At 66.9% G+C, this 55034-nt stretch carries 61 protein-coding genes (1 of these 61 running past the window's edge); 31 read left to right on the forward strand and 30 right to left on the reverse strand.

From position 1 onward, the window contains the following. From RHCRD62_RS26225 to RHCRD62_RS24945, 4 genes are all read left to right on the forward strand, one after another. On the forward strand, nt 1–234 hold a 234-nt coding region (locus RHCRD62_RS26225; RefSeq protein ID WP_216596667.1), incomplete at its 5' end, for a hypothetical protein. A 370-nt stretch (nt 235–604) separates the two neighbouring features. Further along, nucleotides 605–943: a hypothetical protein gene (locus RHCRD62_RS24935; RefSeq protein WP_050067473.1), complete on the forward strand. Its 339-nt coding sequence runs from the start codon at nt 605–607 to the stop codon at nt 941–943. Next, nucleotides 940–1755, forward strand: coding sequence for a DUF6036 family nucleotidyltransferase (locus RHCRD62_RS24940; RefSeq protein ID WP_253277485.1), 816 nt, complete (start codon nt 940–942; stop codon nt 1753–1755). Before RHCRD62_RS24935 ends, RHCRD62_RS24940 begins: the two co-directional genes overlap by 4 nt. Before the next feature lie 132 nt (nt 1756–1887). Beyond that, nucleotides 1888–2865 (forward strand): hypothetical protein, encoded by a 978-nt coding sequence (locus tag RHCRD62_RS24945; protein WP_050067474.1) that lies wholly within the window; start codon nt 1888–1890, stop codon nt 2863–2865. 52 nt (nt 2866–2917) lie between these two features. On the opposite strand, the gene RHCRD62_RS24950 is transcribed toward RHCRD62_RS24945, so the two are convergent. The 3 genes from RHCRD62_RS24950 to RHCRD62_RS24960 all read right to left on the reverse strand — a co-directional run bounded on the left by RHCRD62_RS24950 (nt 2918) and on the right by RHCRD62_RS24960 (nt 5876). Beyond that, nucleotides 2918–3727 (reverse strand): AAA family ATPase, encoded by an 810-nt coding sequence (locus RHCRD62_RS24950; RefSeq protein ID WP_050067475.1) that lies wholly within the window; start codon nt 3725–3727, stop codon nt 2918–2920. A 2-nt stretch (nt 3728–3729) separates the two neighbouring features. Continuing rightward, nucleotides 3730–5121, reverse strand: coding sequence for a Mu transposase C-terminal domain-containing protein (locus tag RHCRD62_RS24955; RefSeq protein WP_050067538.1), 1392 nt, complete (start codon nt 5119–5121; stop codon nt 3730–3732). 173 nt (nt 5122–5294) lie between these two features. Then, the gene (locus RHCRD62_RS24960; RefSeq protein WP_084734479.1) at nt 5295–5876 is read right to left on the reverse strand and encodes a recombinase family protein; all 582 of its coding nucleotides are present in this window, start codon (nt 5874–5876) and stop codon (nt 5295–5297) included. 195 nt (nt 5877–6071) lie between these two features. On the opposite strand from RHCRD62_RS24960, the gene RHCRD62_RS24965 reads away from it, so the two are divergent. From RHCRD62_RS24965 to RHCRD62_RS24980, 4 genes are read left to right on the forward strand one after another with little or no spacing between them, the layout of a single operon-like run. Then, nucleotides 6072–6455, forward strand: a complete 384-nt coding sequence (locus RHCRD62_RS24965; protein WP_050067477.1) for an ArsR/SmtB family transcription factor — start codon at nt 6072–6074, stop codon at nt 6453–6455. After that, nucleotides 6452–8410: a heavy metal translocating P-type ATPase gene (locus RHCRD62_RS24970; RefSeq protein ID WP_050067478.1), complete on the forward strand. Its 1959-nt coding sequence runs from the start codon at nt 6452–6454 to the stop codon at nt 8408–8410. Before RHCRD62_RS24965 ends, RHCRD62_RS24970 begins: the two co-directional genes overlap by 4 nt. Nucleotides 8411–8442: 32 nt before the next feature. Then, nucleotides 8443–8931, forward strand: a complete 489-nt coding sequence (lspA, locus tag RHCRD62_RS24975) for a signal peptidase II (RefSeq protein ID WP_050067539.1) — start codon at nt 8443–8445, stop codon at nt 8929–8931. Further along, a complete protein-coding gene (locus tag RHCRD62_RS24980; protein WP_050067479.1) occupies nt 8928–9275 on the forward strand; it encodes a DUF3703 domain-containing protein in 348 nt (115 codons plus the stop codon). Before lspA ends, RHCRD62_RS24980 begins: the two co-directional genes overlap by 4 nt. A gap of 103 nt (nt 9276–9378) precedes the next feature. Here RHCRD62_RS24980 and RHCRD62_RS24985 read toward each other — a convergent pair whose 3' ends face one another. After that, nucleotides 9379–10386 (reverse strand): alkylmercury lyase family protein, encoded by a 1008-nt coding sequence (locus RHCRD62_RS24985; protein WP_050067480.1) that lies wholly within the window; start codon nt 10384–10386, stop codon nt 9379–9381. Next, nucleotides 10383–10787 carry a MerR family transcriptional regulator gene (locus RHCRD62_RS24990; RefSeq protein WP_050067481.1) on the reverse strand — a complete coding sequence of 135 codons (405 nt, stop codon included), beginning with the start codon at nt 10785–10787 and terminating at the stop codon, nt 10383–10385. Before RHCRD62_RS24990 ends, RHCRD62_RS24985 begins: the two co-directional genes overlap by 4 nt. A 534-nt stretch (nt 10788–11321) precedes the next feature. Between RHCRD62_RS24990 and RHCRD62_RS24995 the strand changes: the two genes are divergently transcribed. Continuing rightward, nucleotides 11322–11690, forward strand: coding sequence for a hypothetical protein (locus RHCRD62_RS24995; RefSeq protein WP_050067482.1), 369 nt, complete (start codon nt 11322–11324; stop codon nt 11688–11690). A 98-nt stretch (nt 11691–11788) separates the two neighbouring features. On the opposite strand, the gene RHCRD62_RS25000 is transcribed toward RHCRD62_RS24995, so the two are convergent. Beyond that, entirely contained in the window at nt 11789–12265 is a 477-nt protein-coding gene (locus RHCRD62_RS25000) for a hypothetical protein (protein WP_050067483.1), read from the reverse strand. Nucleotides 12266–12609: 344 nt separating this feature from the next. Further along, nucleotides 12610–13776, reverse strand: a complete 1167-nt coding sequence (locus RHCRD62_RS26680; protein ID WP_050067484.1) for a pentapeptide repeat-containing protein — start codon at nt 13774–13776, stop codon at nt 12610–12612. A gap of 464 nt (nt 13777–14240) precedes the next feature. On the opposite strand from RHCRD62_RS26680, the gene RHCRD62_RS25010 reads away from it, so the two are divergent. Together RHCRD62_RS25010 and RHCRD62_RS25015 are read left to right on the forward strand one after the other, a co-directional pair. Further along, nucleotides 14241–15347 (forward strand): pentapeptide repeat-containing protein, encoded by a 1107-nt coding sequence (locus tag RHCRD62_RS25010; protein WP_157051064.1) that lies wholly within the window; start codon nt 14241–14243, stop codon nt 15345–15347. Nucleotides 15348–15673: 326 nt separating this feature from the next. After that, nucleotides 15674–16180 carry a hypothetical protein gene (locus tag RHCRD62_RS25015; RefSeq protein WP_050067486.1) on the forward strand — a complete coding sequence of 169 codons (507 nt, stop codon included), beginning with the start codon at nt 15674–15676 and terminating at the stop codon, nt 16178–16180. Nucleotides 16181–16222: 42 nt separating this feature from the next. Here the strand turns inward: RHCRD62_RS25015 and RHCRD62_RS25020 are convergent, their stop codons facing one another. Beyond that, the gene (locus RHCRD62_RS25020; protein WP_050067487.1) at nt 16223–16543 is read right to left on the reverse strand and encodes a hypothetical protein; all 321 of its coding nucleotides are present in this window, start codon (nt 16541–16543) and stop codon (nt 16223–16225) included. A 268-nt stretch (nt 16544–16811) separates the two neighbouring features. Here RHCRD62_RS25020 and RHCRD62_RS25985 point away from each other — a divergent pair, with 268 nt between their 5' ends. Then, a complete protein-coding gene (locus RHCRD62_RS25985) occupies nt 16812–17096 on the forward strand; it encodes a hypothetical protein (RefSeq protein ID WP_157051065.1) in 285 nt (94 codons plus the stop codon). A gap of 618 nt (nt 17097–17714) precedes the next feature. Here the strand turns inward: RHCRD62_RS25985 and RHCRD62_RS25030 are convergent. From RHCRD62_RS25030 to RHCRD62_RS25080, 11 genes are all read right to left on the reverse strand, one after another. Further along, nucleotides 17715–17981, reverse strand: a complete 267-nt coding sequence (locus RHCRD62_RS25030; RefSeq protein ID WP_050067488.1) for a hypothetical protein — start codon at nt 17979–17981, stop codon at nt 17715–17717. Between the two features lie 136 nt (nt 17982–18117). Beyond that, on the reverse strand, nt 18118–18483 hold the full coding sequence (locus RHCRD62_RS25035) for a hypothetical protein (protein WP_050067489.1): 366 nt from the start codon (nt 18481–18483) through the stop codon (nt 18118–18120). Nucleotides 18484–18513: 30 nt separating this feature from the next. Then, nucleotides 18514–19374 carry a hypothetical protein gene (locus tag RHCRD62_RS25040; protein WP_157051066.1) on the reverse strand — a complete coding sequence of 287 codons (861 nt, stop codon included), beginning with the start codon at nt 19372–19374 and terminating at the stop codon, nt 18514–18516. Between the two features lie 2 nt (nt 19375–19376). Beyond that, nucleotides 19377–19970: a recombinase family protein gene (locus RHCRD62_RS25045; protein WP_050067491.1), complete on the reverse strand. Its 594-nt coding sequence runs from the start codon at nt 19968–19970 to the stop codon at nt 19377–19379. Next, nucleotides 19970–20500 (reverse strand): DnaB-like helicase N-terminal domain-containing protein, encoded by a 531-nt coding sequence (locus tag RHCRD62_RS25050; RefSeq protein ID WP_050067492.1) that lies wholly within the window; start codon nt 20498–20500, stop codon nt 19970–19972. Before RHCRD62_RS25050 ends, RHCRD62_RS25045 begins: the two co-directional genes overlap by 1 nt. 32 nt (nt 20501–20532) lie before the next feature. Next, nucleotides 20533–20760, reverse strand: coding sequence for a glutaredoxin-like protein NrdH (gene nrdH / locus RHCRD62_RS25055; RefSeq protein ID WP_050067493.1), 228 nt, complete (start codon nt 20758–20760; stop codon nt 20533–20535). A 97-nt stretch (nt 20761–20857) separates the two neighbouring features. Then, complete coding sequence (locus RHCRD62_RS26230; RefSeq protein ID WP_050067494.1) at nt 20858–21169, reverse strand: hypothetical protein; 312 nt, start codon at nt 21167–21169, stop codon at nt 20858–20860. Further along, entirely contained in the window at nt 21166–21453 is a 288-nt protein-coding gene (locus RHCRD62_RS26130; RefSeq protein ID WP_050067495.1) for a hypothetical protein, read from the reverse strand. The genes RHCRD62_RS26230 and RHCRD62_RS26130 overlap by 4 nt, the downstream gene beginning before the upstream one ends. A gap of 179 nt (nt 21454–21632) precedes the next feature. Then, entirely contained in the window at nt 21633–21926 is a 294-nt protein-coding gene (locus tag RHCRD62_RS25070; protein WP_050067496.1) for a hypothetical protein, read from the reverse strand. A gap of 137 nt (nt 21927–22063) precedes the next feature. Beyond that, nucleotides 22064–23032, reverse strand: a complete 969-nt coding sequence (locus RHCRD62_RS25075) for a hypothetical protein (protein WP_050067497.1) — start codon at nt 23030–23032, stop codon at nt 22064–22066. A gap of 58 nt (nt 23033–23090) precedes the next feature. Beyond that, on the reverse strand, nt 23091–23285 hold the full coding sequence (locus tag RHCRD62_RS25080) for a hypothetical protein (protein WP_050067498.1): 195 nt from the start codon (nt 23283–23285) through the stop codon (nt 23091–23093). Nucleotides 23286–23471: 186 nt separating this feature from the next. Here RHCRD62_RS25080 and RHCRD62_RS25085 point away from each other — a divergent pair, with 186 nt between their 5' ends. Beyond that, a complete protein-coding gene (locus RHCRD62_RS25085; protein WP_050067499.1) occupies nt 23472–26486 on the forward strand; it encodes a Tn3 family transposase in 3015 nt (1004 codons plus the stop codon). A gap of 22 nt (nt 26487–26508) precedes the next feature. Here the strand turns inward: RHCRD62_RS25085 and RHCRD62_RS25090 are convergent, their stop codons facing one another. Next, nucleotides 26509–27177 carry a TetR/AcrR family transcriptional regulator gene (locus RHCRD62_RS25090; protein WP_050067500.1) on the reverse strand — a complete coding sequence of 223 codons (669 nt, stop codon included), beginning with the start codon at nt 27175–27177 and terminating at the stop codon, nt 26509–26511. Nucleotides 27178–27365: 188 nt separating this feature from the next. On the opposite strand from RHCRD62_RS25090, the gene RHCRD62_RS25095 reads away from it, so the two are divergent. Continuing rightward, nucleotides 27366–28871 (forward strand): MFS transporter, encoded by a 1506-nt coding sequence (locus RHCRD62_RS25095; protein ID WP_253277487.1) that lies wholly within the window; start codon nt 27366–27368, stop codon nt 28869–28871. A 29-nt stretch (nt 28872–28900) separates the two neighbouring features. Further along, nucleotides 28901–29350, forward strand: coding sequence for a universal stress protein (locus tag RHCRD62_RS25100; RefSeq protein WP_050067501.1), 450 nt, complete (start codon nt 28901–28903; stop codon nt 29348–29350). A gap of 156 nt (nt 29351–29506) precedes the next feature. On the opposite strand, the gene RHCRD62_RS25105 is transcribed toward RHCRD62_RS25100, so the two are convergent. From RHCRD62_RS25105 to RHCRD62_RS25145, 8 genes are all read right to left on the reverse strand, one after another. Further along, the gene (locus RHCRD62_RS25105; RefSeq protein ID WP_050067502.1) at nt 29507–30079 is read right to left on the reverse strand and encodes a recombinase family protein; all 573 of its coding nucleotides are present in this window, start codon (nt 30077–30079) and stop codon (nt 29507–29509) included. Nucleotides 30080–30413: 334 nt separating this feature from the next. Further along, a complete protein-coding gene (locus RHCRD62_RS25110; protein ID WP_050067503.1) occupies nt 30414–30791 on the reverse strand; it encodes a helix-turn-helix domain-containing protein in 378 nt (125 codons plus the stop codon). A 243-nt stretch (nt 30792–31034) separates the two neighbouring features. Further along, complete coding sequence (locus RHCRD62_RS25115) at nt 31035–32087, reverse strand: DUF2637 domain-containing protein (RefSeq protein WP_050067504.1); 1053 nt, start codon at nt 32085–32087, stop codon at nt 31035–31037. 102 nt (nt 32088–32189) lie between these two features. Beyond that, the gene (locus RHCRD62_RS25120) at nt 32190–32489 is read right to left on the reverse strand and encodes a hypothetical protein (protein ID WP_050067505.1); all 300 of its coding nucleotides are present in this window, start codon (nt 32487–32489) and stop codon (nt 32190–32192) included. Continuing rightward, nucleotides 32486–33268 carry a ParA family protein gene (locus RHCRD62_RS25125; protein ID WP_050067506.1) on the reverse strand — a complete coding sequence of 261 codons (783 nt, stop codon included), beginning with the start codon at nt 33266–33268 and terminating at the stop codon, nt 32486–32488. Before RHCRD62_RS25125 ends, RHCRD62_RS25120 begins: the two co-directional genes overlap by 4 nt. A gap of 577 nt (nt 33269–33845) precedes the next feature. Beyond that, nucleotides 33846–35015: a hypothetical protein gene (locus tag RHCRD62_RS25130; protein ID WP_157051067.1), complete on the reverse strand. Its 1170-nt coding sequence runs from the start codon at nt 35013–35015 to the stop codon at nt 33846–33848. A 92-nt stretch (nt 35016–35107) separates the two neighbouring features. Then, complete coding sequence (locus RHCRD62_RS26560) at nt 35108–35512, reverse strand: hypothetical protein (protein ID WP_050067508.1); 405 nt, start codon at nt 35510–35512, stop codon at nt 35108–35110. Nucleotides 35513–36658: 1146 nt separating this feature from the next. Then, nucleotides 36659–36925, reverse strand: coding sequence for a hypothetical protein (locus RHCRD62_RS25145; protein ID WP_050067510.1), 267 nt, complete (start codon nt 36923–36925; stop codon nt 36659–36661). A 221-nt stretch (nt 36926–37146) separates the two neighbouring features. On the opposite strand from RHCRD62_RS25145, the gene RHCRD62_RS25150 reads away from it, so the two are divergent. Genes RHCRD62_RS25150 through RHCRD62_RS25160 form a run of 3 tightly spaced genes read left to right on the forward strand, consistent with a single transcriptional unit; the run spans nt 37147 to nt 40174 of the window. Beyond that, on the forward strand, nt 37147–37656 hold the full coding sequence (locus RHCRD62_RS25150; protein ID WP_050067511.1) for an ImmA/IrrE family metallo-endopeptidase: 510 nt from the start codon (nt 37147–37149) through the stop codon (nt 37654–37656). After that, complete coding sequence (locus tag RHCRD62_RS25155; protein WP_050067512.1) at nt 37653–38792, forward strand: DUF6545 domain-containing protein; 1140 nt, start codon at nt 37653–37655, stop codon at nt 38790–38792. Before RHCRD62_RS25150 ends, RHCRD62_RS25155 begins: the two co-directional genes overlap by 4 nt. Before the next feature lie 20 nt (nt 38793–38812). Then, entirely contained in the window at nt 38813–40174 is a 1362-nt protein-coding gene (locus tag RHCRD62_RS25160; protein ID WP_050067513.1) for a cytochrome P450, read from the forward strand. On the opposite strand, the gene RHCRD62_RS25165 is transcribed toward RHCRD62_RS25160, so the two are convergent. Both RHCRD62_RS25165 and RHCRD62_RS25170 read right to left on the reverse strand, forming a co-directional pair. Then, nucleotides 40150–40566 (reverse strand): hypothetical protein, encoded by a 417-nt coding sequence (locus RHCRD62_RS25165; protein WP_050067514.1) that lies wholly within the window; start codon nt 40564–40566, stop codon nt 40150–40152. The genes RHCRD62_RS25160 and RHCRD62_RS25165 overlap by 25 nt on opposite strands. Further along, on the reverse strand, nt 40563–41249 hold the full coding sequence (locus RHCRD62_RS25170; RefSeq protein ID WP_172671139.1) for a helix-turn-helix domain-containing protein: 687 nt from the start codon (nt 41247–41249) through the stop codon (nt 40563–40565). The genes RHCRD62_RS25165 and RHCRD62_RS25170 overlap by 4 nt, the downstream gene beginning before the upstream one ends. A 239-nt stretch (nt 41250–41488) precedes the next feature. Here RHCRD62_RS25170 and RHCRD62_RS25175 point away from each other — a divergent pair, with 239 nt between their 5' ends. The 13 genes from RHCRD62_RS25175 to RHCRD62_RS25230 form a co-directional block, all read left to right on the forward strand. Further along, complete coding sequence (locus RHCRD62_RS25175; RefSeq protein WP_050067516.1) at nt 41489–42661, forward strand: hypothetical protein; 1173 nt, start codon at nt 41489–41491, stop codon at nt 42659–42661. A gap of 177 nt (nt 42662–42838) precedes the next feature. Beyond that, on the forward strand, nt 42839–43732 hold the full coding sequence (locus tag RHCRD62_RS25180) for a DUF8176 domain-containing protein (protein ID WP_157051069.1): 894 nt from the start codon (nt 42839–42841) through the stop codon (nt 43730–43732). Between the two features lie 3 nt (nt 43733–43735). After that, a complete protein-coding gene (locus tag RHCRD62_RS25185; protein WP_157051070.1) occupies nt 43736–45499 on the forward strand; it encodes a cutinase family protein in 1764 nt (587 codons plus the stop codon). A 271-nt stretch (nt 45500–45770) separates the two neighbouring features. After that, a complete protein-coding gene (locus RHCRD62_RS25190) occupies nt 45771–46256 on the forward strand; it encodes a hypothetical protein (RefSeq protein WP_050067519.1) in 486 nt (161 codons plus the stop codon). A gap of 8 nt (nt 46257–46264) precedes the next feature. After that, on the forward strand, nt 46265–46558 hold the full coding sequence (locus RHCRD62_RS25195) for a hypothetical protein (protein WP_050067520.1): 294 nt from the start codon (nt 46265–46267) through the stop codon (nt 46556–46558). Further along, nucleotides 46555–46863, forward strand: coding sequence for a hypothetical protein (locus tag RHCRD62_RS25995; RefSeq protein ID WP_157051071.1), 309 nt, complete (start codon nt 46555–46557; stop codon nt 46861–46863). The genes RHCRD62_RS25195 and RHCRD62_RS25995 overlap by 4 nt, the downstream gene beginning before the upstream one ends. 19 nt (nt 46864–46882) lie before the next feature. Beyond that, on the forward strand, nt 46883–47509 hold the full coding sequence (locus tag RHCRD62_RS25200) for a DUF8175 domain-containg protein (RefSeq protein WP_084734485.1): 627 nt from the start codon (nt 46883–46885) through the stop codon (nt 47507–47509). Beyond that, nucleotides 47506–48366, forward strand: a complete 861-nt coding sequence (locus RHCRD62_RS25205; protein WP_050067522.1) for a DUF8175 domain-containg protein — start codon at nt 47506–47508, stop codon at nt 48364–48366. The genes RHCRD62_RS25200 and RHCRD62_RS25205 overlap by 4 nt, the downstream gene beginning before the upstream one ends. Further along, a complete protein-coding gene (locus RHCRD62_RS25210) occupies nt 48360–50147 on the forward strand; it encodes a hypothetical protein (RefSeq protein WP_157051072.1) in 1788 nt (595 codons plus the stop codon). Before RHCRD62_RS25205 ends, RHCRD62_RS25210 begins: the two co-directional genes overlap by 7 nt. A 46-nt stretch (nt 50148–50193) precedes the next feature. After that, entirely contained in the window at nt 50194–51738 is a 1545-nt protein-coding gene (locus RHCRD62_RS25215; RefSeq protein ID WP_050067524.1) for an SCO6880 family protein, read from the forward strand. A 49-nt stretch (nt 51739–51787) separates the two neighbouring features. Then, complete coding sequence (locus tag RHCRD62_RS25220; RefSeq protein WP_050067525.1) at nt 51788–53524, forward strand: hypothetical protein; 1737 nt, start codon at nt 51788–51790, stop codon at nt 53522–53524. Next, a complete protein-coding gene (locus RHCRD62_RS25225) occupies nt 53524–53790 on the forward strand; it encodes a transposase (protein ID WP_050067526.1) in 267 nt (88 codons plus the stop codon). The genes RHCRD62_RS25220 and RHCRD62_RS25225 overlap by 1 nt, the downstream gene beginning before the upstream one ends. Before the next feature lie 44 nt (nt 53791–53834). Next, nucleotides 53835–55034: the 5' portion of a VldE C-terminal domain-containing protein gene (locus tag RHCRD62_RS25230; protein ID WP_050067542.1), read on the forward strand. 366 nt of this gene lie beyond the right edge of the window; only the first 1200 of its 1566 coding nucleotides appear in the window; the start codon lies at nt 53835–53837; the stop codon falls past the right edge of the window.

The raw sequence follows: 55034 nt of genomic DNA on the forward strand, positions 1-55034 counted from the left end.
CTGTTCGGCCACTGGTTGTGGGCGTTCAAGCACAAGCTCTGGCGCTCGAGACTGGCTTTGTCGGTATTCAGCAGCCCTGGCCTGCGGCTTCTCGCGCCGATTCCGACGAATCACATTCCCCGGGACCGCGGCATTGCTGGTGGCGGCGGCCCGAGGTGGGTTCCCGAGCATCGTGTCTCGGTGGACGAGGGCGGCACGCGCTACGGGGGAACCGCCGAGCCGCCCCGGTGGTGATCTGGCTATTCGGGAATCAAGTCCTCGGCGCGCATCGGGAAGGGGTACGCACCCGGCGCCTCGGTGACCGGCGAGACGATGAATCGGCCGTCCTCGTCGACACTGTCGATCACCAGCACAGTCGCACCGCCGGGTCGAATTCTGACGCGGTCTCCAACCTTCACATCTCACCTCTCGAGTTCGTCGAGAACGGTATCGAACGACGTGCGGCGGGCCGTGCCTGGTCGTCGACCGAAGTTCGAGGCGCAGTCCCCGGAGTGTTGACGCCCGTCGACGCTCCCCGCTTTCACCTGGGAAAACGGTAGCCTCGCCCCGTACACTGTGAGCATCGACCGCCGGGTAGCCGGCCTGAGCATGAGAGGAGCGCGAGATGACCGTCGTCAACATGAAGGTCACCCGGCAAAAGCTCATGCAGACGGCCATCCTGGACAAGGTCGATCGTGAGCATCTGCCGCTGAACACCGATCGCGTTCGCCGCAGCCTCCAGACGGTCCGCGAACACGTCAGCCGCAGCCCGTACTTCACCGACATGCTCGATCGCTGGGAGCAGATCGTCGAGGACAACGACGTCGAGACCCTTCGCCGGGTCGTCGAGTCCGATGACGAGACGGGCAACGAGATGCGCAACCTGTCCCCGCTCTACGTCCTGCTGACCGAGGACGAGCGCATGAAGGTGCTCGACAACCTCCGCGAGCTCGCTCTGCAGTGAACCGCGACGAGTTGGAGCGGGCAATCAAGGCTGCCTGCGCGAACATCGAAGAAGGCCAGGTCATCGTCTTCGGCTCCCAGTCGATTCTCGGCACCTACGACGAAACCGAACTCCCCGAGTACGCGACACTGTCGCGTGAGGTCGACGTCTTTCCCCGCAGCGGGATCGAGGATCCCCAGTCGCCGGAACTGGTGGAGAAGATCTACACCATCAACGCCCGTCTCGGTGAAGGCTCACCGTTTCATGAGCACCACGGCATCTACGTCGAGGGGATCCACAAGGACGTCGTCGTACTGCCGAAACACTGGGACAACCGCCTCGTGGCCGTGACGGTCGACGACGGTTCCGTATACGGGCGGACCGGGTACTGCCTCGACCCCGTCGACCTGTGTGCGTCCAAGGCTGTCGCCGGCCGCGAGAAGGACCACGTGTTCGTGTCCAAGCTGGTGGAGAACGGGATCGTCACTCCCCGCGAGATTCTGGACCGCATCGACAGAGGGATCGAGTGGCCCGACACCTACACCCACAACAGGGAACTCGCCGTCGAGCGTGCACGGAACTGGCTGGAGCACCTCGAGTTGAGGTCGGACGGACAGGCCCACGTGGGGACCGCCCCGGAGCTGTCGGTCCCGGCGCCTGCCCGCACTGTTGAGCTGGGGGAGACTACGACGACCCCGGACGAGTCCTCCGGGCATCCGTGGACGCTTCGGCAGATGCTCAAGGGGCAGTCGGGTCGCGCGGCCGACACCGAACGCGGCCCGGTACCGGACGACTCATCCGGCCGCGATCGCGGTACGGACCTCGGCAGGTAGCACAGTGTTGTCGGCGACTGGACCGACTGTCACTGAGTCACATCGGTACTCCAATGTGACGTCGGGAATAGGGATCAGGGACACGACGTTGACCAGTCGATCCGGCTCAGCGGCTACACAGGAGGTCTATCGGTGGGGGACAACGAGGAGATCCGCAGGGCCGTCGCTGGCCAGCAGGATTCCATGAAGTCACCGGCATTCGAACAGCTCGGCCAGGAGCTCGCGAAGGTCGCCATCCCCGACTACACCCAGCTCGGCCAGGAGCTCGCGAAGGTCGCCATCCCCGACTACACCGAGCTCAGCCAGGAGCTCGCGAAGGTCGCCATCCCCGACTACACCGAGCTCGGCCGGAACTTCGTGAAGTCACCGGCATTCGAACGGCTCGGCCAGCAGCTCGCGAAGGTCGCCATCCCCGACTACACCGAGCTCGGCCGGAACTTCGTGAAGTCACCGGCATTCGAACAGCTCGGCCAGCAGCTCGCGAAGGTCGCCATCCCCGACTACACCGAGCTCGGCCGGAACTTCGTGAAGTCACCGGCATTCGAACAGCTCAGTGCACGGGCGACCGTGCGCGCAGCGCTGCTGACCGATCGGATACAGCAGAATCCCGCGCTCACACCATCACTCCGCAACCTTGCGTCAGAGCAGTTTGGCTGGGCAGCCATGCTGGAGATGTCTCAAGACTCGCTCAGCAATCACGCGACGTTCGTGCCGACCGACGAACAGTGGGATCGGATGGCTGAGCAGTTCACCGAGCTGGCAGTGCCTTCCGAGGACGCCGACGTTGACGATCCGGACGCGGTCAACGCCGAGATGCAGCAGGCCATTGACGAGATCTTCGCTGACATCGAGCCACTTCTCGAAGGCAACCACGAGCTCGAGGCAGTTCAGGCTCACCTGCAGACACGGTATGGGGCCGAAACCTGCCGATGGCTGCTGGTCGGTTTTGTTGGGATGTTGTGGGGTGTCGCGTATTACACCATCAGCTTGACCAATCCCGACGCAATGTCTCTCATCATGGACACCACCGGAATGGATCTGAAATCGACTCTGGTACTCGGCTATCTCGCAGCGACGACGATCTTTCCCTATCCGAACAGCGAGGAGTGACCCGCACCTTCGGCTGTGACTCGCGGCGATAGATGGCGGTGTTCTCGCGGCGTCAGGTGGCGCCAACGACGAGGGTGCTGCGGGCGGTTTCGACGACGTCGGCGGTGATGGTGTGGAGCTCGTTGATTCGCAGAATCCGGTGGATCTGGGCGAACAGTCGTTGCAGGAGGCGGAAGTTTCCGCCGGTGATGCGGGCGACCGCCGCGATGGCCTGGGCGTCGGTGAAGTCGTCGGAGTTGAGTTCGGATCCGAGCTTGTGCCAGTGCCGGGCCAGGACGAAGGTGAGTTCCTCGCCGGACAGCGGCCGGTAGTGGTGGGCGAAACCGACGCGACTATAGAGCTGCGGGTAGCGGGAGAAGGTCTTCTCGATTCCGGGCATCCCGATGAACAGCAGGCCGTGGTCTCCGCGGTCGAACTGGTCGCGCAGGTGCTCGACGGCGGTGGCTGACAATCGTTCGGATTCGTCGATGACCCACAGCTCGACGTGGTCGATGATGGGTTTGTGGTGGAAGCCGACGTGGAGGTGCTGGTCGATGCAGATGTTGACCCGACTGTGCAGTTTCCTCAGGTCGTCGCGTATTTCCCGCAGGGTTGGGGACACGGTGGGCGTGTAGAACACGGTCCGTGAGCGTGCCAGCGCGGCGTAGACGTTGTTGTCGGAATCCTCACGTGGGCCCCAGGTGCGCAGCAGTGGTTCGGCCTTGTCCCACCGCGCATAGCGGGAGGCGGACAGGGTCTTCCCGATTCCTGCCGCGCCGTAGCAGATTCCGATGGTCCGGTCTCGTTTGACCGTTTCTGCGAACTCGACGAATCTGCGGTGCTCTTTGGTGGCGATGAACGGCCAGGTTCGCGGTGTCGGCATGCTCACTCCTCCTGGTAGGCGCGCAGTCGCGGCCTTGGTGTCGGTGGTTCGGGTTCCGGTCGGGCAGGCGGTGGACCGGGGGTGGGGAGGTAGTCGGTCACCACGGTGATGCGTTCGTTGATCTGTTCGCGAAGCCGGCGCCGGTAGGCGCGGCGGGCGGCCTGGATGTCCTTGAGGCCGATGGTGTCACCGCTGTGGTCGGGACTGACGGCCGTGCAGAGGAACCGGTTCCTGTGGAAGACGCGGATGGCGGTGATGTCGCGCGGGTCGTATCGGATGGTGACGGACTCGCGGACGTAGGCCGCGAGGGTGGTGTGCAGGTAGCGCAGTCCCTGGAAGTGGATGCCGTCGCGGTGCACGACGCGTGGTGCGGCGACGGTGACCAGCAGCAGGTCGAGGTGTTCGAGGCTGTCGGGCATGCGTGGCAGCCATCCGTCAGCGACCCACGACTGCTGTGGGGTGTCTCCGATTTCGGAGTGGGTTCGCTGGTGGTAGACGGTGGTGATGAAGGTGCCGATCGCCTCGTCGAGCTGGCGCAGCGACAGTACCGGTGGGCTGGCTGGTTTGCCGTGGACGAGGCGGCCGGGCAACTCGGCGAGCAGTTCGGTGTTGATGCTGCCGAAGAACCGTTCGATCTTTCCTCGGCCCTGAGGGCGGGCGACGGTCGAGTGCACGATCGCGAACTTCAGGTCGGCTGCGACCTGGGCGAGGTGGTGGCTGGTGAAGTCGCTGCCGTGGTCGACGTAGAGGGTCTCGGGGATGCCGCACATCGGCCACGCCGGATCGGGTTTGGTCCAGATCGCCTGCCGCAGTGCCAGCGATGTGTTCAGTGCGGACGGCGCTCCCAGGTTGAGGGTGTAGCCCGGGACTGCTCGGGAGCAGTCGTCGAGCACGACGGTCAGCCACGGTCGCCGGTGCTTGCCCGCGTCGAGTACGAGGATGTCGAGCTGGGTGTGGTCGACCTGCCACATCGCGTTCGGGTGTTCGGCTCGGCGGCGATACACCAGCTCGTAGGTGTCACGGAAGGCCGCGGCCCCGTCGTGTGCGAGAGTGACCATGGCCGGGTCGAGCCCGGTGACGATGTCGCGGACGGTCGTGTAGGACACCGGTGTCCACCCGTGCTGCGCGGCGGCCCGGGCGACGCGGCGGGTGATCGTCGCCAGCGCCGGCCGCGGGCGCGTCAGGGCCATGCCCTCGATCAACCGCACCAGCTCGGGCTCGGTTCGTCTGCCCGTCGACCGACGCCGGGCCGGAGCCAGACCCGCCAGACCCTGGCTCGAATAATGTTGCAGCCACCGTTGTGCGGTCCGCAGTGGAGTCCCGGCCGCGGCCGCGGCGCGGGCCAGTGGCACACCGTCTTCCAGGTGAGGCCGCAGTACTGCGAACCGGCTCATCGCTTGCTGCCGTTCGCGCTCGGTCAACCCAGTCAACCCGCTGTCGATCACGAGTCACCTCGTTTCCACGCTCGCCGGCCGCGACTGCGTTGGTCACATTCTTGCGCCTGGCCCGTACCGGGTGCGAGCTGCGGCCAGGCCGTATGTGTCGGTGGACGATGTCACCGCCGCGATCAGGACTCGTCGCGGGCCCGTTGCAGTGTCGCGTACATCGCCGAGCGGGACAGGCCGCTGATCTCGCAGAGTTGGCCGGCGGAGTAGTCGCCCGAGTCGTAGTCCGTGAGCAGGCGTTTGCGTTGCAGGGCGGACAGCTTGGGTTGCTTGCCCTTGAGTCGGCCGGCCTTCTTCGCCTCGGCCATGCCCTCGCGGGTCCGGGCCCGGATGAGGTCCGACTCGAACTCCGCCATCAGCGACAGCATTCCGAAGAACAACTTCCCGGTCGGGTCGGACGGGTCGTGGATGGAACCACCGATGCTCAGTCGGGTGCCCTTCCCTTCGAGTTCCTCGGCGATCGAACGCAGATCCACCGCGGACCGCCCGAGCCGGTCCAGTTTCGCCACCACGAGGGTGTCGCCGGCGCGGCACGCCGCCAAGGCCTCCCGCAGTCCCGGCCGATCCCGGTTCCGCCCGGTGAATCCCTTGTCGGTGTAGATCCGTTCCGGCTCGACGCCGAAGCGTTTGAGCGCTGTGCGCTGCGCTCGCAGATCCTGGCCCTGAGTTGAGCATCGGGCGTACCCGATCAGCATTCCGTCCACGAGTGGACAGTAGTCCGGCAAAGGCGACCTATGCCGGATCGACATGCAGGACGGTTAAACGGCACACATGGAGGGCGTGATCGCGCTGGCCGCAATCGAGTCCGGCACCTCCATCTGGTGTCCTGTTGGAGGTTCGTCAAACAGGACAGGTGACTCCGAGCACCTATTATCGTCATTTGCAGCTATCATCGTCATATGACGATTAATGGTGAGGGTTGCGGGACCCGAGCGTCAGCGGACGGAGCGGCATCGGATCTCGATGCCGCGGTGGCGTTGTTCCACAGCCTGTCCGATGGCACCCGGTTGGCGATCGTGCGGCGACTCTCCCAGGGTGAGGCTCGGGTGGCGGACCTCGTCGGCGAGCTGGGGTTGGCGCAGTCGACGGTGTCCGCGCATGTGGCGTGCCTGCGGGACTGCAACCTCGTCGAGGGGCGCCCCCAGGGCCGGCAGGTGTTCTACTCGCTGGCCCGTCCGGAGCTGATGGATCTGCTCGCGTCGGCGGAAACGTTGCTGGCCGCGACCGGATCCGCGGTCGCGCTGTGCCCGAACTACGGCACCGACACGGTGGAGACGGCATGAGCGACGCGTGCGGCTGCGGCCACGACGATCCCCGTCCTGACGGCGAGGAGGAACACGAGCCGGAAAAGTTCTGGCAGGTCACCGAGATTCGGGCTGCCGCGGTTGCGGGTGTCCTGCTGGTCGCGGCCCTGATCGTCCGTCTGACCGGCGGATCCGATGGATTCGGCGTGGGTCTCGAGGCGGCGGCGTTGCTCGTCGCCGGCTACACGTTCGTCCCGTCCACGCTCACACGCCTGGCCAAGGGCAAGATCGGCGTCGGCACCCTGATGACGATCGCCGCGGTCGGCGCGGTGCTCCTCGGGGAGGTCGGCGAGGCCGCGATGCTCGCGTTCTTGTTCGCGATCAGCGAGGGGCTCGAGGAGTACGCGGTCACCCGCACCCGGCGCGGGTTGCGGGCGCTGCTGTCGCTGGTGCCGGACACTGCGACGGTGCTGCGCGGCGGCCGGGAGGAGACCGTGCCGCCGGCCGACCTCGAGCTCGGCGAGGTCATGATCGTCAAGCCCGGCGAGAGGATCGCCACCGACGGCATCATCCGCACCGGACGCACCGCCCTGGACACCTCCGCGATCACCGGCGAATCGGTGCCCGTCGAGGCAGGACCGGGGGACGAGGTGTTCGCTGGGTCGATCAACGGCACCGGCGTCCTCGAGGTCGAGGTCACCGCCGGTGCGCAGGACAATTCGCTGGCCAAGATCGTGCGGATCGTCGAGGCAGAGCAGTCCCGCAAGGGTGAGGCGCAGCGTCTGGCCGACAAGATCGCCAAGCCGCTCGTCCCGGCCGTGATGATCGCGGCCGCGGCCATCGCCGCCGTCGGCAGCCTGGCCGGGGATCCACGTGTGTGGATCGAACGTGCCCTCGTGGTGCTCGTCGCCGCCTCACCGTGCGCGCTGGCGATCGCGATCCCGGTCACCGTCGTCGCCGCGATCGGTGCCGCCTCCAAGCTCGGTGTCCTGGTCAAGGGCGGTGCCGCCCTCGAGGCCCTCGGCCGGATCCGGGGCGTCGCACTCGACAAGACCGGCACCCTCACCCGCAACCAGCCCGTCGTGATCGACGTCGCCGCCGCTCACGGGGCCACCCGCGACGACGTGCTCGCGGTGGCCGCGGCGCTGGAGGCGCGCAGCGAACACCCCCTCGCCCGCGCGATCCTCGCCGCCGTCGACGACTACCGACCGGCCGACGAGGTGGACGCAGTCCCCGGTGCCGGCCTGACCGGCCACATCGACGGCACACCGGTCCGGCTCGGCAGGCCCGGCTGGATCGACCCCGGCCCCCTGGCCGGGGACATCGAGCGGATGCAGCACGCCGGTGCCACCGCGGTCCTCATCGAACGCGCCGGCACCGTGATCGGAGCGGTCGCCGTCCGCGACGAACTCCGCCCCGAAGCCCGCGAGGTGATCGCCGGGCTCCGCCGCGACGGCTACAGCGTCGCGATGCTCACCGGTGACAACGAACGCACCGCCCGCGCCCTGGCCGCCGACGCCGGCATCGACGAAGTGCACGCCGACCTGCGCCCCGAGGACAAGGCCCGCATCGTCGAAACCCTGCGCGCCGCACGCCCGACCGCGATGGTCGGCGACGGCGTCAACGACGCCCCTGCCCTGGCGACCGCCGACCTCGGTATCGCGATGGGCGCGATGGGCACCGACGTCGCCATCGAAACTGCCGACGTCGCCCTCATGGGCGAGGACCTGCGACACCTGCCCCAGGCACTCCACCACGCGCGGCGGTCCCGGACGATCATGCTGCAAAATGTCGGGCTTTCACTGGCGATCATCACCGTCCTGATGCCCCTGGCCCTGTTCGGAGTCCTCGGCCTGGCCGCGGTCGTCCTCGTCCACGAGGTCGCCGAGATCGTCGTCATCGCCAACGGGGTCCGCGCCGGACGCGCCCGAAGCCTCACCGCTGCGCCGCAACCCACGACGGCGCTTGAGCCGATCGCCGGAGCCCGGTCGTGACATCGACCGAGGTCTCCGACGGGGCCGCACCGGTGGCCGCGGCACGGTGGCGGCACGCTCGCCGCGCCCTCGTGGCCACCGCAGCCGTCCTGGCGTCGGCCGCGCTGGTCCTCGATCCGATTGCCCGCGAGGCGCTTTCCGGCGGGCGGACCGTCGACCTCGGTCTGCTGCAACTGCGACTGGCCTACAACACCGGGGTCGCGTTCAGCCTCGGCAACCAACTGCCCACCATCGTGATCCTCGCGGCGACCGCAGCCATCACCGCCGCGATCGCCGTGTTCGCCTGGCGCACCGCACCAGAGAGCCGACCGATCCAGACGATCGGACTCGCCGCGATCGTCGCCGGCGCCGCCGCGAACGTCATCGACCGACTCCTCGACGGGAAGGTCACCGACTACTTCCACACCGGATGGTGGCCCACCTTCAACCTCGCCGACACCTACATCACCTGCGGCGTCGTCCTCGTCATCGGCGCGCTGCTCCTCGATTCCACCCCGACGAGCAAGGACCACACACCATGAGCCGGATGCCCGAACACCTCCGCAGCGTCTACGCCTCGGAAATGGACGCCGCCCACCAGGCCAGCGACGACACCCTGCGCTGGCACCACCTCGAACGCGCCCACATCATCTCCCAGCCCTACCCCTGGCCGCACACCCACAACCACATCGCGATGCTCAGCCTCGCCCTGCGTCAACGCGACCGCCGCGAGGCGCTCGGTCAGGTCATCCGCATCGTCGTCGCCGCCCCCGGCTCCGCATTCGGCCGATACCCCGAAGGCAATACCGGACGCACCCATGCCGGCCTCACAACCCCCATGTCCGTACCCGACGATCTCGCCGAAACCATCGCCGGACCCGTCTGAACTCGCTGCTAGGGCCGACAATCCCGCTGGAACGTCCCGATCGGCGATCGTCTGACCGCCACGGATGCCGACTCCGTCCCCGCAGGCCGGATGGCCGGCCGTGTCACGTGTTGAGGAGGGGACCGAAGATCGCCGCCCCGCAACGGGTCGCGTCGGCAAGGTCGACCACGACCCCGCCGATGTGCGGGTTGGCCGTGGCCCACCCCTCCGCAGCCGGGCGATCGGTGAAGAAGTTGAGGTAGTCGCAGCAGGTGTCCGCCGACGGACCCTTCGCTGACTGCGCCCCGATGAACACCACGGTGGTGGCCGGATCCGCGGTGGCGACTTCACCGCGGACCGTCACGGTGATCTGCTCGCCCGTGGACGCATCGGCAGAGTCGATCACGACATCGACGCCGCCGAGCATTGCGGACATCCCGAGCGCGTCGATAGCGCACATTGCGTAAACCCGTGCACCGTCGGCGATCTGAACACTGTGGGGGGTGGGCGTGGTGCAGAACGGGTAGACCGATTCGATCCATCCGGATGCGTCGAGGCGGATCACGTCCGAGGTGTGCAGCTGTTCGAGAAGTTGCTGTGCGGACGAGTCGAACTCGGCGGCGACCGCATCGAGCTCAGCGATCGGCGGTGGGCCGCCGCGGGTCGCGAATGCCCGCAAGACGGCATGGTGGATGGCCTTTTCGGCGGGGTCGGCGGGCTGCGCCGCACCCCGCCACGCGGCGAGCGCTGCGATCGGGGACTCGTCTTCCGTCGCGGGTGCACAGCAGTCCACGCGGCCGGCGGACACCTCGGCCGATGTGCTGTCCGGGGCCAGGTTCAGTGCGGCGCGAAGGGCAGCGACGGACGGCGCGCCATCGATGCCGCCGTCGTCCGACCTGTACAGGCGGCACGACACGCTCGGCACCGAATCGGGCTCGGCAAACGGGTCCTGGCCGTCGAGGAGCAGGGTTGGGGATCCCGTCATGCCGGCTTCGGTGGCCCCCGCCTGGTCATCGAACACGCGGTGGGTGATGGTGACCTCGATCTGTTCGCCGGCCACCGCCTCCGCGATCCGGCGCTCGAGCAGCACCACGTTGGGGCACTCGGGGACCTGCAGGATCTCCAGCTTCATCGAGTCTCTCCTTCATCGTGCATGGTCTGGATCAGGGGGCAGCACCGGTCGGTGCGCGGCAGCTCGCAGGTGGCCACGAGGTCGGCGAGCGATCGCTGCATGCGCTGCAAGTCGGCTATCTTCTCGGCGAGGTGCGCCATCTTCGCCTCGGCCAGCACGCGAGCGGTCTGGCAGTCGTCGGGACCACCGTCCGCCAGGTGCAGCAACTCCTCGATCTCGTCGAGGCTGAACCCGTGCTCCTGAGCACGTTTGACGAACCGCACGACCGCCACCGCGTCGGCCGGATACGCGCGATACCCCGACGCGGATCGGGGCGGCTCGTCCAGCAGGCCCCGCCGCTCGTAGTACCGCAGCGTTTGCACGTTGACCCCAGCCTGGGTGGCAACCTCACTGCTCCGCATATCGCCATTGTTAACCCTGTACCCAACTATCGAGTCAAGGGGCAGCTACTAACGCAACTGGTGGAGCACCGGCTGCTCCAGTCATCAAGGGAGCCTGGCGAGGGGATCGACATGGGGCTCGGGCGAGCCTCGGGTTGGGCTCGCGCGAGGGGCGAGGACTTCGAGGTCGCTGGCATCCAGGCGCCGCGCCGACATAGAGGGTGGCGCCAGTTCCCGTCGAAACCACCCGCAGCACCCCTTGTCGTTGGCGCTACCTGACGCCGCGAGAACACCGCCATCTATTGCCGCGAGTCACACCCAACAGTGCGCTCACGGGCGTGAGTGTCCCAGAACTCACCGACAGGTCGAGGTTTCGCTACAGAGTCAATGGGACACGTTTTTGGGACACTCGGGCCGCTGGTCGCCGCTGCCCTCCGCGGCGGCCCGATTCGTGTCCGGGAAACGGTCGATTCTGAGACGGCACGCCCCCGCCAGCTTCGGTATCGCGGTATCTAGGTATTGCGGTATCCATCGGGTACCGGGATACTGAGCGGCATGAGCGATGCACTCCCCACCCATACCGATCTCGCCCGGCGCCGCAGGGACACTCGACTGCTCGTCGAGCATCTCCGATTCCTCGAGGACACTGTCGTCGCTCAGGCACTCGTGAAGGACGCCCTACTTCGCGGCCTCAGCCAGTCCGAGACGGCGAAGCTTCTTGGAATGAGCAAGCGAACCGTCAACCAGCACGCTCGAACTCCCTATATGCGCTACGCAGTGAGTTCAGACGATCGCGCCACCGAGCGTCGGAGTTTCGACGCCGCATTCATGGCCTACGTCTGGGGATCGGACGAGGCCGCGCGGGCAGCCACCGAGCGATCCATCCAGTACGACCGCGAACGGCTCCTTGTCGAATCCGACTGACCTGCACAGCGACCCAAACGGGGCCGGCCCGCAGGAGAGGCGGGCCGGCCCCGTTCGTCGATTCTTGCGGATGCCGATCGCGGATGTTCCCCGAGGGCCTACAGATTCAGGCTCGAGCCTCGATCAGTGCCGCGCTCGTGTTCGGTCGGTCGGGGACCACTCTCGACCGCGCTGCCGCGCTTCGCCGATCCGGCGAGCATCTGCTTGAGCGAATACGGGTGCCCCTGCACGGCAGCCGACAGCGCAGTCGTCGGAACCCTACTGTGGTCGGGGGCAACTTCCGGGGCTGAGCGGTCGGGCGCGGGTGCATCTCGGCCCGGTGGCAGGCTCTGGCGTCCAACCTTCTCGACCGTGGCGGACCATGTCTGGTCGGCCGTCGAGTATTTCCAGTGTTCAGCGCGTCGGTAGTTGTTGTTCGCCAGCGCCCTGTCAGCCGTGTCGAGGTTCCACTGGATGGATGGGGCGATCAGCTTCATCCGCCACGCCGGCTCCTGCTTGGTGGCCTCGGCGTCGAGGGTGATGTAGTTCGTCTCCTGGGCATGTTCGGCGACGGTGGCCGTGATCTTCTGGGTCACAGGGACGCCTCGACTCCAGGGCACCGGGGCTGACGCGCTAGTTCAGGTTGGGATGGACCCGCAGCCAATCCGATTGCTGTAGAACGGAAACGCACAACTACCCCCGAAATGTCGTCGTTGAGGTGAAGCTCCTCGTACTTCCCCCCAGATGTACGCCGATCACCCTACTCAAGATGGTTGCAGAGGGGTTCTGCGATCCGATCGCCGCACAGAACGGATCTCCCGCACTCAGTGCCGTACCCGGCTTACCTCCCGCGCCCGCGCACGACTATTCACCTTCTCAAGTTGTCGACTGGTTGTGGTTCCGCCTTCAGGACTCCGAGAACTTGAGGCGTAGCGGACGGTCAGCTTGAGATTGATCCCGGCGGGGAGAATCCTTCGGGCCACCGTGTGTGAGTGTCGTATATCGCGTTGGTGAGGTTCGCGCCATCCAGGTTCGCGCCATCCAGGTTCGCGAGGATCAGGTTCGCGCCGGTCAGGTCCGCGCCGCTCAGGTCCGCGCCGGACAGGTCCGCTTCGAGCAGGATTGCGTCAGTCAGGTTCGCGCCGACAAGGTTCGTGTTAGTCAGTTTCGCGCAGGTCAGGCGCGCGCCGGTCAGGTTCGCGCCGGTCAGGTGCGCGCCGACCAAGCTCGCGCCGGTCAGGTTCGCTTCGGCAAGGGTTGAGCGCAACTGAGCCGCGCCCAAGTTCATGCTGGTCAGGTTCGCGCTGTTCAGGTTCGCGTTGGTCAGGTTCGCGCCAGTCAGGTTCGCGCCGAACAGGAACGCGCTGGCCAGGTTCGCGCCGCCCAGGTCCACGCGGGTCAGGTTCACACCGACCAAACCCGCGCTGCTCAGGTTCGCGCCGGTCAGGTTCGCGCTGCTCAGGTTCGCGCCAGCCAGGTTCGCACGGGTCAGGTCCGCGCCGAACAGGGCGAATCGGAGTCCGACCCAGGGGCCGTCCATGCCGTCGCTTCGCTTCCGGCTTCGTCCGGCCAGAACGTCGATGATCGCGGATCGGACGTTCTCCTCTTGGCGGTCGATGCGCTCGGCGCTGCGTGCTGTTCGCAGGTATGCGCAGAGGAGATCCACGCAGACTTGGCGCTCGTCGTCGTTTCCGAAGTCGTGCCAGTCGTCGGCGAGGGACGCGAGGGCGTAGACGCCGGCGAGTCGGATCGCGGCGGAGTCGTGTCCGAGTTGTTCAGCGGTGATGGTGTAGCGGTCCCGCAGGCTAGTGCTTTGGTCGAGGAGGTGGCCTGCTTCGGTGGAGACCTGTTTGCGGTAGGCGAGGAAGGCTGCGCCGCCCAGTCCGATGATGCCGACGAGGGTGACCGTGGTTCGGGCGGCGTCGAACCACTGGGAGCCGTTGAGAAAGAACCCGTCCGTCCACACGGCCTTGCCGGCCTGGAGTCGCGCGAAGATCAGAAGTAGACCGCCGCCGACTGCCGTGGTGGCGAGCGTGCCTGCCACGATCCATCGCCGCAGTGCCGTCGGCTGGATCCGCACCGCGTTGCTCCTCTGTGCGCGTTTCATGCCGACATCATGAACGGCTGATCGAACGAGACCTGCTGAGCGCCAGAGAATTTCAATGCCGATAAGAGATATTACGACATTAATGCAGCTAGAGGCCATCTTTGATGTGCGAATACCATACCCACCGCTGAGTTCCCTGTGGACACGGATGTGTCGTTGAGAGAGACGCGGCCCGCGCCACCATCACACGTCCCGACCTCGAGGGGCCCGAGCACGACGAGGAATCTGGACCGTGAGCCGATCGGATGGCAGCGGTCCGTGTCGCATTCCCCATCGGGCTGGCGTTCCTGCAAGATGACCCGATGCCACCCGATTTGCCGCCGTCACCCGGCAACAACAAACCGTCTGGGCAACACAAGAGCGTTTCGCCTGCTCGGTTGATCGCATACGGATCCGGCGCGATGGCGGCTGCAATCGGTGCCACGTGGGTTCTCGCCGAGTGGTCCACCAAGCCAGAGATCAGTGTGTTCGACGCCGATCTCAGCGGATTCGGACGGACTGTGGGCCTGATCGCTGCAGCGGCCGTTGGGGTTCCGGCCGCGGTCTTGGCTTACCACCGGCAACGAGCACTGGACACCTCCAACCGAAATACGGCCGACCAGCATGAGCACAAGGTCATGTCCGACAATCGTGAACACCGGTCAGGCACTGAGCGGAACCTCCGCGAGCGCTATACGACCTGCGCCGAGCAGCTCGGACACGACTCATCGGCGATTCGACTGGCCGGCGTCTACGCCCTCGCGTCCCTCGCCGACGATTGGCACGACTTCGGTAACGACTCCGAGCGTCAGGTGTGCGTGGACCTCCTGTGCGCCTACCTCCGCGCCCAACGCAAACCAGCTACTGAAACTTCCACTGACAGCGAAGCGTCCCCCCCCCCAGATACCGCGGAGCAGAACGTTCGCTCGGCGATCGTCCGCTCCATCAGGGTCCGCACACTGTCAGACGAAGATGGGTGGATTCCCTGCACCTTCGACCTGGGCGGCGCGGACCTGACCGGCACCGACCTGACCGACGTGAACCTGACCGGCGCGAACCTGACCGACGCGGACCTGCGCGGCGCGAACCTGGTCAACGCGCACCTGAACAGCGCGAACCTGGTCGGCGCGGACCTGACCAACGCGGACCTGACCGACGCGAACCTGACCCACGCGAACCTGACCAACGCGAACCTGACCACCGCGGACCTGCGCGGCGCGAACCTATTCCGCGCAGACCTGTTCCACGCGAACCTGTTCCACGCGGACCTGACCGGCGCGAGCCTGCTCCTCGCGGACCTGACCAACACGGACCTGACCGGCACCGACCTGAACAACGCGAACCTGAACAGCGTGAAACTGATCCGCGCGATTCTGGGCGGCGCGAACCTGACCCTCGCGGACCTGACCCTCGCGGACCTGCGCGGCGCGAACCTGACCAGCGCGAACCTGACCGACGCGAACCTGACCGACGCGAACCTGACCGACGCGAACCTGACCGGCGCAGACCTATCTGGCATGGTCTGCTCTGAGTCGACGGTCTGGCCAGAAGGGCCAGTGCAGCGGCCGACCTCCCCGCTGGAATCGAGGTGAACGCGTAGGTCGGCGGATCCACCATCCACGCCTCTACGAGGTGCTCGCGAACCGGACGACGGCACGGGATTCCAGCATTTCAGCTCCTATCCTTGGATTCAGACAACGGGCCGACGCGCTAGGCGCGGCACCGGGGAACCAGCATCGCTTCGACTGCCCGTCTGGGCGTCAGGTGATTGACCGACGCAGGATCGTTTCAACCGCCGGCGGCTTTCTCTGTTGGTACCGTTCCCTGTTCGCCCTTGACCCTTTCGACCGCGAGGTGAGCTGTGAGCGCAGTAGATCGTGTCCGCCGTTCGGCTGCTGTACCCGTCGTCGCGGCAGCTGTGCTGCTGATCCATCCAGGCATTGCGGCTGCTGCGGTGTTCCCTGCCGACACGGACGTGTGGGTTGAGGGAAACACGATCCGCGCCACCATCACACTTCCCGACATCAACGGGCCCGAGAACGAGATCGACGAGATGACCTGTCGCGGGCCGTGGGTGCATACCAAGGCCAGCGCGGATCGGATCCTGAACAGCCCGGATATCGACTTGGACAGCAACCCTGCGGGTTGGCTGGTCCACCAGCCAGATTCCCCTTCCACATGGCCAGGTGGCGACAACCCGTTCACCACGCGGTTCGAGGTGTACGACGGCATGTCGGGCGAGGCCACCATCCCCGCCGTCGCGGATGGTGACTACGTTGCCGGAGTTTTGTGTGGACGACTACCCGCCGGGCAGGGGGGAATCATGTACGACTCCTACCGACTGTTTCCGCTGACGGTCGGCTCGCCGGCCACCACTCCTGATGCGAACGGCAGCCTCGAGGGCGTTGGGTTCGGGTCGTCTTAGACGATCGCCACGGCGCTCACTTCTCAGCTGGTCGCGTCGACCTCACCAGATCGCGAGCTGCTGACTAGCCGGACCTGACGCAGCGGAGCCGCGCCGGCGCGGCCGCGGACTCTGCAGGGTTGCAGGCGTGATGTGGTGAGTGACGAGTGCGGTAATCGCCTCTTTCACCCTCGCTCGTTGCTCGGCGGCAGTGCGACCGGCGTTCGAGTCACGTGAGTCCCAGTCCTGGCGCCACTGCGGCGATCCGGGCCGGGGTGTCCCGAGGACGGTGTCGGTGGCGCGTTCGAGGAGCACGTCGAGCTTCTCCGCGATCATCTCCGCGGCGTCGACGATCGACTCCTGAGACACTCCCCTCTCGCCCATACGCGAAGTGTAGGGGCGGGCACCGACAACTACACGGCTGTCGCCGCCAGGACCCGCCGCGGCGGAATCGCGGGTGCCGTGAACGGCCTTGCGCTGCTACTCTTTTCGGTAGAGCCGCGTTGCACGGCTGACCCCGAGGCCACCATGACGCCCGCATCGTCGACCTGGTGGCGTTCGAGGGCAAGGTCCCCTGGATCTGCAGCACCAGCTCGTCACGATGCGTGGCGGCGAATGCGGGGCGTCGCCCCACCCTCGTGATTGGAGCATCATGACGAAGAACTCGGCCCGAAAGAAGGCCGCACGGAAGTACCAGCTCGAGAACCCGGGGACACCGTTCCCTGAGGCATACCGAGCTGTCGCCACACCATCGACACCTGCAGCTCTGCCGGGTGGGCTCATGGTCGTCGACGAAGGGGAATGGGTCGACCTGCGGCTGGGTCCGGATGACAGGTCCCTGCGGGTCAACGATGAGCGCCGCTACTCCCGCAGCCGGAAGCTGATCGTCCACGATGTCGCCGACCTGCTGGATGAGAAGGCGGGTCCGCTCGCGTGATCCACACACCACCACGGCCGTGTGTCGGTCGTGGTGACTACTGTCCGGCGTAGCGGCGGGCAGTGGGCCGCTCCCTCACCTGGCTGATTCGGCTCGACCGGTGGTCGCGGCGGATCCGGATTCGGATGGCCTCGGCTGTCCGGATTCGTGGTGCGGCCCACTGCCCGAACCGGATTCACGGTGTACCGAGGGCGGTTCGCCACTCCCCTACTTCACGGGCCGGACAGCGGCCGCTGGACACCACTGGTCGACGACGTCGAGCCCACCCCGTCCGTTGCCGGTCGGGATCGTGAAGCACAAACAGCAAATCCACCCTGATCCCGTTGTCCTCGCCCAGGCGCGCAAGGTGCCGGGGACCTGGACGTCGAGAGCCAAACCCTCGGCTCGGACACGGAGCGGGATGACTGTGGCGGGGTGCGCGGCGGGCTGACTTATCGCGGTCGCAATGTGCACGATCACCGGCACCGGCGGGTCGACGACCCGATACGGCGGCGGGTCGAACTCGGTCGGCCAGGGGAACACATGTTCGATTGTATCGGCTAGCATCAATGCCAGCGCCGGTTGGGTTCGCGGAGGGAAGCCGCGACACAACCGGCGCTTTGGTGTTCGTGGTGTGAATCAGGGACGTGCAGCGGCGGAAGTTCCAACGATCCTGCGTATGGCATAGGTGGAGGCGACGAACACTGCTGCGCAGGCGGCGAGGATCATGGCGTTCGGCGCGGTTGACGTGTAGTAGTTCGCCCACTCGGCGTCATGACTGCTCGAGCCTCCCCCGCTGTCAGGAAGTACGTCGAAGAAGGCGACCATCTGAATTGCGGCGACCACGAGGGTCACGGCGTTCACCGCGAGGTAGACCGTGTACAGGCGGCTGTGCTTTCTGGTCATGGCTCTGGATTCCTTCTGTCTGGTCGTGGTGCTGGCGTGCGATCGGTCCGCGGTCAGATGCCGTGCGGTGAGGGCCTTGTAGTCGCCTGCCCCAGACCAACCGGCGCTTTCGTGTCGCGAGCGGGCGCGGGCGGGGTTAGGCGTCAGCGATATGGAGGGCGAGCCGTAGTCCGTTGACGCGACCGATGGCGTTCCAGGCGTCTGGTGCGGTCGGGGTGGTGTCGTGGGTGATCGTGGCGTCGAGGCTGCCGGCGGGGTTCCACACGATCCCGGCCGTCGTGGTCGCGGCGATGGCCGCGGTGGTGGCGGCGCGTTCGGCCTGGTGGATGTCGTTGAGGCTGGCGTTCTGGTCGAGAAGGTCGCGCGCCTGGCGGAGCCCGTGAACTTTGCCGACGGCCCAGGCTGCGTGGTTGCCGTCGTCGGCTGCGGCCGCGGCGGTGGCGTAGTCCTCGGCGGCCGCGAGGGATGCGCGGATCGTGGTGGCGAGCTGAACGGTGGTCACTGGTGGATTCTCTCTGTCGGGTCCGACAGGTCAGGTGATGAGTGGTTGTCGAGTGGTCCCGGGCCAGGCGGTGACCATGCGTTCGGTGGCGGCCGCGAGCTCGTTGAGTTCGTCGACGACGAGCCGCAGGTAGTCGGCGGTCTCGTGGGTGGGGTCGGGGTAGAGCTTCAGCTCGTTCTGCTCGTCGGCGGACAGGTCGTTGAAGTTGTCGGGGAGGTCGCTTTCGAGACCGCGGGTCAGGGTGAGTTCGTCGCTGATGGTGAGGAAGACGGCGAGCTCGAGGAGGTGCCCTTCCTCGCTGACCGACTCGACGCCGAGTAGGAGATTGCCCCAGGTGTCGCGGTCCCAGGTGATGACTTCCTGGTTGACGGCTTCTTGGAGGTACCAGTGGCCGGCGAGCCTGTGTCCGTCGACGGCGAGTGCCGGTGTGAGGCGGTCGAATCGGTCCGTGTGCAGGGTGAGCAGTGGCCCGCCGCGGCCTTCGTCCTCGATCGTGGCTTGGGCGTCGTCGAGGCGCTGGCGCACGATCTCGCGGTCCGCGATCTGTAGTGCGAGGTGGAGGCCGTTGGCGTGGCCGATCGCGGTCCAGGCTGCGGGGTTCGTGATGCCGGCGTCTCTAGGCCTGGTGTCGTCGTAGCGCATCCAGGCGATTCGCTGTGCTCCGGTGATCTCGGTGGCGGCCGCGGTGGCGGTGGTCAGGGCGTCGGTGATCGCGGCGATGATGTCCGGGGGGCCGGGGGCGAGGATGCGGCGTGCTTCCTGGATCCCGGCCGATCGGCCGGCGAGCCAGGGAGCGTAGTTCGGGCTGGCCATGTCGAGGGGGTTGTGCGTGTCCTCCTCCGATTCCAGGACGCTGGTGAGGGCCTGTGTGATGGCCTGTGCTGCGCTCACGGTCACGATCCTCGGTTCGGCGGGGTGGACGTCTGGCGCCGAGCTCGTTCCTGCTGGAGGTACTTGTAGACGCCAGACTGACTCAGTCCGTAGGTCTCCTGGAGGTCGACGATCGAGGTGCCCTGCTCGTGTTGGTCGAACATGGCGTGGCGTTGCTCCGGCGTCAGCTTGGGTTTGCCGCCGGGGTAGCGGCCCGCGGCCTTGGCTTTCGCGCGGGGTCCGGACAGTCGGAGTCGGTAGATGCCGGCCTCGAAGTCAGGGAAGTCGGTGGTGAGCAGGTGGAAGGCGGTGCGACCGGCGTCGGTGGTGGGGTCGTAGACGGTGCCGCCGATGTGTAGTCGGGCTCCGCGTTCGGCGAGTGTGGTTGCGACGGCGCCGAGTTCGGCCGCCGAGCGGGCGAGCCGGGCGAGTCCGGTGACGACGACGCTGTCGCCGGGCCGGAGGGTGTCGATCATCGCGTCTCGGGCCGCCAGCGCGGTGTGGGTGCCGGCCACCTGCTTGTCGACGTGGATGTCGGTGACGTCGAGGGCCTCGAGGGCGCGGCGTTCGTCGTGTTCGTCCTGCTCGTCGTCGACGCGCGTGTAGCCGATCAGCATCAGGCGGTGTCCGTTCGGTAGAAGGCGTTGAGGCGGTCGGTGGCGGTGCGCTGCTCGCGACCGAGCACGCACATCCGCTCGAACAGCTCGTCTTCTGGTGCCTCGGCGGCGATGGTCGCGAGCCGCTGTGCGGCGGCGTGGAAGCTGCGCCGGTACGCCTGGGACATCAGAGCTGCTCCGTATGCCTCGACGGCTGTGTCGGGCGCTCCGGCGACTGTCGCGATGGTCAGCGCTTGGACGAGGCGTTCGCCGGCGTGGCCGTGTGCCTTGCCTTGGCGCGTCAGGGCGTTGAGGACCATCGGACTGTCGTGGGGGCTGCCCGCGGCGATGAGGTCGCGGATCACGGTGAACAGCTCGGCGTTCACCGGGCTATAGAAGTCCTCGGGCACCAGGTGCTCGACGGTGCGCCGGACGACAGGTCCGCGGGCGAACAAAAGCGAGGACAGGAACTGGATCTCGATGGGCTCGCTGGGGTCACCGTCGAGGTCGGTCGTGGGGTCGACGTCGTGGGCGTTCGCGCTGTTCGTCACTGGTCCTCCTTCCCGTCGTTGAGACTGCCAGCTCATGCGGCGAGTTCCGCGAGTCGGTCCGGGCGGAATCCGCTCCAGTGGTCGCCATTCTCGGTGATGACGACCGGGGCCTGGAGGTACCCGAGGGCCATCACGAGATCGCGGGCCTCGACGTCGACGGTGATGTCGATGCTGGTGTATTCGATCCCTGCCTTGTCGAGTGCGCGGTACGTGGCGTTGCACTGGACGCAGGACGGCTTGGTGTAGACGGTGACTCGCATTGCTCACTCCTAGTTCGGTGGGGCCTCGGGTGCCTCGGAGCGGGTAGCCGGGCTGAGTTCCGCGGGCTACCCGCTCCACGGGGTCACGGGGCTGGTGTCAGCCCTCGATGGCTGCGCAGGTCGCGCATTCCCATCCCGTCGACATGCGGGTGCAGGTGCGGCGTTCCTCGCAGATCCAGCACTGCTGGTTGCGCCTCTGCTCGCCTTCCTGGCCGCGGACCATTGCGGCGTAGGCGTCGCGTGTGTCGGCGTCGCGGGTTGCGATCTGCTCGGCCGTCAGAGCAGGCTGTTCGGTCTCTCGCAGCAAGTCGCCGAACGCCAGGCGGCAATCGGGGCACACCTCCCCCGCCTCGATGACGGGGTGGTTGCAGGCCGGCAGAACGCAGTCGGCGAACAGTGACAGCGTCACGATGCACCGCCGATCCGCTGAACGCGGGCGGAGAGGGACGGGTGTCCGGTGTCCTTGGTGCTGTCGTACCAGGGCTCGGTGCGGCGGTAGCGGTGCCCGGTGAGGACTCGGTCGGCGATCTCGGTGTTCCACACCGAGGGGTCGACCTGGGCTGCCACCAACCGCAGTTCCCACTCCGGCGGAAGGTGCGCGCCGAGGACATCGGCGGACAAGTCCACGGTGTTGGTGTCCCCGTTCGCGTCCTGCGCGATGGTGGCGGTGATGACGAGATTTCGGTCGGGCATTTCCCCTCCTGGGGCCAGAGGCTGGGCCGATGCCCTGCCTACACCCGAAATTCTACACGTCAATATTGCTGTGTGCAATACGTTTATGCAGGTGCGCCCGGCTTTTCCGGGCTGGTGAACCGGTCAGGCGTTACGCGCCGACCGCCACCGTGGCCCGACGCCGAGCGACTCGATCGGCGTCACTGCTGGCCCTGGCGGTTCGATGCGGTTGCCCAGATCAGAACAGCGAGAAGGAAGACCACTGCCGCGACGATGAGCGCCTTGAGAAGACCAGGGCTGTCGCCGGTCAGCGCTCCGACGCTGACGAGGATGGCGCCGAGTGCGGCGATGCCCTGCCCGATCGCGCGCCGGCCTACCGATGGCGTGGTGTCGGCTTCGCGCGATTCGCCGTCGAGGAAGTCTCTGGTGCTTCGCGTGATGATGATGGCGCCGATGATGACGAGCGGAAATCCGATCCACATGAGTACGGACATGTAGTTCTCCTTGGGTCGATGCGCCAGCCTGGTGGATAGCCGCCGAACGGTACACGGCCCGGCCGACACGGTCTCGTCGTGCCGCCGGGGGCGGTGTGGACCGCGAGCGAATGCCCGCGGCCCACACCGAGGTTGGGTCAGGCCGACCGTCCGGCTGGCAGTGCCTTGCGCTCGGCAGCCTCGATCGCCTTGGTGGCGCTTCCGAGGATGCGATCGGGGGCGTCGACCAGGCCGTCGGTGAGCCGGGCGACGGCGTCGAGGGCCGCGGCCCGCTCGTCGGTCGTTGCGCCTTCGTCGAGTGCGGTCCGCAGCGAGCTGGCGGCCTTGCGGAGCTTGCTGCGGCTGGTGTCCTCAAAGATCGAGACTCCGATGCGGCGGGCGTTCCTGTCGGCCTCGTCCCAGGCTGCGCGTGCGGTCCTCGCGGCCGCATGGAACTCCTCGATGAGCTGCGGGGACGCGGGGGCCGCCTCGAGGTCGAGGTCCCGCGCTGCACCGAGGGCCTCGATGAACGCAGCGGTACTGGGCTCGGACAGGTCTTCGAGGATGGGGCGTTCGAGCCAGGCGAACGGGTTGTTGAGGTATTCCGCATAGTCCTCGAGCACCCCGGCATAGACCGCCTTCGCTGCCGTCCAACGCTGCTCGCGCACCTGGCGTCGGGCGACTCGCGCACCCAACCGGCGCACCGTCCCGCGAAGAAGTCCAAGCAGGACCAGCACACCGATCACACCGAGGATCACGAGCAGGATGATCGGGTTGAAGGTATCGCCGCCCGCACTCACGCCGTCGGCCGTGGTCGGATCAGCGGAGACAGGCACCTGGGGCGCGATCGGCGGGGCTGTGTCGACGGCCGGATCAGGTTCGGACGTTCCCCCCGAGGTCATGACGCGGAGCATGATCGTGGCGAAGATGGACACACCAGCCGCGATGACTCCGCAGGCCAGCCTTCCCATCGCCTGCTCTCGAGTGGTCGCCAGAGTCAAGCTGACGGCAGTGACGAAGAGGGCCGCGAGGGCCAGGAGGACACCGGCGTACGTCGCGATGTCGAGGAATTGATCGAGCACGCCGAGGTCGAACACGGAGGCCGTGGCCGGTTCTGAACTGTTCATGGGAAACCCTTCCCGGGTCTGGGCCGCGGCGAGTCCGCCACGGGTGAAGTGGACGAAGTCAGGCGGAGGCGGCGAGCAGCACGGGCTGCTGGGCGGCGACCTTCGGGACGTACAGGGCGGTGAGTTTGGTGCGACGGCCGACAAGACCGGCTATCGCGGCGATGCCTGCGTCCTTCTCGGTGCCTGCTTCGACTCTGGCTGTGCCGATGTAGTCACCGTCTCGGTGGTACAGCGCAACGGAATACGTGCACATAGGGGTCCCCTCCCGGGGGCTGGAGGCTGGGCCTGGTGGGGGTGGCCGTAGCATTCGCCGAAAATCGGGCGGATATGGCGTAGCCGCCTGGTAGGCGCCAGTTTTCGGGTTCGACATGCACGGTCGGCTGGTTGGTGCTTGGCTGCCGGTGTTGGTGTTGGTCGGCGCTGGTGGAGGCTGGGGTTCGTGGCGACGCGGATGTTCGCGGACGAGGAATTGGAACGTCTGCGGGGATTTCCGGAGATCAGCCGCGAGGAGCTGTTTCGATACTTCACGCTCACGTCGGCGGATCTGGCGTTCGTGGATCCGGGCCGAGGCCGGGGACCGGCCGAACGGCTGGGCTTGGCGATCGCGTTGTGCACGCTGCCGTGGCTGGGTTTCGTGCCGGATCGGCTGGTCACAGCCCCACCGGTGGCGGTGGCCCGCCTCGCCGAGCAGCTGCGGGTCGAGCCGGTGGCGATCGGCTCCTACGGCAGACGAGCCAAGACCCGCACCGAGCACGTGCGCCTGGCCGCCCAATACCTGGGATGGCGTGCCGCCGGTCAGCTCGAACTCAAGGAACTCGATGAGTTCCTGCTCGCACGGGCGATGGAGCACGATTCCCCGACCCTGCTGTTCCGACTGGCGTGTGAGTACCTGATCTCGGCGAAAGTGATCCGGCCCGGCCCGGTCACCGTAGTGGAACGGGTCGCCCACGCCCGCCACCAGGCCCAGACCGAAACCTATGACCGGCTCTCCCACGAGTTCACCGCGGCGCGGTGCGCGGAGTTGGACGGCTTGCTGGTCACCGACGCGTCGCTGGGGATCTCGCGGTTGCGGTGGCTGTCGACCGGGCCGGTAGAGGCCTCGGCGGCGGCGGTCCGCGCCGAGGTCGACAAGCTGGGGTTCCTGCGGGGTTTGGGCGCTGATCGGCTGGATCTGTCGGTGCTGCCCGCCGAGCGGCGCCGGTTCCTGGCCACCATGGGCCGACGCCTGAGTCCGCAAGCACTCGAACGCCGGGATCCGCAGCGCCGGTATCCGATCCTGCTCACGGTGCTGGCCCAGTCGGGCACCGATGTGCTCGATGAGGTCGTCGCGTTGTTCGATCAGGCGATCTCGGCGAAGTTCGGTGCCGCCGAACGGAAGATGCAGCAGCAGCTGGCCGAGCGCGGCAAGACCGGCGAGGACCGCCAGGCGCTGCTGGACGATCTCCTGGAAATCGTCACCGACCCGACGGTGGCTGATGAGGAGATCGGCGCGCTGATCCGCGGCGAGAAGATCGGGTGGGAACGCCTGCGCGCGGCGATCGCCCAGGCCAAACCCAGGTTGCCGCGTGATCACGGGCATCTGGCAGCGCTGGATTCCTCCTACAACTACCTGCGTCAGTTCACTCCCGCGGTGCTCGAAGCGGTGCGCTTCGCCGGCGGCACCGCCGCTACCGAGCTGCTGATCGCGGTGAACATGCTGCGCGAGCTGAACGCGACCGGGCGGCGCAAGGTCTTCGACGACGCCCCGACCGGGTTCGTGCCGACGAAATGGCGCGGCTACCTCGACGAGGCCCGAAAGACCGGCAGCGCCACCGCGTACCGGCACTACTGGGAATTGTGCGTACTGCTCGGACTGCGCGACGGGCTGCGCAGCGGGGATGTGTTCGTGCCCGGCTCGCGCCGCTACGCCGACCCGGCCGCCTACCTGCTCACCACCGGGCAGTGGGAACCGCAACGCGGCGAGTTCTGCCGCCTGGTCGGGCGATCCGCCGATCCCGGCGTCGCGCTGGCCGCCGTGGTCGCCGAACTGCACGACGCTCTCGGTGAGCTGGAGGCAGTGCTGGCCGACGGGGACGGCCCGGTCAGGGTGGACGAAGGCGGGGATCTGGTGATCTCGCCGCTGAGCGCGGAAGATGTTCCCGCCGAGGCGATCGCGCTCAAGGCCGAGCTGACCGAGATGCTGCCGTTCGCGCCGATCGTTTCCTTGTTTATCGAGCTGGACAAGCGCACCGGCTACCTGGACTGCTTCACCCACGCTGGCGGCCAGGCCACCCGCACACCAGAGTTGAAACGCAACCTGATCGCGGTACTGCTGGCGCACTCGACGAACCTGGGATTGACCCGGATGGCCGAGGCATGCGGAATCACCTACGACATCCTGGCCTGGACCGACGAGTGGTATGTGCGCGAGGAGACCCTGCGCGCGGCCAACCTCGTGTTGATCGGCTACCACCAGCGGCTGCCGCTGACCGCGGTGTTCGGCGCCGGCACCTTGTCGTCGAGCGATGGGCAGCGTTTCCCGACGCGCGGGAAATCGACCACGGCGCGGCCGTTGAGCCGCTACTTCGCCAGCGAGGGCCTGTCGACCTACACCCACGTCACCGACCAGCATGCCACCTACGGCACTAAGGTCATCGTGGCCACCAAACGCGAAGCCCACTACGTGCTCGACGAGATCCTGGGCAATGCAGCGGATCTGCCGATCACCGAGCACGCCACCGACACCCATGGGGTCACCCTGGTCAACTTCGGGTTGTTCGACCTGCTCGGGATGCAGCTCTCGCCACGGATCCGGGACCTGGGCCGGATCACCCTGTACCGGCCGGGCCCGCGCGCGCAGGCCGAGGCCCGGTTCCCGCACGCGGGCCCGCTGATGACCCGCAAGGCCAACCTGGATTTGATCGCCGAGCACTGGGATGACCTGCTGCGGTTGGCCGGATCGCTGAAGTTCGGGCACGCCACCGCGTCGCTGCTGGTCGGCAAGCTGTCGGCGTCGGGGCGGCAGAACACCCTGGCCGCGGCCCTCAAGGAGTACGGGGCGCTGCGGCGCACCATCTACGCCGCGAGATACCTCGCCGATCCGGACTATCGGCGCAAGATCTCGCGCCAGCTCAACAAGGGCGAGTCCCTGCACGCGCTGCGCCGCGACCTGCTCTATGCCCACGAGGGGATGATCCGGGCGCGCCACCTCGAGGACCAGACCGAGCAAGCCTGGTGCCTGACCTTGGCGACCAACGCTGTGATCGCCTGGACCACCGAGTATTACGGGCTCGCTGTCGAGCAGATGCGTCGGGCCGGGCAGCGTATCGATGACGAGGTCCTGGCCCACATCTCCCCGGCGCACAGTGCCAACATCAATTTCTTCGGCGCGATCGAGGTCGACATCGATGCCGAACTGGCCCAGCTCGGCCCGACGGGCTACCGGCCGCTGCGGGTGCGCGACACCTTGTTCTGACCGCGCGGCCCGGGGCCTGTGGTTACGGTGTGGCGATGTCGATAGCGGTGTGTGCTGGCGTGGGTGTTCGGTGGGCGGTGAGGAAGTTGTCGACGAGTCGGGTGCAGTCGTCGTGGTCGATGGTGCGTAGTCCGGTGAGGCGGGCGAACACGATCGGGCCGATGAGTTCGATGATGGCGAAGGTGGTGTCGAGCTCGCCGAGCATCGCGCGGGCCTCGGGGCTGGTGAGGATCTGGTCGAACGGGTAGCGGTATTGCTCGATGACGCGGGTGCGTAGCGAGGTGACCGCGGCCGGGTCGGGGTGGTCCTCGCCGATGGACCCCATCGACAGCCAGGCCAGGGTGGTCATCTGCACCGGGGCCTGCTCGATGAGGTCGGCTTGGGTGGTGAGCAGCGCGACGAGCCGCTCGCGCACGGGCCCGGTGCCGGTCGGTGTGTTGACCTGGGGAAGCAATCGTTCGAAGGTCGCCGCGAGCAGCTGGGTGGTGCTGCCGAAGTGCCGGTAGAGGGTGGCGCGCGCGACTTTCGACACGCGGGTGACCGCCTCGACGGTGACCGCTTCGACACCACCGGTGGACAGCAGATGGGTGGCCGCGTCGAGCAACCGGTTGCGTGAGCGCGCCAGCCGCGGATCGGCCTGCTCCTCGGCGGTGGTGAGCGGGTCGGTCGCTGCGGGGTCCGGGTCGGTCATGGCCGCGCCCTCCTCCGGTTCGCGTCGTTCAAATCGTGCGAATGTGTGGACATCATCCCACACCCCGCCCATTATGATACTGACGGTCTCGCACCGAGACTATTGGTCTATAACGTCGGGAGGTGCCGGTGACCACACCCGGAACGGACACGGTCGAGATCGCCCGCTGGACCAGGGCCCAGTGGTGGATGCTGACGGTGTCGTGCCTGGCGGTGGCGCTGGTCGTCGCGGCGATGGCGGCGCTGTATTCGGCGTTGCCGCAGATCGCGGTCGCGACCGGGGCCACCCAAGCCCAGCTGACCTGGATCGTCGACGGCTACACGCTGGTGCTGGCGTGTCTGGTGCTGCCCGCCGGCGCCATCGGCGACCGCTACGGGCGCCGCGCGGTGCTGGTCGCGGGACTGGCGGTATTCGCCGCCGCCTCGGCGCTGCCGCTACTGCTGTCCGACCCGGCGTGGTTGATCGCGGCGCGCGCGCTGGCCGGGGCGGGCGCGGCGCTGGTGATGCCCTCGACACTGTCGATCCTGACCGCGAGCTTTCCGCCTGCTCATCGTGGCCGGGCGGTGGGGGTGTGGGCTGGGGTCGCCGGGTCCGGGGCAGTGCTGGGCATCCTCGGTGCCGGGCTCCTGCTCGAGCGGTGGTCGTGGCTGTCGGTGTTCGTCGGGTTGACCGTGGCCGGGGCAGTGCTGGCGGGGTTGGCGTGCACCATCGCCGAGTCCCGCCAGCGCGAGCATCCGCCGGTGGACTGGGTGGGCGCGGTCGCGGTCGCGGTGGCGGTCGCGGCGATCGTGTTCGCCGCGGTCGAGGTCCCCGCGCGCGGCTGGGCCGACCCGCTCGTCGCCGCCACCGCCGGGATCGGTGTGGCCGCGGCGGTGGCGTTCGTGGTCGTCGAGCTGCGGTCGGCGGCGCCGCTGCTGGATGTGCGGTTGTTCGCCCGCCGGGGTTTCGGTGCCGGATCACTGTCGGTGACCATCCAGTTCCTGGTCACCTTCGGGGTGTTCCTGCTACTGGTGCAGTATCTGCAGTTGATCTTCGGTTACGGGCCGTTGGCCTCGGCGCTGGCGTTGGCGCCGATGGTGGTGCCGCTGGTCGTGATCTCGGTGATCGCGCCGTGGCTGTCGAGCCTGGTCGGTTTGCGGGTGATGACCGTGGTCGGCCTGCTCACCATAGCCGCCGGGTTGGTCCTGGTGAGCAGGTTGACCCTGGCCGCGCACTACCCCGATCTGCTGTGGCCGCTGCTGATCATGAGCGCGGGCCTGGGATTGTGTACCGCCCCGGCGACCTATGCCATCGTCGCCGACACCCCGGAGGCCAAACACGGCGTCGCCGCCGCGGTCAACGACGCCGCCCGCGAGATCGGCGCCGCGATCGGGATCGCCATGGCCGGCAGCGTCCTGGCGGCCGGCTATACCCACCGCATCGCGCCCGCGCTGTCCCAGCTGCCCGAGCCCGCCCGCGGCCCGGTCGCCGATTCCCTGGCCGCGGCCCTGCAGGTCGCCGACCAGGCAGGACCGGTGGCCGCGCCGCTGGCCGAGTTCGCCAAGGCCGCGTTCGTGCACGGCAGCGGCCAGGCCGCGCTCACTCTGGCCGCCCTCACCACGATCGGTGCGATTGCGCTGGCATTCCTCGCTCCCGGCCCCACCACCCGCCGATTCCGAACTCCACGCCCGTCCCCGTCCACCCCATCCCCCTGAGATACCCCTTCTCGTGAAAGACGCCCGTCATGACGGCCTATCGCACGATCATCGTCGACACCGACGGATCCGACCGCTCCTACCATGTGGTCGACCACGCCGCCGAACTCGCCCACACCACCCACGCCCGGCTCCTGATCATCTGCGCCCGCCACGACATCGACGAACGTGATCTCGGGGCCGACCTCGACCGGCTCGGACCCGACGTCTACCAGCTACGCGGCACCACTCCCACCGACGCCATCCTGCGGACCGCCCACCAGCACGCGATCAGCCACGGCGCCACCGACATCGAGACCCACATCCTGGACCAACCCACCCCGCACGCGCTGCTGCACCTGGCCACAGCCACCGGCGCCGACCTCATTGTCACCGCCGACCCTCACCGGTCACCGCTGCTGGCCCGGCTACTGTCCACCCCGCCGATCGAGCTCGCCCGCAAAGCCCACTGCGACATCCTCTTCACCACCACCCGGTGACACGCCCAAACATCTATGAGCTGCACGCCCGACACCACCGGACCCGAACCCGGCCCCGGAATCCTGAAGCTGACCCGAGCCGCAAACTAGCTCCGCGCAAAACGCGAGGTGATCCCTGTGGGACCGGGACCCCATCTGGCAGGACCGAAGCGTGCCTCACCCGCGTCCGAGGTTGCGGTAGACGGTCCTGCGCGACACCGCGAAGGTCTCGGCTATCTGGGCGACGGTGTAGCGGCGGCGGCCGCGCTCGTCACGCTCCTCATACATCTCCCGCGCCTTGAGCACCTGCAAGTCACTCATGCTCGGCGGCCGCCCGCCGACGCGACCGCGGGCGCGCGCCGATTCGAGGCCTTCGACGGTGCCCTCGCTGATCAAATCGGCCAGCATCTCGTCCATCGCGGCAATGACGTGGAACAGGAACCTCCCAGCCGGAGTGGTGGTGTCGATACCTTGCTTGAGCACCACCAGATCCACGCCGCGCTCGTCGAGCTGGGCGGCGAGCTCGGTCATGTGCCGCACCGACCGGAACGGGCGCGAGAGACGAGTGATCACCAATTCGTCACCGCGGCGCAGGTATTCGAAACACTTGTCCCACTCCGGGCGCCGTGCCAGCTTGCCCGAGGCCTTGTCCACCCAGATCCGCTCGCACCCTGCCGCAGTCAGCGCGTCGATCTGCGAATCGTCCTTCTGCCCGCGCGTGGACACCCGCGCGTACCCGAACCGAGCCATGCCCCGAACTGTCCCATAAAGGGCCGACACCTGCGGTTTCGTCCCGTAGATACCGCACACGAGTTCTGACCCGAATTAAGTCGGCGGCGAGCTGGGCGAATGCGCAGACCCCCGCCGAGAGCCGTTGTGGGACAGAAACGATCGTTTCCGACCCATCAGCCGAGTGGATCACCGACCAGGCGTACGCCATATCCGCCCGATTTTCGGCGATTGCTACGGCTACCCCTGGTGCCCTGCCTGCGCATCCGATTCTACACAGCTATATAGCTATTTACAATGGCGGAGGTGATGCGATTCCCGACGAATCCTCTTCGCCGGGCGGTGTTCTCGGAGGTCAGTCCTGGTCGTCGCCGTAGACGATGCAGGCCTCGACGCCGTCGACGGCCAGGTTGCGGACTGCGGTTGCGGCTGCAACTCGATGCCACCGCGCGGGCAGGTTTGCACGGCCGGGTACAACGTCATCGCCGCGGTAGGTCTCGATGCGGCCAGTTTGGCGGGCGAGATCCTCGAGCTCGACGACGAGTTCGTCCTGGGTGCGTTCAAGGCCGGCCAGGTCGCGGAGGACGCCCTCGGGGATGGAGCGGCCCTGTTCCCACCGTCGGATGATGCGCTCGTCGACGCCGAGGATCGTTGCACTCTCCGCGATGTTGAGTCCGAGAAGTTCTCGGCGGGAGCGCAACTCCGCCCCGGAGCGGCGGTCGTCGTCTGGCATGGGTGGTTGCGTCCTTGTTCAGGTGCGGCCTGGGACTGTTCCCTGGCGAGGTTCGGCGGACAACTGAAACCCTACCGGTGCACCAACTCGGCAGAAGTGCCGCAACCGTTCAACGGATCCCGCCGTTGGTTCACCACCCACCGGAGTGGCCGTTGCACTCGGTTGCGCTGCAGCTCGCCGCTGGTTGCGCTCGACCTCGTAAGCCGGCCCCCGCTCCGCGCACCGGCGCGGGGGCCGGTTTCATCACGCGGGCTGGAGTTCCCGGGCCGGTTGCAGGTCCGAGGTTGCACCGAACGGCTGCGGCAGCGGCGGCACGGTGAATCCCTCACTCTTGGCGGCGTCGGAGAAGGCGCGCCAGTGTCGGCTCACGGTGGACTTGTCGAGGTTCATCTCCTGGGCGACCTGGACCTGGTTGAACCCAGGGTTGGCGATTCGCGTTGCTGCAACTCGCTTCACAGCCTCGCTGAGGTCACTGTTGCCGAGGAACTGACCGAGCCCGTCGACGGTCTGGGTGTATCCGCTGCGGGTGCGGTCGGTTGCGGTGACTGCGTTCTCGGCCGGCACGGTCGCGGGGGGCCGCTGCGGCGTGCGGGCAGGTGCTGCAACGGGACGGGCGACGACGTGGCGGTGCTGCATCGGCCGCGCAGCCGCAACTGCGGGGACGGGAGAAGGAGCCGGAGGTGCTGCAACCTCGATGCGGTCGTCGCTGGCGGGTGCGTCAACGGTCCCCTGCAGGGTGCTGCGATCGGCGCGAACAGTTGCAGACGCGCGAGTCTGTCCGCGGAACGCGGCACGATCGTCCCGGATGACGCGGATCACGACGTTGATCAGATGGAACAGGGCCAACCAGAGCAACGGGAAGATCGTGGCCATGAGGGCGGCGATGGCCGGTGGTTGCGGGATGAAGCCGAGATCCTCTCCTGCCGCGACGCGTGCGATGTTGCGTTCAGCGAGTTGGTAGGCGTGATAGCCATTGCCGGCCACGCTGAGCAGCACCGTCCCGGTTGCAAGGGCCATGCAGTACCTGCGTGCGGCGGCGTACTTGTCTGCAACGCCGATGACAACGAGGCAGAGGGTTGCAGCAGCCTGTGCAACGTCGATTGCAACTGGTGCCATCCAGGCGCGGTGCGGTCGGACACCAATCTCAATCGCGAGTGCACTCAACGCGTCGAACGAGAGGGTGAACATCAGCGCCGCGAGCGCGAGGACCATGAGTCCAATGCCGCACAGTGCGGCCGTCTTCGCGCGCAACGCGGATGCGGTGATGGTTGCAGGCTGGGTTGTATCGTCAGACATGACCGAGCGATCTCCATTCCTTGGTCGGGGCGTCTCGCTGCACTTCCAGGTACGGGCGAGGCGCCCTTTCATCTGTACTGATAGCTTCGCTAGCTAGCTGGGCTAGCAGTCGTGTTGGTCGAGGTAGTCGATGATTGCGGCGTCGGTGATGGACGCGATGCTGATCGTGCGGTCGCCGGTTTCGTATCGAAGCTTGTCGACTGCGCGCAGGAGGCGAGCCTTGGTCGAGGGCCGAATGCGGACGTTGTGCTGCTCACTGAGCTTCTCTTCCCCCGCCGGTTGAGTACGTGCGGGTGCGAGCGGTGTCGGGGCCGGCGCTTCCGTGGTGACCGAAGGCCGCTCAGGGAGGTCTGCGGCGGGATGGGTCGGCTTGCGGATGGCGGGTTCGCGTTTGACGGTCATGCGGGCACTCCGGTGGTCGTGATGGGTAGTTCTGCGAGCAGGTCGTCGTAGGCAACGCGTAGGGCGAGCGCTTTCCCTCCGGTCCAGCGGTGGATCGGGGTACGGGCGCTGTGGGCGTCCTGGCGGGCACCGAGTTCGGGAATCGCCGTGCGGGCCACGAGATCGCCGAATGCGCTGCGGAGCTCGTCCTCGCGGAAGATGTGTTCCGCCGTCCCCTTCTTTCGACTGAGGACGATCTTGTCGACGACCAGTTTCGGGTTCGGCCGGCGCTGCACGTTTCGGATGGTCTCGTACAGGTTCTCCACTCCCCCGACGCTGTCGATGGTCGGTTCGGTGACCACGATGACGCCATCGGCGGCGCAGAGAACCGCGAACAGGAGCTTGCCGAGCGACGGAGGGCAGTCGAAAAGGACGACGTCGTAGGCGCTCAGATCGATGCCTTCGAATGCGATGTCGAGTCGGAAGATGAGGTCGTTGGCACCATCGGACTCGATGTTCGCCAGCAATGCGTTGGACGGGATGAGGTCAACGCCTTCCCACGGTGTGGCGATCACGGCGTCCGCGGCAGTTCCCGCGGCCGTGCGGCACATCAGGTCGTACGTCGTCAGCTGCCCATCCTCGATCGTCACGCCGAGCCCGCCGGTGGAGTTGCCCTGCGGATCGCAGTCGACAACGAGAACATTCCTCCCCTTGCTACTCAAGGCGCTCGCCAGGCCCAGTACGGTGGCCGTTTTTCCGACCCCGCCCTTCTGGTTGCAGACAGCTTCTTTTCTCGTCACGGGGCACGCACCCTTCTGTTCGTTGTGGGAGCAAGCACCGGTATCGGTGCTAGGGGGGCGACGGGAGCAATGCTATCGACGCAAGTAAGCCAAGCGTTGAAGGCTCGCCACGCTCATATAGCACAACATGCTATCGAAGCTATGCAACTTAGGATAGTTCCAAACGCAACGCGCAATAGCCATGCTATGAGAGCTAGCATGACTAGCGCAACTGTCGGTTGCAGAGGTGCACCACTAGCACTGCTAGAGCCACTAGCAACCGCTGCGGAAGTCGCGCATTACCGCAGGTCAACGCCTGCAACTTCGGTTCAGGTGCGTTGAGTTGGTGTTCCCTCGTCGACCGGCGCGGGGGTAGAAGCAGGGGTTCTCGGGGAGGGTCAAGGCTCGGCGTAGCCGACCGCGGAGCGGCTTGGCCTTGGCGCTCCGCGGGGTTCCGTGCTCCCCGTGGCTGTGGTGGTCGACGAGGGAACACCCCAGAAAGGGTGGTCGTAACCCTCGGAGACTGGCCGGGGGTGTGGGGGCGGAGCCCCCGCGGAGGCGGACGCGTGGCGGGAGCGCCGCTCCTGGCCCTGGCTGTCTAGAGGACCGTGACCTTCTCCGACGACTTGATCGGGGCGCCCTCGGGGCCGGCGATGTACGTCGCGATCCAGATCGGGTGGTGCCGGTCTTCGCTTGGGAACCATTGCTTACGCCAGTGACCGCGTACGACCCACCGCGACGAGTACGTCCGGGTGGCCTTCTCAGGCGTTGTGCGCCGCGACGACGTGGGCCGGTAGGACAGGTGGGTGGTGGTGCCCGTCCTGCGGTCCGCTCTCTTCGTGGACGAGCTGCGGGTATCGAGGGTTTCGCGGACGGTGGAGTCCTGTCTGAGCGTGTGCGTGAATGCGATGAATACCTCGAGGATGCGGGCCGCTGACCAGCCCTGATAGATGCCCTGCTCGCCTCGGAAGTCGTCTGCGGGCATCCCGGGTGTGAAGCCTCCGATAGACCGCAAACTCGGCGGTGAGTCGCTCTCAAGCGGGCTCAGGAGTGCTTCAGCGGTGGGAATCGGCAGGTAGACGTGGTTGATGAAGCGGTAGCCACATCCGGCCTTGAGTTCGCCGTCGGCGGCGAGGACTGATTGGACGCCCGCGGCGGGGACGAGCTGCACGGACAGCAGATCGTCGTTGAGGACCTGCCAGAGCAGCAGCAGGGCACCATCGGGTCGGGCGAGGTACGCGACGCCGGTAGGGGAGGGGAGGTCGGCGGGGGTAACGCTGACCTCGGCCGAGGTTTCACTGCCAGCAAGGATGAGGGCGGTCAGTTCCTCGGCGGCGTAGTAAGCGTGGCGGTCGAGAGTGGCGCCGGCCGTGCACCTGTAGGCGATGTACATCGCGAGCGCCATCTTCTCGTCGACCGCACCGACCGTGGTGTCTGGTGATCCGAAACAGAAGTAGTGCTCGCGGTTCACCAGCAGCGTCTCCGGGGAGACGCCGAAGATCTGCGTCCAGCGGGCAAGGGTCGGGCCGACCGCTCTGCTGCGCCGGAACTCCTCGAGTTCCGGTACGACGTGCCCGTAGGGTTCGAGGTGCGTGCGGACAGGGGCGGCGGCGTGGTCGAGTGCGTCGAGCAGCAGCGGCATCTGCGCGGGCTGTAGGTCGGAGAGGGTGGCGATCGCCCGTCTGCGGACGGGTAGTCCTTCACGAAACTGCTCGCCCGGTGTGAATGGCGTTGGTTCCGTGGGTTTCCGCTTCTTGCTCGTGCTCATCGACTTCCTCCCCTGAGTGATGCGCGGTCCGACTGGCCGGCGTGTGTTGCCTCTCCCGCGATGTTCTACACCGGCCATTTCGTGCTCCAGGTCTACCGCTGGCGGCGGGCAAGCTCGGCCCGAGCCTCGGCCGCGGCCGCGGCCTCTCGGCTGCGTCGTTGCCGCTGTGCGGCCGCGGAGTCGGGGACGGCAGCCATCGCGGCTGCGCGAGCAGCACCGGATGCGGCTGCTCGACCAGCTTCGCGGCGCTGACGACTGACCTCTAGCTCGGCGTCGGCGGCGCGGCGCCGCTCGGCACGCTCGGCGGCGTCCTGTGCGCGCGCTGCCTCATCCAGGACATGCGGCGGGAACTGGAGGTCGTGTTTTCCGAGGATCCAGCGCATGAAGGCACGCGGGTTCGTGGGTGTGAGGGCACGACCGAGCCTTCGGCCCTCCTGGTCGAGGATGTCGTTGAGATCCGCCGCGATCCACCCGTGACGTGCGGGAGCCGCGAGCACGACAGCCCACTGGGCAACGGTTACCTCTCGAGCCCACAGTGGAGCACCCCGTTCGCGCTCTCTGAGCCACCTGGAAGCCAGCAACGAGCCTTCCAGTGACGGTCGAGCATCGCCGCGCCGCCTCTTCGTGTTGATGCGCCGCGAAGCGGCTCGGTCATTCACAGTTCGGTCTGTAATTGATACCTCTCTACGAGAGGGAAGGGATGAAAAAAGACCCCTACCGGGATGGTGCGCCATCTGAGTGGGATTGCCCTGCTCATCGCGGGTTTTATCCACAGGGCGCGGCGGGTGGAGGGCGTACTCGGAGGCCCATCCGCGGGCTCGGTCGCCTACCCGCCAGGACGCCATCCGTTCGTTCCGGCTTCGTTGGCGGCCGCGGAGGACCTCGGTGGCAAGGCCGAGCAGGCGGAGGATGGTCCGGGCGCGGGCCACGGTGCGGCGGCTGAGGCCGGTGCGCTCGCAGATCGTGGCGACGGAGAGGCGTGATCGCTGGCCGGTTCGTCCGTCCGCAGCACGGGCCATCTCTCGGGCGACCGCGGTGACTGCGGTGAGGCTGACTCCGCCGTCGCCGAGACGGTGCCGGACAAGCAGGTAGTGCCGTTTGTAGGCGGCGGGGACGTCGATCTCGGCCCACCGTTGCTCACCGCGCCAGCAGGCGATGCCGGCGTAGGCGTCGGGGCCGACGTTGAGCCGAATCTGGCAGTAGTGGGTGCACGCTGCGCTCGGGCCACCGAGTCGGGCGACGAGTGTCGGTGTGAGCGCGGAGCACTGGTGTCCGTGGATGTGTCCGGAGACGAGCGTCCGCGGTGCTTTGGCCTTCCCGTATCGGGGATTGGCCGGGGTGCTGCCCCGGTAGCGGAGCAGTCGGGGGGAGTAGTAGGTGGGCGCGTGCCCAGCGACACGCGCGCGTTCCGTTGAACCTGCGTCAGGGTGCGTTGTACCCTGGGCTCTGTCCGGCAAGACAGTCCCTTCGGGGATAGCAGTAGTCCGAGTCGCGAGCGTCCACTCGCTTCTCATCTACCTCGACGAACCCCTCGCCCACGCACGGGTGGGGGGTTCGTTGTATCTGAGGTGACTCGCTGTACTGCGAAACGGTGTGTGGTTGTTGGTCGGATCCGCCTGGATCGACCGTCTACTCGCTTTCCGTCACGCGGTCAGTGACATCACCTCCTGGTCGAGCTCCATCACTAGGTCGGCGTGGCCCGTGGTCGCCGAGAGCAGATCGGCCACGTACTGGCTGAGGGAGCTGACGCCGGCTTCTACCCGGCGGCGCTCCAGCTCATCGAAGACACGCTTTGGCACGCGGCTGACAACCCGCTCGCGCTCACCTTTGTGTGGTGCAGGCATGGCCTCGGCCCTCCGATCCTGGCTCTCTCCTAATCTGGCCCAATCGGTGCCAGATTCGTCGTCCATCTTGTGCCAGGTTCCGCCAATCGCGTGCACGACACGCCGACAAACTTTCTTGCTTGTTTTTCATCTTAGCTTCACCGCGCTTTCGTGTCTCTTGGCCGCCAGGCCAAGGGGACTATGCTCGCCGCTGTTGAATACCTGGTAGACGAGCGGCCCATCGGGGGTGCCGCTCGGACGCGTCGGTGTCTGTACGCCTACTCAGGAATACGAAGGAGAGTTGTCGCATGGCCAGTTGGGGTGGTGGCCGGCGCCGGGAGAGCCTTACGAACGTGTTGTCGCGGGTTCCTCTCGAGCCGCCGTGGACCGTGGGGGAGTTCCTTTCGTGGCTCGAGGAAGACTCCGGGAAGGCCGTTGACCTCTCACCGTGGACCGGATCGGCACTCGAGCCCGGCAACCGCTGTGGGTTGCTTCTGGGCGGCCCCGAGCGCTACGTGATCCGATACGACTCGACCCGCTCCGTGCGACATCAGCGCCAGCAGATCTTCCACGAGGTGGGCCACGTCCTCTGCCAGCATCCGGGGGAGGCGTTCAGGCCGACGTCCGGCGTCCTCACGGAGGGCCTGAGCCTCGCTGGCATCGAGTACATGATGAGGCGGTCGACGTTCGACTCCCCGACGGAGGCCGAGGCGGAACTCGTGGGCACCCAGCTCGCGGTCCTCAGCCGAGGTCCGATCGACCTCGACGCCCGCGGCGAAGTTCATCGCATCGCAGTCACATTCGACAAGTCTCGATGAGCGCCACACCACTGCTGGAGCTGGAGGCGACGTCAGCCCTGCCGATGTGGGCGAGCGATCCGCTGCTTGCGATCCTGGCGCTGGTGATTGTCGGTCGCGTCGTGTTCGTGCGAGAACGTCAGCTCGATCAGCTGATCACCTGGTTGCTGTTCTGGTGGCTTTGCGCGGCGGTATTGCGCGAACCGTGGATGCAGGACCTGCTCATCGACGCGACCCCACTCACCCTGTCCGACATCAGGTTGCTCACCCATGCCTCGGCGATGTTCGGGGCCGGAACCATCTTCCTGATGGTCCGCGCGTTCAGCAACGTCCGGCGGGTTCGTCGACGAGCGGTCGCGTTGGTCTACGCAATCATCGTGGTCGAGGTCGCTGCGCTCGCGTGGATCAGCGAACCCGCACGCGCGGCGGGCGCGGCAATCGAAGAACTGCACGACTGGCGGCCTGCGGCCTACATGCTGATCTACTCGTCTCAGATGCCGATCGCACTCGCGGCCGTCGCCGCGGCGTGCATTCGCGTGCTCCGGCACGGGGAAGCGGTGCGGCGCACCCGGGTCTGGGCCGTCGTCATCTTGCTGACCGGTTCCGTCTCGGCGTTCGACCATCTGACCCGAATCGCGAACGGGTTCATGCTGTCCCTGGGTGTCCAGAACGGATTCACAGTGTGGCGCAGCGAGTCCAACGACGTGCTGTTTCTCCCTGTCGCGACGGCGGCGGCGATCGCGGTGAGTTTTCCGATCTTCACCGCCATCCGCACTCGACGCGCGAACGATCCCTCGTCGGCCGCAGTGGGTGTGCTCATGCCGATGTGGAAGGACTTGTCGGCGGCAATGCCTGCGATCTCGCTCCAGACAACGACGAGCGCGCTGGCCAGCAGCGTCGAGCGTGAGCATCGGATGCGTATCGAGTGCGAGGACGCACTCTACGAGCTGCTGTCCTACATGAGACCGGAAGACCGGGCCGAAGGCGTCGACCCGGCCTCGCGCTGCGAGGCCATCACCGATGCGCTCGAGCTCCGACGTGACACTGGCCGGGCTTCTGAGCCGGTCGAGACGCCGGGATGGTTGACCGATGAGGACGAACTACTGCGTATCGCCGATGCGTGGTCGAAGCGGCCGGCAACGGCCGGACTGGTCTGACCAGGAGGGGACGAGCATTCATGACGAAGTCGACGATTCCACATCCGCCGCACCGAGTTCCGCTGATCGGTGATGTGCTGGGTATGAATCGGGAGATCCCGAACCAGAACACGCTCGTGCGGTTCTCGGAGTTGGGTCCGATCTACCGGCGCTCCATCATGGGGACCGATCTGACGTTCGTCGGGTCGGCCGAGCTGGCGGCGCAGGTGTTTGACGACGCTGTGTGGGAGAAGTACGTCGGACGTCCTCTGGAGAGGTTGCGCCCTCTGGTCGCGGATGGCCTGTTCACTGCCTACAACTGGGAGTCGAACTGGAGCAAGGCACATGAGGTGCTGGTTCCGGGGTTCACGAAGGACGCGATGATCTCGTACCACGCCACGATGGTCGAGGTCGTCGACGCGCTGTGCAAGGACTTGGAGAGCCAGCCTCCAGGCGCGTACGTCCCGGTCGTCGAGGAGATGGGGAAGCTCACCCTCGAAGTCATCGGCCGCTGTGGGTTCGGGTACTCGTTCGATTCGTTCGACGCCGACGCCGACGCCGAGCATCCGTTCGTTGCCGCCATGAGTCGATCGCTGACGCACGCCCAGAAGAGCGCGATCCCACTTCCGTTCATCGGGAAGCTGTTGGGCCGTAAGGCCGAGCAACAGAACCAGATCGACCACCAGGTCCTGGTCGACACCGTCGACGAGGTGATCGCCTCACGTCAGCAGTCGGGGGAGCGACGGGCGGACCTTCTTGACCGGATGCTGTATCCGGAAATCGGTCAGGGTCTCGATCCCGAGAACATCCGCAATCAGGTGTTGACGTTCATGGTTGCTGGACACGAGACCTCGGTGAACGCGTTGAGCTTCGCCCTGCACTTCATTGCTCAGAATCCCGCGGTCGCCGCGCGTATGCGAGCTGAGGCGGAAGAGGTGATCGGCGCCGGCCCGGTCCAGTACGAGGATGTGCCCCGACTGCGCTACACCCGGCAGGTCATCAATGAGGCGCTGCGTCTGTGGCCGACGGCGCCGGGGTTCTTCAGGGCCGCCAAGCAGGACACGGAGGTTGGCGGACACTCGTTCTCGGCAGGGGAGTGGGTGTTCGTGCTGCTGTTGGCCGTTCAGCGTGACCCGGCCTGGGGCGACGATGCGGATCAGTTCAACCCTGATCGGTTTGCACCCGAGAACAACCGTGGTCGACCCGCCGAGCTGTTCAAGCCTTTCGGGACCGGCATCCGGTCATGCATCGGCCGGCAGTTCGCGCTTCACGAGATGACACTGGCCCTCGCCACCCTTCTCCTCCGGTTCGATGTCACGCCCGAACCCGAGTACGAGCTGGTCGTGGAGGAGACGCTTACCTTGCGCCCGAAGGGACTTCAGCTGGCGTTCACTCGTCGCTGAACTGGGAACCTGTTGACCTCGGCAATGAGCATCTCGAGGTCCTCGCGGGTCATGGTGGTGGCTCGCGCGGCGAAGTGATTGAGCCCGCGATCACGGATGGCCGTCCAGAGTCGGAGGCGTTGGTCGATGTCGATGTCCTTGCTGCCGCTCAGCCGCAGGTAGTCGCGGTCGACCCCGAAGAGGTCGCACAAGGCATCTGCCATCGCCGTCGGAAGCGACTCGACGTCACCGGCTCTCGCGTTCGCGAGCAGCTCCACTGTGACCGGCTCCCCGATTCGCTGTCCGACGAGGGTGGCCACCGCCTGAGTGGTGAGTTCCGGCTCGTCTCTGTGGTGGTAGAAGGCGAACAGGCGGTCCAGCTTCTGTCCGAGGGTGGGGGCCAGGTGCTTCATCGGGTCCTCTCCTGTCGTGATTGCCACTTCGCTACGAATCGCTGTTCGGTAGCACTGTCGAGCTCGCCGGCGCGGCCCGTGAGCCACCGGAGGTACTGGAGTTCGTCCGCGTCCTCTTCGGTCGGCGGCTCGGGCGTCCGGTTGAGGTAGTCGCCCAGCAGCATCTCGATCATCGGATCCCCTCGAAGTGGGGATGGCTCGGTTGTCTTCTGCTCCAGCTGGGCGGTGAGCCAGGCGCGCATGATCCTGTCCACCAACAGATCGAGCCGTTCGTTGATGTCTCGGAGCTCGCCGGCGACCTGCTCGTCCTTCACCGCTGCCGCAGCCCGTTCGTAGAGCTTCGCGATGTCCGATAGGTCGTTGACTACAGCCAGGGAGAGCGTGACCGAGTCGGCGTCAGCTCCCACCGCATTTGGTCTCGCCATCCGCACCGAAGGGATCTCTTCGGCGGGCACCGCCAATCCTCCAGTGAGCACGCGGGCCGCGGAGCCGTCGACCCAGCGCAGGCCAACATCGAGGCGCCGAAGCGTCCGTGCACTCGGATCAGCAATCAGAGCCTTCTCGATTTTTCCGGTGGTCACGTCCGACGGACCGCCGGCCTCCTTGACCTGATCGAGGGTCAGGTTGAGCTGCCGACGACGCTCGGCGACAGCCTCAGCCAAAAGCCCGATCCCGTTTTTCACAGGGCTGACCTTACCTGTGAGACCTCGCATCAATGCCAAACGGGACCGCGAAGGAGCTGCGGGTTTACGCCGTTTGGTGTCCCCCTTCACCTCTGTCACCGAAAGTTCCTTCGCTAAGTTTTGGCTTGTTTTTGTCCTTGGTTGATTCTATAGTTTGCCATGTCTTCGATGAAGCTTTTACGGCGATTGCCAAGCGGATCGCGAGAACTGGCTTGGACCACTTGATGGGAAGGGAACCCATGAGCAACAACACGGCGACGGGACGCCACCGGCGTCTTCATCGCTCCCTCGGCGTCACGACATTTTTGGGGACCGTCACGGTCGCCTCGATCGTCGCGTCTGGTGTGGCAGTCGCGGCCCCCGGACAGGCGGGACTCGCACCGGACGGGGATCAGCCCGGCCTCTCGGACGGCCAGAGCGCACAGGCAGGTCTCCCCGAGACTGCAGCACCTGCGCCTGCACCCGCAGAAGCATGGGTGCCCGTTCCTGAGCAGTACTCCCAGCCGACCGCACCGCTGCCGAACTGGGACTACGAGGCGAACGAGCCGACGTCCTACGCACCGACCTACACGCCGCCGATCGACTACTCGCAGCTGCACCTTCCGACGCAGATCGACGAGCCGACCCCGGTGTACATCGCGCCGCGAGACACCGTGATGGTGGGCAATCTTCACTTCACGCAGCCGAACTGGATGAGCGACGACACGACGGCGCGCACCAATGCCACCACCGGCGCAGCGTTGGCCGCGGTCACCGACTTCTGGCGGAGCACCGGCATTCCGGCTGATCAGGCCCAGCAGCTCGCCGCAGCTCAGATCGCTGGTGCGGCTGGCGGTGCGATCATCGGCGCGGTCGCTGCTGGCGCACCCGCAGCGACGCTGGGGGCCTTGATCGGCGGGACCATCGGCGGCACTTCGGCGATGGGCTTCTTCTCGCCCGTGGTCACCCCGGTCGGCGCGATTCCGGCCGGTGTGGTGGGCACCGCGACCGGTGCCGGGATCGGTGCCGCGGCGCTGGGAGTTCCCGCCGCCGCTGTCGGCGCTGTCGGCGGTGGCGCGGCGGGTCTCGCCGCCGCCACGATCTACGGCGACGGGACGAACGGCACCCCGACCACGGTCGAGGTCCCGGACATCGACGAGCCGGCCATCACTGAGCAGACGCAGGCCACGCTCGATTCGTGGGAGCAGTCGGGGCCGGCTGGCGAAGCCGTCACCACGTTCATTCGTGACACGGCCGCCGCCGCTCCGGTCGCCGATCAGCAGATCCGCGAATCGGTTTCGTCGGTTGCCGGCGGCGACGGTGCGCTCGCCGCATTCGACCAGATGGTCAGCGACTTCCAGACGGCCACCGGTGTTCCCGGACTTCCCCTGGGAATGATCGCCGGCGCGATCGGCGCGGGCATCCCCGCGTAGCAGCGCATTGGGGGCGAGGAGCCACTCCTCGCCCCCAAAGCCGTTGTGACCCTGCTCCAGCCAAATCAGCCACCGGAAGGGACGGCATCAGTGAATGACAGCGACGACCAGCCCGGTCAGGCTCTCGGTACCGCGCAGGCGAGCGTTCCAGGCCCAGGACACGGCGCAGGGAATCCGATGAATCGGACACGCCCCGGATCGCAGCCGTGGGCCAGGGATCAGGGCGCACGCCGTCCCGCCGCGACGCTCTCTCCCGATGCGTGGATGGAGGGCCTCGCGGCCGGTCCTGCAGCTGAGGGACCGATCGCGCAACCGCTCCCCCTGCCCGTCCCGGATTCGTGGACGCAGGGCCTCTCGTCTGACACTCCCGAGGTCGCGGGCAGTGCGGCGGCCTCTCCCGTTCACCAGCGACTGCTCGTCGATCTCGTACCGGACGAGGATCCCGAGGGACCTGCCCCGATCCAGTCCGCATCGCGAAAGAGCCGTTCCCGATGGGCACTTGGACTTTCGGCGGGCGGCCTTGCCCTCCTGGTCACGCTGGGGGCGGCCGTCGCCGTTCAGGCGGGCAGCAACGACGAGGACCGGCCTCTCGTCGACGCGATGTCGCCGATGCTCACCACCCCCGACGCGGTCACGACTGCCGCGCCGCCTTCCACCGCTGAATCACCCGCCGCTGCACCGGTGCACGAAGGCACCTCGAGTGCGCCATGTGCCGAGTCGAATGGAGACCGCGCATGGTCTGGCCGGCGGCCCGGCGGTACCGCCAACGGACCCGACGTGATCTTCGGGTTTCAGCACCTCTACTACGTCGAACGTGACGCGGCGAAGGCACGCGCTCTGACAACACCGGACATCTACCTCGCGGCGGTCGACAAGCTGCAAGCCGGGATCGACTCAGTTCCTCAGGGAACCACCTACTGCCTCCGGATTTCGCAGTCGGAGCCGGACCTCTACCGCGTCGTGCTGACGCAGTTCAACCCGGACCGGCCTGCGGACGTCTGGATTCAGACGGTTCGCACACGAACCGAAGGCGATCGGACCTTGATCGCCTCCATTCAGGGAGAGGGGTGAGCAGTGCCGAAATCCACCATCGTCAAGAGATCGAGTGCCGTGGCCCTCGTCGCAACCGTAGTTGCGATGGGGTCGGCGGGGACCGCTGGCGCGCAGGGGGCGCCAGCGGTCACCGCACCAACGGCCTCGGCGCAGGCGACGAGCGCGGGTGACGGATGCCCGTTGCTGCACGTCGTGATCGCGCAGGGAACCACGGAGTCGACGTCCTCGTCGTCGCCGAAAGACGACTCCGGGACGTTGGCGACGGTGGTGCTACCGGTGCTCAGCGAGTTCGGGGGTATCACCGAGACCAACACATTCGATCGGACATACGTCCCGTACCCCGCTGACTTCGGGTTTCAGGGAACGCCGTACGAGCAGTCGTACCGCCAGGGCGTACAGAACACGCTCGGTGTCATCGCCAAGATCGCCGAGACCTGCCCGAACACCAAGCTCGGGATCATGGGCTACTCCCAGGGCGGAAATGTGGCCTCAACCGTGCTGCGGCTCATCGGGTCTGGTCAGGGCCCGGTCAGCCCTTCGCAGGTCGCGATGGGAATGCTGTTCTCCGATCCCACTCGCACGGCGGGAGACGCCACGTTCCCGGGTCGGCCGACCAGCCAGACTTCGCCGGACTCGGTGCCGGGAGTTCGCGGTAGCGAGGTCGCGAAGCTTGAGACCCCGGTTACCGCAGCCGCGGCCGCTGGGGGTGGGATCGCTCCGCTCTCGGAGAGCACCCCGCAGACGTTCGGATCGTTGACCGGTCGCGTGGCCTCGGCGTGCGCCGCCGGGGATCTCTCGTGCGACACCCCGGTGGATGCTCCACTCGCGCGGCTGGTAACCAATGTCGCCGGCCAGCTCGACCTGGACCAGAAGGACCCCGTGGGGATTCTGACCTCGGCGGCATCGGTGCTGGGGACCACCACGCTCAACATGGTCAGCGATGTGGTCACCAACGACATCGTGACCACCGACGGCACGACCCGGGGTCTCGACTACCGTCCTGGTGCCTCTCTGTCCGAGCGAGCGCAGGCCGCGGCGAACCCGGAGCACCAGAGCGACCCCGTCGAGGCGCTCACGAAGCTCGTCGGGATCGGCATCAACACCGGAATCGCCTTCGCCAAGGACGTTCTGACGATGGAGAACATCGCCCAGGTCGCAACCGTTGGCCTCGTCGACCCCGCTGCAGGTCTGGCGGTCCTGGCGTCCAAGGCCGCGAACGCGGCGCTGAACCTGATCCCGACCAACATCGCCAACAAGTCGGCGAAGGCTGTCGAGACGGTCGTGCGAAACGAGTTCACCGACAACGCCGGCCTGGTGAAGATGGCGACCGACGTCCGCTACTGGTCGGTGCGGGCAAACCACGAGTCGTACCAACGGGATCCAGTGACCTCGAGCGGTGAGACCTGGCTGCAGTTCGCGACGTCGTGGATCAAGGCGGTCGTGCGCGATCTGGAGTCCGGCTCTGCATCCGGGCAGGGCGGCGTGGGCGCGTTTACGCGGACCGTCCCGGTCTCCGGCCAGGGCTCCTACCAGGGCTTGCCCGGCTTGGTGTGGTCACCGACCGAGAATCGGGCCGACGTGCAGTCGTTCGATCTCGCCGCTGATCGAAACGTATCTCCCTCCTACGCCTCGGGCGATGCCGCGTGGGAGTGGACCCCGTCCGTCCCCGCGTCGTCAGCGCAGGGCAACGACTCCTGGTCGTTCTCGACGTCAACTTCCACCCCGACCACCCCGGCCAACGATCCCTGGGCGGGTCTGTCCGGCGCCTCAGTCGGCGCGAACTGAAAGGTAAGAGTCCGATGTGCCAACGCTTCTCGCACGACGTACGGCCACCGCGCCGTACGGCAGTGCTCGCGCTGGCCTCGGGTCGAGGTTGGTTGGTTGTCAACCATCTGGACCGGAGGTTGCCGTGAGTGCCGCGTTCTCGGATGCAGGGACCGCCTTGCATGTTCCCGCTCAGGGGATTGTCGCTGCTCCTCCTGTGGACCGACGGCTCGATGTCTGGCCCCAGCCGGTATTCGTCCCTGAATCGTCCCCCGCTCCGGCCTGGTGGCTGGTGGGCGCGCACGGTGGTGCCGGGGTGTCGTCGTTGTGCGCGTCGTGGCTGTTTGCCGGCGATGCGATGCGGGCGTTCCCCGGAGCTTTCGCTGGGGAGACCCCGTTCGTCGTCATCGTCGCCCGTGAGCATCAGCACGGCATCGACTGCGCACACGACCTCATCACTCAGCATCTCTCTGGCTTCGCAGGCGAGACAACGCTGGTCGGACTGGTCACCGTGGCGGCACGACCGGGCAAGGTCCCTGCCTCGCTGAGGCAACGGCTCGAGGTGGTGGCCGGTCTCATCGGAGATCGGCACTGGCACGTCCCCTGGGTGGAGGACTGGCTGACCCTCCGCTCCGAGGAGCTGCCGGTGTGGCGACCCGGCGATGTCCTCGAGAAGCGCCGAAAGCAGCCTCCGGCCAGTGAATGCGTCCCTCTCGCCGTCGCCGAAATCGGCGATCAGATCCGGTCGACGATCGTCGACCTGCTCAACACCAACTAGGAGAAGCAATGCTCATGCAACTGTTCGACACGGCCAACACCATCGTTCTCGCGGTTCCACAGCCCGAAGCGGTGCAGCCGCCTGGCGGCGAAAAGATGTGGCGAATCATCGGAGTCGCGCTCTGGGTCTTCACGGGCATGGCGGTTCTCGGGATCATCACCGGCGGCGGCTGGATGTGGATCGACCACATGTCGGACCGCGGCGCGACGTCCGGAAAGGGCGTGAAGATCGTGATCGGCGCCTTCATCGGCGCGGGGATCATGTCGCTCGCCGCAACGCTCATCACCTTCGCGCAGTCATGATCGTCACGCCCTACCTGGCGCAGGCCACAACGACGCCGAAGCCAGCTGATCCGCAGGGGCCGAGACTGCCGGCTCAGCCCCTTCCGTCGGAGGTACTCGCTCCAGCGACTGAGCTTCTGGGGTGGGGCGTGTACGTGGCGAACGCCGTCTTCGTCTTGGCGATCATCGTCGGCGCAGGGCTCCTCTGGTGGGTCTATCTCCAGGGAAATCCCGCGACCGGTCCGGTTCGCAAGATCGCCTGGGCAATCGGTTGCGCGATCGCAGTCTCGTCAGCCGCGAGCATCGCCGGATTCATTCTCAACTAGAACTTTTGGGGGAACAGCTATGAAGCGAGCACTGGTGTCACTGAGCCTGGCTGCTGTGGTTGCGATCGGGGTGGCGGGCTGTGGTTCCGATTCCGAGTCGTCGACGGATAGCGGTGCGGGCTCGGTCGACACGACCTCCGCACCTGACCAGGTCCGATGGGAAACCTGGCAGGGGGTCGAGGTTCCCGTGTCGTCCGTCGACGGGCCCAGGTCCATCAACGGCGCCGTGGCGGCGGGGTACACCCAGACACCGCAGGGCGCCGTACTCGCCGCCGCCCAGGGCCTGACCCGGCTGCGACTGGCCCCTGACGATGCGTGGCCGCAGGTTGCGAACGCGGTTGCGGCGCCGGGGAAGGGGCGCGATCTCTACGCGGTCAGTCGTGTTCAGGTGAGCATCACGGGCCCGGTGCCTGCCGGCAGTGTGGACGCACTGCGCGGATTCCGGGTCGATGAGTTCTCCCCTGACCGTGCGGTCGTTGAGCTGGTGACCGAGCAGTCCGCCAGCGGGTTGACCGCCTCGACGCACACTCTTGTGTGGTCGGGCGATGACTGGAAGGTGTTGCTGCCGGACCCGGACGGCGATTCACCGCAGCCTGAGCCGGTTGCCTCGCTGGCCGACTACACGCAGTTCGAGGCCAAGCAGTGAACCGGGACAAGGAGCGATCTGGCCCCCGGCTCGGAACCGTCGCGGCCGTCGTCGTTGTTGGGCTTCTCCTGGTCTGTGCACTTGTGGCCATCATCCTCGCGTTTCGGGGAAGCGACGACGAGTCGAGCAGTCGGCCGACGGTGACGGTGCCGCCGACCGCGAGCAGCGGCGAGGGTGACCGGATCGGGTCTACTGACCCGGCGGCACAGGGTCTCGGTACTCCGACTACCGATCCGTTCGGTGGACGCGTCGACGTGCCGAAGTGGCCGGGTGGCTGGGCTTTGCCGCAGACGCCGGTCACGCGGGCACCGTTCAATCCCGCGGTTCCCGTCGAGTCGCCGGCCGGGATGATGTGGCAGCGAGTCGGTGACGGCGCGATCGTTCCGTTCAGCACGTCGGATGGGCCTGCCACGGTCACGGGACTGGCTGCCACCGGATTCGCGCAGACGCCGCAGGGTGCGGCGCTGGCGGGCTGGCAGATCGTCAACCGAATCGGGGTGTCGGCCAACGAGGTTGCAGCCGGGATCTACGACACGCAGGTCCTGATGAGTGCCGCGATGCGCAGTGAGCTCGAGGAAGGCATGGCGGCGCAGGGCCCGTACTACCGCAACGTGACCGACGCCAGTGTCGGCTACATGTCGCGCTCGCCTGCATTTCGCGTTGTCGAGTACGCGGACGACCTTGCGGTCGTGGAGTTCGCGGGTCGGGTTCCGGCCGCCGACGGTGGCACCGATCAGTGGTCCGTGTCCCGTTTGGTGATGGTGTGGGACGGCGGCGATTGGAAGGTCAACCTCGCCAACAACACACCGCTCGAGGCCGGCACTGTCGGGTCGCTGGAGGGGTGGACGGCATGGTGAGCCGCTGGCACCGGATCGTCCTCACGGGGATTGCTGCCATCGTGCTGGCGGCAGTGACGGGGCTGGCGATGCCGACAGGTGTCGCCTCGGCGCAGGAAGCTAGCGTCCCCGCGCCCCCCGAGGGCTACACCTTGGTGAGCCAGGATGACCTCAAGGCCAAGAACTTGCCTGCCGGTGCGATCGACCTGGGGCTGAAGACGCCCACGACCAACTCGGTCAAGCCGGCCCCTCCGGGATACGTGCAGGTTGTGCGCCCGTTCTGCCTGACGGTCACGACCGGGGTCCAGACCTGCTCCGATTTCGTCTACGGTGTGCCGGAATCCGGTCCGCAGGTTGGGCAGCCCACTTCTGATGCTCCTGTTCTGCCCGAGGTCGGCACGGGGGCCGAGACCGGCGGCACGTACGGCTACAACGACGCGTGCGAGCGTATGAATCCCTCGTCGCCGTACATCCCTCCGATCGGGCGTCTGATCCAAAGTGGCTTGGAGAACGCCTGCAAGGTGACCAATGTCGTCACCCACCCCGGTGACGCGCTGGGGAAGATGTGGGAGTCGGAGTTCGGAAAGACCGTCAAGTCGCTGATCGCGGGCGTCGCTGACGGCTGGGGAACGATGCTGAACTGGTTCTTCAACCAGGCGTCTCCCGCACTCGCGGATGCCCAGTACCTCGACATTCTCCAGTCATACTTCTTGCCCATCCAAGCGGTTCTCCTCGTGTTGTCGGTGATCCTGGCGTGCATTCGGATCGTGTTGGCGCAGTCGGGAACCGAAACCGTCGCGGCGATGGATCTGATGCGGACCCTCGTCCGCACCATCGTCAGCGTGGGCCTGTTCGGTGTCGGCTTGACCCTGGCGATCCAGATGGCGGATGCGTTCTCGGTCTGGCTCATCACTGCCTCTGGCGGCACTGACCTGTCGACGAAGGTCGACGCCATGCTCTTGAGCGACAACTCGACGTGGGGGCCGGGCTGGGTTCTGATGATCGCGCTGTTCGGGATGGCCGGTGCGTTCATCCAGACGGTGTTGTTGGTGGTTCGACAGGCATTCCTGATGGTGATCGTGGGAGTGCTCCCGCTGGCCGCGGCGGCGTCGAGCACGGAGATCGGCAGCTCCTCCTACGAGAAGATGCGGAACTGGGCGATCGCGTTCGTTCTGCTCAAGCCGGCTGTTGCCTCCGTGCTGGCGGTGGCGTTCTGGGCCGCAGACCCCGGCTCTGATGTGGCTCGCCTGCAGGGCCTGATTCTGCTGACTGTTGCTGCGGTGGCCATGCCCGCACTGCTGCGCATGATGAACGTCTCCTCCTCGGGTGGCGGCAGCGGAATGATGGGTGCGGCCGCGGGCCTTGCCGGTGGTGCCGCTCTGGCCGCCGCTGGCGGAGTCGGCCTCGCGGCCGGGGTCGCAGGAAAGGGCGCGACCGCGGCGGTTGGGGCGTCGGGACGAAGCTTCGGCGGTGCCACAGGTTCCCAAAGCGGCGGTGGCGGTGGCGTCGGCGGTGCTGCTGGCGGTGGCGGTGGCGGCGGCGGCGGCGGTGCTGGCGGCGGCGGCGGAGCGCGTCAGCGGTCCTCCGCAGGAGCCGGGTCCAGCCCCTCCAGCCCCCGAACATCCTCACGTCGGCCGTCGTTCGCCGGCAGCTCCATGAGTCGTCAGGCACTGCGCGCGGGAGTGCAGACGGCGCGTGCGGGCGCCTCCCGCTCCGGCTCTGCCCTCGATCGGATGGCGCACGACATCGCCTCCGACTCTCCAGGCCGGCCCTACCCGAGTGGACGGGACGTCCTGCGATGAAGCCTCCCCAACCCGGAGTTGCCCAGACAGACAGCGAGGTTCGGAAATGACCACGATCACGCCCGATGTACGCGCCAGGGAGACCTACACCCTCGGCCCGGCGCCCCGGAAGTCGTTCGCGTTCGGCCTCAACCTCTATGCCGCCATCTACGTGATCGTCTCGCTGCTCTTCGCGGTGCTGATCAGTCAGGTGGCGGGCGTGGGCGTCGCCCTCATCTGCGCCCTGGTCCTCGCCCTCTTCGGGCTTCCACTGATCGCCCGATTCCAACGAAAGACGCTCTACCAGTGGGCGTCTCTGCTCATTGCCTGGCAGATTCTGACATCACGAGGAGAAAACGTGTACTTCTCAGGACGGTTCTCTCGCGTTCCCGAAGGCACCAACAAGTTGCCCGGCGTGCTGTACGAGACCAAGCTCCACGAGGGCTGGGTCCAGCACCTTGCCCGCGACCGTTTCGGCGTCATCGAAATGCCCAAGACGCACCAGTACACGGTGGTGATCGAGTGCTATCCGCAGGGCAACGAGGCAATTGACCAGGACTCCGTGGACCTTGCGGTGTTCAACTGGGGCTCGGCCCTGAACTTCATCGCCATGAACGGCGACGTCGACGGCATCACCGTGGTCATCGAGAACGGGGTCGAGACCGGGCACCGGCTCTACCGCGAGGTGCGATCGCTGGCGCACAAGGACACGGACTTCGCCTACGGCGGCGACGGCATGTTCGGGGGCCAGCTACCCGCCGCGATGATGCTCGAGTCGGCCATGCATCTGACCAGCGGTGCGCCGCGCCTGTGGGCGCGGGTGTCGATCACCTTCCGCGCCACTGCCGGCCGACGTGGCAAAGACGAGGCCGGGGAGCAGATCAAGGAGATCGCTCGCCGTCTCGGCGGCGTCCTGACTGTCCTGAACGAGGCTCAGCTCAATCCGCGGCTGCTCGGGATGGACGAGATCGTCGCGCTGACCAAGCGGGCCTACTCCCCGGGCATGGTCGACGACCTCGAAGAGGCCGAGATCCAGGGCAGCGGACACGGACTCACCTGGGATGACGCCGGACCGATGGGACATGTCGCCTCGATGGGCAGCTACGCGCACGACGGGTGCGTCTCGACGACGTGGGAAATGGCGGAGCGCCCCAAGGCGGCGTTCACCGAGACGGTGCTGCGACCCCTGCTCGATCCCAGCCCCGACCTCGTTCGCAAGCGGGTTGCCCTCTGCTACCGGCCACACTCACCTGCGGATTCCGCCCGGATCATCGAGGACGACACCCGGTCGGCGCGATCAGGGATGAACCGGATCCGCCGCAATGGACCGACGTTCGAGGCCGAGCAGCGGATGGACACCGCACTCGAGCAGCGGGAGGACGAAGGCCGTGGTCACGGCCTGACCATGATCGGGGTACTGGTCACGGTGACCATGCCTGAAGGCGAGGACATTCCGAAGGCCGACGCCATCACGAAGGACCTTGGAGTCCGGTCCCGGCTTCGGCTCCAACGGATGTGGTTCACCCAGGACACGGCGTTCGCCGCCACCCTCGGTCTGGGTGTGCTCCTGCCCTCTCACACTGGCCGTGTCGGCGCGAAGCTGGGGGCGTGAGATGAAGGTGACTCAGCCGTGGCGCGAGCGCTCTGCGGATACATCCGCCGTGCGGTTCGCCGAGAGCCAGCGTTCAGCGACCCAGCGGGAACGGTGCGAGAGCCTCGACGAGAGCCCCGCGTTGCTCAGCGACGCTGAGCGCGCCGAGTTGACGGCAGCGATGGAGACCGGGTCGTGGCTGACCCGACTGCGGGCGCAGATGCACCTGCATCGGGATGCCAAGGCACGGGGACAATCTGTCGGGTCCACTGCGCAGTCGGAGACGTTGCGGAGCGATTCTCGTGGTCTCGCGGGGCGTGGTGGCGGAAAGGCCGGCCCGGTGCTGCCTCTGACGGAGTTCCGCGCTTCCACACTGCGGGTCGCCGGGTTCTGGCCGTTCCCGGTCGGCGCCGGCGCACCAATCGTCGGTGTCCCTGTTGGGCAGCACCTCTACACCGGTGCCCCGGTCTGCTTCGATCCGCTGTCGTGGATGACGCGAGCGAAATTCATCCAGCAGCCGTCGATGTTCCTCCTCGGACTGCCGGGGTTCGGTAAGTCCACGTTCTGCCGGAAGTTGATTCTGGGCCAGCTCTATGCCGGTGTGACCACACTGGTTCTCGGCGACATGCGGCCGGACTATCGTCGGCTCGCCGAGCTGGTGCGGGAGGACGTCGGTCCGGAGCGGGCGCAGATCATCGAGCTCGGTCGGGGCGGGCAGATCAATCCGCTCGACATGGGGCCTCTGGCACAGATCGTCCCGAAGCTCGATGCGGCGGGCACGGAGAAGGCGTCCCGAACCGCGGCGATCGTGCGTGCACGGATCGTCAACGACAGGCTTCGGCGTGTGGCGACGTTGCTGCAGTTGACTCGCGGGCAGAAGCAGATCGACGACTTCGAGATCTCCGCGCTCCGAGCAGCAATCGACCTGCTCGACGAGCGGATGCACGTGGGTGAGCAGCCGATCCTCGCTGACCTCGAGGCAGTTCTCGAGGAGGATGCGCCGCGGATCCGCGATGCGTACAAGGCAGAGTCGTTCGAGGAGTATCTGAAGGAGTCCAAGCCCCTTCGCCGCACGATCCACGCGCTGATCGAGGGCGAGTTCGGGTCCGTGTTCAACGGGCAGACAACCGATCCGATCAACGTCGATGCGGCCATTGTCGACGTCGACGTGTCAGGAGTCGGCACCACCGACCGCAAGCTCAAGGGCGCAGTCCTGCTGGTGTGCTGGGAGCATGGATTCGCCGCGACCGAGGCGGCCCACCTGCTCGCCGATGCTGGGTGCGGGCCCAAGCGCAACTTCATGGTCGTGCTGGATGAGATGTGGCAGGTGCTGCGCGCCGGCGTCGGGATGGTCGATCGGGTCGACGAGCTGACCCGTCTCAACCGCGCCTGGGGCACGGTCCTGCTGATGTGCACGCACACCGTCAGTGACTTGCAGTCGCTCCCCAATCCGGAAGACGTGCAGACCGCGAAGGGCCTGATCGAGCGCGCGGCGGTCGTCGTCGTCGGCGCTCTTCCTCGCGCCGAGATGGCCCGCATGGCAGATACGGTGCGGTTCACCGACACCGAGGTCGCGGACATCACGAGCTGGTCGTCGCCACCGGCGCTGACTGGCGAGGTCGGGTCGAGGATGGCGCCGCCCGGGCAGGGCAAGTTCATCATCAAGATCGGCGAGTCGGGTGCACCCGGGATCCCAGTGAAGACCGTGTTGATGCCCTCCGAGATCGAGTCCGGCGTTCACGACACGAACTACCGCTACGAGTACGCGGAGGCGGATCTCGACGCGGTGGAACGGGCGGTGGCGTGATGCGGCGCCGGTACACGCCCGAGTTCCGTGAGCGGTGCGTCGAGCAGGTTCGGCAGCGGATGGAGGGAACACCGTCGAGGGAGTCTGCTGTGGTCGCCGTCGCCGCTGCGTTGGAGATCCCGGTGACCTCGTTGCGCAACTGGGTGCGCGCCACGATGGGGCCGGCCCGAGGTGACGACGGGGCGTCGGCCCGGACGGTATGGCAACTGCGACAGCAGGTCGAGGTGCTGCGGGCGATGAACCGCGGGATGAGTGGGGCCGAATAGTGTCGGCGAGGATCACCTTTGGTGCGGCCCTGACGGCATTTCTGATGGTCGTGATGCTGGTCGTGGTCATCTTCATGCCGTCGGACCCGGACGAGGACTGCTCCGTGCCGTCGGGCTCGCAGCCAGGGGCGATCCTCCCCGCTGGAACGAAGGTCAAGCCGATGAAGGCCGGAACCTACCAACTGACATCGGGTTTCGGTGAGCGGTGGGGAAGTATGCACCAGGGCCAGGACCTGGCCGGGCCGGTCGACACCCCGATCTATGCCACGGCCGACGGCGTCGTCGTCGAGGCCGGCCCGGCGCGCGGGTTCGGGATGTGGATCGTGGTCGACCACAACATCGACGGCCGCGTGTACTCCTCGGTCTACGGCCACATGAATGACGGCGGAGTCCTGGTGAAGAAGGGTGACCAGGTCCGTGCCGGGCAGCACATCGCGAACGAGGGCTACAACGGCGAGGTGTCACCACCGGGGCCCGGCGGTGCTCACCTGCACTTCGAGATCTGGGAAGGTGGCCGATCCGGCGGTACGGCGATCGACCCTGCCCCGTGGCTGTCGGAGTCGGTCGAGCCTGATGGCTCGTCGGCGAGTCCGGTTGGTCCGCGCCCGAACACGGCAGAGCTCGCGCAGGGCACGGGCGAAATGGCTGCGATCCCGGCGTCGGTCGGTTCCGAGGCCAATTGGCAGGTCGACACTGTTCGCGTCGCTCGCGCGGTTCATGCCAAGTTCCCCGAGATCCAGACCATCGGCGGTTGGCGTCCCCGCGACGACTTTCCCGACCACCCCTCTGGGCGTGCCGCGGACATCATGATTCCCAACTACGACACCGGCGCCGGCAAGGAACTTGGAGACCGAGTCGCCCAGTACGTCATGGCGAACAAGGATGCCTTCAACGTCGAGTACATCATCTGGCGACAGCAGTACATCCCGGCCGAGGGCACATCGAACGTCATGGAGGATCGCGGCGGGCCTACGGCGAACCACTACGACCATGTGCACGTCACCACCAGAGGCGGCGGAATGCCGAGCGGATCCAGTGTTTTCGGGTCAGCACCTGGAGGTATCGCGGGCAATGCGATTCCTGTTCCCTGCGGGACCGGGTTCGTCATCGACGGCGGCGACGTCATCAAGGCGGGTGTCATTCCGCCGGAGTTCGAGCCGTGGGTGAACAAGGCGGGTTCGATGTGCCCGCAGATCAAGCCGGCGTTGGTCGCCGGGTTGCTCAAGCAGGAAGCTGGTTTCCGG

Source organism: Rhodococcus sp. RD6.2 (genome assembly GCF_001040705.1).
In the GTDB taxonomy this organism is placed as follows: Bacteria; Actinomycetota; Actinomycetes; order Mycobacteriales; family Mycobacteriaceae; genus Rhodococcus_G.

What these genes read in the sequence shown, in the direction of transcription:
- RHCRD62_RS24935 (WP_050067473.1), top strand. Translation starts at nt 605, where the DNA reads ATGACCGTCGTCAACATGAAGGTCACCCGGCAAAAGCTCATGCAGACG.
- RHCRD62_RS24950 (WP_050067475.1), bottom strand. Translation starts at nt 3,727, where the DNA reads ATGCCGACACCGCGAACCTGGCCGTTCATCGCCACCAAAGAGCACCGC.
- RHCRD62_RS24955 (WP_050067538.1), bottom strand. Translation starts at nt 5,121, where the DNA reads ATGAGCCGGTTCGCAGTACTGCGGCCTCACCTGGAAGACGGTGTGCCA.
- RHCRD62_RS24965 (WP_050067477.1), top strand. Translation starts at nt 6,072, where the DNA reads ATGACGATTAATGGTGAGGGTTGCGGGACCCGAGCGTCAGCGGACGGA.
- RHCRD62_RS24970 (WP_050067478.1), top strand. Translation starts at nt 6,452, where the DNA reads ATGAGCGACGCGTGCGGCTGCGGCCACGACGATCCCCGTCCTGACGGC.
- RHCRD62_RS24980 (WP_050067479.1), top strand. Translation starts at nt 8,928, where the DNA reads ATGAGCCGGATGCCCGAACACCTCCGCAGCGTCTACGCCTCGGAAATG.
- RHCRD62_RS24985 (WP_050067480.1), bottom strand. Translation starts at nt 10,386, where the DNA reads ATGAAGCTGGAGATCCTGCAGGTCCCCGAGTGCCCCAACGTGGTGCTG.
- RHCRD62_RS24990 (WP_050067481.1), bottom strand. Translation starts at nt 10,787, where the DNA reads ATGCGGAGCAGTGAGGTTGCCACCCAGGCTGGGGTCAACGTGCAAACG.
- RHCRD62_RS24995 (WP_050067482.1), top strand. Translation starts at nt 11,322, where the DNA reads ATGAGCGATGCACTCCCCACCCATACCGATCTCGCCCGGCGCCGCAGG.
- RHCRD62_RS26680 (WP_050067484.1), bottom strand. Translation starts at nt 13,776, where the DNA reads ATGAAACGCGCACAGAGGAGCAACGCGGTGCGGATCCAGCCGACGGCA.
- RHCRD62_RS25020 (WP_050067487.1), bottom strand. Translation starts at nt 16,543, where the DNA reads ATGGGCGAGAGGGGAGTGTCTCAGGAGTCGATCGTCGACGCCGCGGAG.
- RHCRD62_RS25985 (WP_157051065.1), top strand. Translation starts at nt 16,812, where the DNA reads ATGACGAAGAACTCGGCCCGAAAGAAGGCCGCACGGAAGTACCAGCTC.
- RHCRD62_RS25030 (WP_050067488.1), bottom strand. Translation starts at nt 17,981, where the DNA reads ATGACCAGAAAGCACAGCCGCCTGTACACGGTCTACCTCGCGGTGAAC.
- RHCRD62_RS25045 (WP_050067491.1), bottom strand. Translation starts at nt 19,970, where the DNA reads ATGCTGATCGGCTACACGCGCGTCGACGACGAGCAGGACGAACACGAC.
- nrdH (WP_050067493.1), bottom strand. Translation starts at nt 20,760, where the DNA reads ATGCGAGTCACCGTCTACACCAAGCCGTCCTGCGTCCAGTGCAACGCC.
- RHCRD62_RS26130 (WP_050067495.1), bottom strand. Translation starts at nt 21,453, where the DNA reads ATGCCCGACCGAAATCTCGTCATCACCGCCACCATCGCGCAGGACGCG.
- RHCRD62_RS25070 (WP_050067496.1), bottom strand. Translation starts at nt 21,926, where the DNA reads ATGTCCGTACTCATGTGGATCGGATTTCCGCTCGTCATCATCGGCGCC.
- RHCRD62_RS25075 (WP_050067497.1), bottom strand. Translation starts at nt 23,032, where the DNA reads ATGAACAGTTCAGAACCGGCCACGGCCTCCGTGTTCGACCTCGGCGTG.
- RHCRD62_RS25080 (WP_050067498.1), bottom strand. Translation starts at nt 23,285, where the DNA reads ATGTGCACGTATTCCGTTGCGCTGTACCACCGAGACGGTGACTACATC.
- RHCRD62_RS25090 (WP_050067500.1), bottom strand. Translation starts at nt 27,177, where the DNA reads ATGACCGACCCGGACCCCGCAGCGACCGACCCGCTCACCACCGCCGAG.
- RHCRD62_RS25095 (WP_253277487.1), top strand. Translation starts at nt 27,366, where the DNA reads ATGCTGACGGTGTCGTGCCTGGCGGTGGCGCTGGTCGTCGCGGCGATG.
- RHCRD62_RS25100 (WP_050067501.1), top strand. Translation starts at nt 28,901, where the DNA reads ATGACGGCCTATCGCACGATCATCGTCGACACCGACGGATCCGACCGC.
- RHCRD62_RS25105 (WP_050067502.1), bottom strand. Translation starts at nt 30,079, where the DNA reads ATGGCTCGGTTCGGGTACGCGCGGGTGTCCACGCGCGGGCAGAAGGAC.
- RHCRD62_RS25110 (WP_050067503.1), bottom strand. Translation starts at nt 30,791, where the DNA reads ATGCCAGACGACGACCGCCGCTCCGGGGCGGAGTTGCGCTCCCGCCGA.
- RHCRD62_RS25115 (WP_050067504.1), bottom strand. Translation starts at nt 32,087, where the DNA reads ATGTCTGACGATACAACCCAGCCTGCAACCATCACCGCATCCGCGTTG.
- RHCRD62_RS25120 (WP_050067505.1), bottom strand. Translation starts at nt 32,489, where the DNA reads ATGACCGTCAAACGCGAACCCGCCATCCGCAAGCCGACCCATCCCGCC.
- RHCRD62_RS25130 (WP_157051067.1), bottom strand. Translation starts at nt 35,015, where the DNA reads ATGAGCACGAGCAAGAAGCGGAAACCCACGGAACCAACGCCATTCACA.
- RHCRD62_RS25145 (WP_050067510.1), bottom strand. Translation starts at nt 36,925, where the DNA reads ATGGACGACGAATCTGGCACCGATTGGGCCAGATTAGGAGAGAGCCAG.
- RHCRD62_RS25150 (WP_050067511.1), top strand. Translation starts at nt 37,147, where the DNA reads ATGGCCAGTTGGGGTGGTGGCCGGCGCCGGGAGAGCCTTACGAACGTG.
- RHCRD62_RS25155 (WP_050067512.1), top strand. Translation starts at nt 37,653, where the DNA reads ATGAGCGCCACACCACTGCTGGAGCTGGAGGCGACGTCAGCCCTGCCG.
- RHCRD62_RS25160 (WP_050067513.1), top strand. Translation starts at nt 38,813, where the DNA reads ATGACGAAGTCGACGATTCCACATCCGCCGCACCGAGTTCCGCTGATC.
- RHCRD62_RS25165 (WP_050067514.1), bottom strand. Translation starts at nt 40,566, where the DNA reads ATGAAGCACCTGGCCCCCACCCTCGGACAGAAGCTGGACCGCCTGTTC.
- RHCRD62_RS25175 (WP_050067516.1), top strand. Translation starts at nt 41,489, where the DNA reads ATGAGCAACAACACGGCGACGGGACGCCACCGGCGTCTTCATCGCTCC.
- RHCRD62_RS25180 (WP_157051069.1), top strand. Translation starts at nt 42,839, where the DNA reads ATGAATCGGACACGCCCCGGATCGCAGCCGTGGGCCAGGGATCAGGGC.
- RHCRD62_RS25195 (WP_050067520.1), top strand. Translation starts at nt 46,265, where the DNA reads ATGCTCATGCAACTGTTCGACACGGCCAACACCATCGTTCTCGCGGTT.
- RHCRD62_RS25995 (WP_157051071.1), top strand. Translation starts at nt 46,555, where the DNA reads ATGATCGTCACGCCCTACCTGGCGCAGGCCACAACGACGCCGAAGCCA.
- RHCRD62_RS25200 (WP_084734485.1), top strand. Translation starts at nt 46,883, where the DNA reads ATGAAGCGAGCACTGGTGTCACTGAGCCTGGCTGCTGTGGTTGCGATC.
- RHCRD62_RS25210 (WP_157051072.1), top strand. Translation starts at nt 48,360, where the DNA reads ATGGTGAGCCGCTGGCACCGGATCGTCCTCACGGGGATTGCTGCCATC.
- RHCRD62_RS25215 (WP_050067524.1), top strand. Translation starts at nt 50,194, where the DNA reads ATGACCACGATCACGCCCGATGTACGCGCCAGGGAGACCTACACCCTC.
- RHCRD62_RS25225 (WP_050067526.1), top strand. Translation starts at nt 53,524, where the DNA reads ATGCGGCGCCGGTACACGCCCGAGTTCCGTGAGCGGTGCGTCGAGCAG.